Below are 55,219 nucleotides of genomic sequence, written 5' to 3' on the forward strand. Positions count from 1 at the left end.
CAGCCGGTGGAAGCAATTGAGCTGGTCAGCAGCTCAATTGCTTCCACCGGCTGACACCACCCACGACTACGCCATCGCCTTCCCGGTGATGGCATCAAGGAACGTCACGTCAACACTGGACACGTATTGCTCGCGTTCAGCGAGGAATCGCTTCGTGTGCGGCTGAGGCCGTGTGCCCCCTTGCCTCCCGCCCGTCCCTTTTCGCCCCAACAACCATGATATCTTTTTTGAGAAATGTATATACGGACTTGGGAGGCGCCATGTCCCGCACAGTGATCGACCTCGACGACGAAGCCCTGGCCGAAGCCGCCCGCCACCTCGGCACGAGTACGAAGAAGGACACGGTGAACGCGGCGCTCCGAGAGATCGCCGATCGACGTCGGCGGGCCGCCGCGGTGGAGCGGATGCGCCAGATGGTTGCTGAAGGAGAGATCGACTTCTCCGCGATCGACGAGTCCGCGGCCCCGACCTCCCCCGCTCGTCCCAACATCACCGAGGACACGGAGCATCACGCGGCGTGAGTGAGGCATTTCTCATCGACACCAGTGCCCTGATCCGCTTCTACCGGCGTCAGACCGGCCCGGAGTGGGATCAGCTGGTCACTTCAGGACTGGTCGGGCTGTGCGAGCCGGTCCGCCAAGAGTTCTTGCGGGCGGTCGGAGGCCGGCCCGCGTACTACGAGGCAGACGGGCTGTTGCGGGAGACGTTCCCCTACTACCCGATGCGCGACTCCGTCTGGGAGGACACCGCCGAGTTGCAACAGCTTCTCGCGGACCGAGTCTGGCATCAGTGCGCGAGTCCGGTGGACCTCCTCGTCGCGGTCACGGCCCAGCACCACAAACTGACCGTGCTCCATCAGGATTCCGACTTCGAGACGATTGCCCGCGCCACCGGCCAGCCCGTACGTCGTATCGCCGACTGACAGCACACCGTTGGCCCATGGCATGATCACGTACCACCCCCACCCCCCGCTGTCGCACAATGGACCGACAGGCAACCGGGAAGGCCGATCGGACGGCCGTCGCCCATGTCACGGGGCATGCACCGCTGCCACGGGAGCCCCTGCGTCGGCGCCTCGCACGCGAAGACGTGTGGAGGGCGATCCCGCCGACCACGGTCTGGCCAGCTCTGCGATCGGGCGTCTCTGGCGCGGCACTTCGGCGGTGGGTCGGGTTACTCCCCGGCGGTTCCAGCGGGGTCCCCGGCGGCCCGGGTCAGGTGGGTGAAGGCGGCCAGGTTGCGGGTCGACTCGCCGCGGGAGACGCGCCAGGCGTACTCCTTGCGGATGGCGGTCGCGAAGCCGAGTTCCAGGAGGGTGTTGAAGGAGCCGTCCGCCGCTTCCAGGACCTGGCCGAGGAGGCGGTCGATCTCGTCGGGGGTTACGGCGGAGAGCGGCAGCTTGGCGGTGACGTAGATGTCGCCGAGGGGGTCTACGGCGTAACTCACGCCGTAGAGCTTGAGGTTGCGTTCCAGGAGCCAGCGGTGGACGCCGGCCTCGTTCTCGTCGGGGTGGCGGATGACGAAGGCGTTGAGGGAGAGGGAGTGCTTGCCGACGATCAGCGACACGGTCGTCGAGAGTTTGCGGGTCCCGGGGAGTTTGACGACGTAGGTGCCGGGGTCCGGGCTCTCCCACTCCAGTTCGGCCTCGGTGAGGACCTGCTCGATGATCGACGTCGGATCAGCCATGAGGCGAGCCTACCCGTCGGTAGGCGTACGGCGTCGGGTCAGCCGTGGTGGGCGCGCAGGCCGTGGTGGCGGTGGTCGTGCGTGGCGGCCGTATAGACGTCGGCGGTGGCCTGGGCGGCCGTGTCCCAGCCGAAGGACTCGGCGTGGTGGGCGGCGGCCGCGCCCATACGGGCGGGCAGGCCCGGGTCGTCGGCGAAATCGCGCAGCACGCGCGCGTACGCGACGGGATCGTGGCCCTCGATCAGGAAGCCGGTGTGTCCGTCGCGTACGGCGACGGGGAGGCCGCCGACCGAGGCCGCCAGCACCGGCGTACCGGCCGCCTGCGCCTCGATGGCGACGAGGCCGAACGACTCGCTGTACGACGGCATGACCAGCACGGACGCCGCCCGGAACCAGTCCGCGAGCTGCTCCTGGCCGACCGGCGGCCGGAAGCACACGACGTCGGCGATACCGAGCCGGGCGGCCAGCTTCTGCAGGCCCTCGGGCTTGGCCAGCCCGCTGCCGCTGGGGCCGCCGACTACGGGCACGACCATCCTCGACCGCAGCTCGGGGCGCTCGTCGAGGAGGACGGCCACGGCCCGGAGGAGGACGTCCGGGGCCTTGAGGGGCTGGATGCGGCCGGCGAAGAGAGGGATCAGGGCGTCCTGCGGGAGCCCGAGGCGGGCGCGGGCGGCGGCACGGCCGTCGGCGGGGCGGAAGCGGTCGAGGTTGACGCCCGGGTGGACGACGGCGACCTTGGCCCGGTCGGCCTCGTAGTGGCGTACGAGTTCGTCGGCCTCCTCGGCCGTGTTGGCTATGAGGCGGTCGGCGGCGCGTACGACCTGGGTCTCGCCGATGACCCGGGCGGCGGGTTCGGGGGTGTCGCCGACGGCCAGCGCCGCGTTCTTCACCTTCGCCATCGTGTGCATCGCGTGCACCAGGGGCACGCCCCAGCGTTCGGCGGCGAGCCAGCCGACGTGGCCGGAGAGCCAGTAGTGCGAGTGGACCAGGTCGTAGTAGCCGGGGCGGTGGCCCGCCCATGCCTGCATCACGCCGTGTGTGAAGGCGCAGAGCTGGGCCGGCAGGTCCTCCTTGGCGAGGCCTTCGTAGGGGCCCGCGTCGACGTGCCGGACGAGGACGCCGGGGGCCAGTTCGACGGTCGGGGGGAGGCCACCGGTGGTGGCCCGGGTGAAGATCTCCACCTCGATGTTGATCGCGGCCAGGCGCTGCGCCAGCTCCACGATGTATACGTTCATGCCGCCCGCGTCACCCGTACCAGGCTGATGCAGCGGTGACGTATGTACGGACAGCATCGCCACACGCCGGGGTTTTCGGTGCAACCTCAGCCGTGACGCGGCGGTCGGAGAGCGTCGCCCGAGCCTGGTGACGTAGTGGCTCACGTGGCGTTCCTCCTTGCTCCGGATGTCCGGGCATGCCGTCGGGAGGGCGCCGAGCCGCCCTCTGGGACCCAGAACACCGGAGGGTCCAGTTCCATTTCCTCTTTGCAGAATTATTACCGGGGCTCGCTCAACCGTTCGAGCACTTCGGGGCAGGGCTCCATCCCCCGGCCCCAGGACTCCATCCCAGGCCCCGCCCCACCCCGCATACGCTCACCCCATGGCCAAACCCGTCGGCACGGTGACACGCGGCACCACCAACCCCAACCGCCTCCGCCGCATGGACCGCTGGATCGCCGCCACCCACGGCCCCGAACTCCGCCGCACCCCCACCCCCCTCGCCGTGGACCTCGGCTACGGCGCCGCCCCCTGGACGGCGCTCGAACTCCTCCGCCGCCTCCGCGCGACAGCGCCCCGCACCCAGGTGATCGGGGTCGAGATCGACCCGGCCAGGGTCGCGGCGGCGAAACCATACGAGTGCGAGGGTCTGACCTTCCGGCACGGAGGCTTCGAGGTACCGGTCCCGGGCCGCCCGGCCCTCATCCGCGCGGCGAACGTCCTGCGCCAGTACGACGAGGAAGAGGTCACCGCCGTCTGGCAACGCCTGTGCGCCCGCCTCCAGCCGGCCACACCCCACTCCTCCGGCGGCCTCCTCGTCGAGGGCACCTGCGACGAGATCGGCCGCCGCCACGTCTGGGTCGCCCTCGGCCCGGAGGGCCCCCGCACGGTCACCTTCGCCACCCGGCTCGGCTCCCTGGAACGCCCCTCCGACCTCGCCGAACGCCTCCCGAAGGCGCTCATCCACCGCAACGTCCCCGGCGAGCCGGTGTACGCCTTCCTCCGCGACTTCGACCGCGCGTGGGCCGCCGCCGCGCCGTACGCCTCGTACGGCGCCCGCCAGCGCTGGATCCGCACCGTCCGCGACCTGAGCGCCGATTGGCCGGTACGGGACGGGGCGGCGCGCTGGCGCCAGGGCGAAGTCACGGTGGCGTGGGAGGCGTTGGCGCCTCGGGGGTGAGTACGGCGGTGAGTACGGCGGTGAAGTGCGACGGCGCTCCCGGTGAACCTGGGCGCCGATTACGCACCGCAACTTTCTCGTGACACACGGGAACGATCTCCTTGAGCCGTTCGTCACACAGGCGGGAACGCCGTCATGCGGGAGGGATCAGGGGGAAGGGAGTTCTTGCCCGCCTCTGTCGCATTGCGCGACTACATGGCACGATCACCCAGGCGTCAGAGGTTACTGACGGTTAACCAGTTCTGTCGGGTTGTTGGGTGTTGGGTTTGGGGGCAAGGGCTATGGGAGCCGGCAAGCGGAGCCTGACCATGGCGGCCGTGGCGGTGGTCTGCGCGTTGACCGTGCTGGGCGCACCGGTCACGGCGTACGCGAGCCAGACGCAACCGAACGATCCGACACCCACCCCGACTCCGACGCCGTCCCCGTCCGGTTCGGGCTCGGCTTCCGTTACGGACGCGACGAACGGCCCGGTGACGAACGAGGAGTTGGAGGCCCTGCGCGAGAAGCTGGAGGGCCTCTATCACGACGCGGCGGTCGCCACGGACGCGTACAACGCGGCCGAGGAGAAGGCCGACAAACAGTCCGCCGAGATAGTCGACTTGGCCCAGGAGATCGTCAAGGGCCGGGAGAAGCTGGACAAGTTGCAGGACCTGGTCGGCGCCGCGGCCCGGGCCCAGTACCGCGGCGGTGGACTGCCGCCCGAGGTGCAGCTGTGGCTGAGTGAGAACCCGCAGGACTTCCTGGAGGGCGCGGACCGGCTGCGTCAGGGGCAGTTGGCGACCAAGGGTCTGCTGGCCGAGATGAAGCAGACACAGGAGGACCTGGAGCAGTACTCCAAGGACGCCTCCGAGCGCTGGGAGAAGCTGGAGGCCAACCGCAAGGCCAAGGAGAAGGCCAAGGCGAAGATCAAGAAGCAGATCGCCGCCGCCGAGAAGCTGGAAGCCGAGCTGGAGGACGACGAGCGGGAGCGGCTGGCCCAGCTGGAGGAGGACGCCGCGCAGGAGTCACAGGCCGCCTGGCTGGGCTCCGGCATCCTCGACGAGATCGACGGCAAGGCCTCCGAGCAGGGCAAGAAGGCGGTGAAGTTCGCGACGGACCAGATGGGCAAGCCGTACGAGTGGGGCGCCGAGGGCCCCGGGACCTTCGACTGCTCCGGCCTCACCAGCCAGGCATGGATAGCCGCCGGTGTCACCATCCCCCGCACCTCCCAGGAGCAGTGGAGGCAGCTCCGGCACATCGACGTCCAGGACATGCGCCCCGGAGACCTCATCATCTACAACTCCGACGCCAGCCACGTGGCCATGTACATAGGCGACGGCGCCATCATCCACGCCCCTCGCCCCGGACGCACGGTCACGATCGCGGGCGCGGGTTCCATGCCGATCCTCGGGGTGGTACGACCGGACACAGACACGTTTAGCGCGAGTTGACGCTCGTGTGCGGGTTGGTGGGGGTTTGTCGCGCCCCTTCAGGGGCGCGGGCTGTATCAATGTGCGGCTCCTCCGCGTGGGCGCGACCAGCCCCCACTCACCCGCGGCCCAGAACGCACGCATGGGGGTCGAAGGGGCGCAGCCCCTTGATGGGGGTCCCCCCCCCGCTCGAGCGAAGCCGAGAGTGGGGGAGGGGCGGGTAGGGGCGGCGGGGGCGAGGAAAACCCACCCGCTGACCCCACCCACCTCCGCGTGACCCACCCCACGTGACTCTCACCACCTTCCCCGTTCGGGCTCAACCCCGGCCGCGTGACATTCGTCATCTCAAGAGAAAGCCCTGCCATGTCCAAGTGCGGTACCGGATGCGGCATATGACACTGGCTGATTGCCACCCGGCGCCCCGCCAACCATTCCGTTGCGCCGGGGCCTGGCGCTAAGGTCCCGCTCGGTGGGTCGAGGTCCCTCGCCCCACCGTGCCCTCGGGGGGAGGGAAGGAACCCAAGACGATGCCCATACCCGTACCGCGGCAGAGAGCGATCCCGGCCGTGGAGAACGGTCAGGCGCACGCCGTGTCCGCACCCAGCGGCCCGTCCGGAGAGGGGGCAGCCCTGAACACCTCGGCCATGTCCCCTGCCGGGAACTCCACGAGCCCGGTCGACGCGACCGCCACCGCCGCCACCAGCGCCGCGGGCGGCGCCGCCACCGCCCCCCACGGCGACGTCACCCCCACCGACCCGCCCGACCGGATCCCCCCGACGGCCCCCACCAACCTCACAGTCCTCCTGATCGAGGATGACCCGGCGGGTTCCCTCAACGTGCCCGAGCTGCTCGACTCCGCGGGCAAGCCGATCCGCGTCCGCACCGCCCGCAACCTCACCGAGGCCCAGCGGCTGCTGACCGACGACGTCAACTGCATCCTCCTGGACCTGGCCCTGCCGACCCCGGGTCGCACCCAGGAGGGGCCCCGCCCCGCCGACGACGAGGAACTCTCCGTCCTCAAGCGCGTCCTGGAACTCGCCCCCCGCCACGCCGTACTCGCCCTCACCGACTCCGGCGACGCCGAGCGCGGCGCGGAGGCGGTAAGAGTCGGCGCACAGGACTACCTCTTCCGGGATGAACTGGACGGCCGCCTGCTCAGCCGCGCGATCCGCTACGCGGTGGAGCGCAAGCGCTCGGACACGGCCGAACGCCGCCTCACCGAGTCCAAGCTGCGCGCCCAGGAGAACGCCCGCCTGGAGCGCGGCCTGCTCCCCACCCCCCTCCTGGAGGGCTCGTCCCTGCGGTTCGCCGCCCGCTACCGTCCGGGCCGTTCCCGCGCCCTGCTCGGCGGCGACTTCTACGACACGGTCCGCACCCCCGACGGCACGGTGCACGTCATGATCGGTGACGTCTGCGGGCACGGCCCGGACGAGGCGGCGCTCGGCGTGGAGCTGCGGATCGCCTGGCGGGCGCTGACGTTCGCGGGCCTGTGCGGCGACGAACTGCTCTCCACGCTCCAGCGCGTCCTGGAACACGAGCGCGAGAACGACGAGATCTTCGCGACGCTCTGCACGGTCGACATCGCCCCCGACGGCCGCCGCGCCGGCCTCTGTCTGGCCGGTCACCCGGCCCCTCTGATCGCCCGCCCCGGCCGGGACGGCACCACTCCGCTGGCCGAGCTGCTGCCGTACGACAACGGCGGCCCCGCCCTCGGCCTGCTCCCGAACGCCCGCTGGCCGCGTATCCAGATCGAGCTGGGCGCCGCCTGGAGCCTGATGCTCTACACGGACGGCCTGATCGAGGGCCGGATCGGCGCGGGCAAGGAGCGCCTCGGCCAGGACGGCATGGTCGACGTGGTCCGCCGCCGGCTCACCGAGGGCCTGCGCGGCGAGGAACTGCTGCGCGCCACCATGAACGAGGTCCGCGACCTCAACGGCGGCGAACTCACCGACGACGTGGCGGTACTCCTCCTGGACCGCGACGCCTGACGCGGCCCAAACCAAAAGCCAGGCCGGTCACCGACCGCCGTTGTACGGCCCATAGGGTCCGTCACTGCTGGACCCGCGGTTGCCGCCCCGCCCACCGCCGCCGGAGATCTGCCGCACCGCGGGGCGTACGTCGACGATGTACACGATGCTGGCGATGAGACCGATGATCGGCAGGAACGACAGAAGCGGGAACACAAGACTCACGACGAGCGCGATCCCGAGGATGATCAGCCAGAACACCTTGGTCTGCTTGTCCGTCGCGCGGAAGGCGTCCTCCCGCCGGAACGCGGCATCGATCAGCGCGAAAGCGGCGAAGGCGATCACAGCGAGCTGCAACAGCCCCATGAACCCCGCGAAGCCCTCCATCAGCATGCCGCCCACCACCACCCGTTCTCTTCGCTCTTGCGGCCACGGTCTTGCGAACACTCCTACGCGGCCACCGTACCCGTAGAACGGGCCGGGCACCCCAATGGTGCCCGGCCCGTTCCAGCGCCGTGTCCGTCCGGCGCCGTATCGCCTGCTCGGCCGACGGCCGCGGTCCTCTTCGCGTTACTTGGCCGGCGGCGTGGTCTTCTTCGCGGTGGTCGTCTTCCGGGCCGGAGCCTTCTTCGCCGCGGTCTTCTTGGCGGCGGGGGCAGGCGCGGCCGTGGCCGTGGCGGGCTTCGCCACCGGCTCGCCCTTGACCTCGACCGGCTCGGTCTTCGGCTCGACGACGATCGCGAGCTCCTCGATCTCCTCCGCGGCCTCGCCACGCCAGGTCTTCACGGCCTGCTCGCCGTGCTCGGCGACCTTCTCGTACGTCTCCCGGGCCTTCACGGCGTACTCGGCGGCGACGCCGACACCGCGCAGCGCGAGGTCCTGGGCGGTCTCGCCGAACTTCTTCAGGTCGCCGTCCAGGGTGCCGAGGAACTCGTTGACCTTGACCTGGAGGGTCTCCTGCGTCTCCTTGACGCGAGCGGCGGCCTTCTCCTGGCCCTCCTTGACCCGGGCGGTCGCCTTCTCCTGAACGGCCTTGGGGTCGGTGTTGCGTACGGCGTCGATCTTGGCCGGCGCCTCGGCGCGCAGCTGCTCGACGATGGCGGGCACCTTCTTCGCCTGCTGGAGCGCGAGGTCGGCGGTGCCGGCGGCGAAGTAGAACGGCGTCGGGTCGGTGACGGCCTTGCGGATGTCGTCGGTGATGGCCATGGTGATGGTCCTCCCGGATGGGCTTTCGGTTGAGGGTTTTGGGGTGGTCCGGTGGTCCGCGGTCGATGAGCCGTACGGCTCGGTCAACGTCCCGCCTGCCGCGGACCGGCATCGCTGCCGTCGGCCGTACGGGGGCCGGGGCCTACGTCTTTGCCGGCGTCGTCGGTGGCGTCGTCCTCGACGCCTTCCCCGGTGTCCGCGTCCTCGCTCGCGCTCTCGCCGATGACGACCTCGAACCCGTTCTCCTTGCGGAAGGACTCGTAGATCTGGAGCAGCACCTGTTTCTGCCGCTCGTTCAGCGTGGGATCGGCGAGTATGACGGCGCGCGTCTCGATCTCTTCCCGGTCCCGCTCGGCGTCGAGGATCCCGGCCCGCACGTACAGCGTCTCGGCGGAGATCCGCAGCGCCTTGGCGACCTGCTGCAACACCTCCGCGCTCGGCTTGCGCAGCCCGCGCTCGATCTGGCTCAGATACGGATTGGACACCCCGGCGGCGTCGGCGAGCTGCCTGAGCGACAGCTGCGCGTTGCGCCGCTGTTCACGCAGATACTCACCGAGATTGCCGACGTTGAGCGATGCCATGCCTCCACCATGCCCCACCCTCGCTAACTTTTGCAAGCACCCGCTTGCAAAAGTGCGCCATGCCACGCTGCGCCTCTGTTGAGCCTGAGCTCGCCACACCGCATACATGACCTGTCTCGCTGAAGGTGGGCCAGTCTCGGTCTATCTGAGCCATCTACCCGCGCGTCTCAGTCAACCTTGGCCATCTGCTGTTCTGTCTCGCTCTTTCTGAGCCGCTGCCGCGCTTGGCTGCCTACGGTTGTACGACTGGTGACAAGGCGACGGGGGCAACGATGCGCATCGCGGTGACTGGGGCGGCGGGCAGCCTGGGCGGGCGGGTCGTGCAGTTGCTCGCGGACCGGGCCGACGTGGACGTCGTAGCGATGACCAGAAGGAGGCTGCCTGCCGAGGCGTTTCCCCCGCAGGTGGAGATCGCCGTCGCCGACTACGCCGATCCGCCCGCTCTGCGTGCGGCGCTGAAGGGCGTGGACGCTCTGGTCTTCGTCTCCAGTGACGGGCCCGATGCACGGGTGCTGCTGCACCACCGCAACGTTGTCGCCGCCGTGGCGGCTGAGCGTGTCGGCCATGTCGTGGCGCTGAGCAGCGTTGACGCCGACATGGCGTCCCCGTTCTGCTACGCCGTGGCCAACCGGCTCACCGAGGATCTGCTTCTGGCTTCCGGCGTCCCGTGCTCGTTCGCCAGGGCTTCGCTGTACATCGAGTTCTTCCAAGCCTGGCTCACCGAGGCGCGCGCGACCGGGCTGCTGAGGCTTCCGGCAGCGGATGGCCGGGTCTCCCTGGTGGCGCGCGACGACGTGGCGCGCGCCCTCGCCGCACTCGCGGTGGGTGAGCCGACCGGCCGTCACCATGACATCACGGGACCCGAGTCGGTGGACCTGGCAGGCATCGCCTCGATCACGGCGGAGGCATGGGAGACGCCTGTCGTCTACGTAGACATCCCGGCTGACACGTACTGTGCTGAGACGGCGGCGACCGGCCTGGATCCCTGGTGGCTCTATGCCTTTTCGTCCATGTTCGCCTCGGTGCGCGAGCAGCGCTGGGATCGAGTCCGAAACGACTACACCCAGCTGACCGGCCGCTCCCCTCTCGCTCTCCGCGACGTCCTATCAGCACACGGGTGAGAGCCGGACACCGCCGAGCGGGCCACGACGAGGTTCAGCGGGGCCGACTCAAGCACTCAGTCACAGGTCGTTGCACGTGGTCAGCGCGGAGTGGAGGTGGCTGGTGGAGGCTGAGGACTTCTGGCTGGAGTACGTCGACGCTCGCGGTGAGCTGCACGAGGGACCGCTTGAGGTGATGTGGTCGGCGCCTTTCGAGGCGGCCAGGCAGGTGCGGGCATTTCCGTCCTATCGGGGTCAGCGCGGTTTCCCCGGCTGGTACTGGGCTGCTACGGGTGCCGAGTTGGTGGGTTATGAGTCGTGGGTGGAACTCGGTCAGCTGATGCGGCTGGACTGTGATCCGGACGTGGTGGCGATGGCGTCGCAGCCGTTCCGGCTCTCATGGCGGTCTGACGGCCGGAACCGGCGGATCAGCCACACTCCGGACTATTTCGTTCGCCGTCGGGATGGCACCGGTGTGGTCCTGGACGTGCGTCCGACGACCGGATCGAACCCCAGGACGCGGTGAAGTTCGAGGTCACGGCAGCGGCCTGCGCACGGGTGGGCTGGGGTTTCGAGCGGGTGGGCGTGCTCGATCCGGTGCTGGCGGCGAATCTCCGCTGGTTGTCGGGCTACCGGCATCCGCGGGTGCGGCGAGATCCGGTGGCGGCGAAGCTGCTGGCGGCGTTCGCCCGGCCTCGGGGTCTGTTGGCGGGGGTCCGTGTCGTGGGTGATCCGATCGCCGTGCTCCCGGTGCTCTTCCATCTGATCTGGCGCGGGGAGCTGGCGGTGGATCTGGAAGCCGGTCTGCTGTCGGCGGCCACGCAGGTTCGCCGGGTGGCCGTGGTCGCGGAGGAGGTGGGAGGGGATGCCGACGCGTCCGCGGCTGCTGTCGCTGGGTGACAGGGTCCGCTACGACGGGCGGGAGCACACGGTTGCCGCCCTGCACGGCACGTCGGTGCGGCTGGTCGATGATGCCCAGGCCGCCAGCGTCGTGCTGCTGGGACACCTGCTGGCGTCGGAGGGTTTCACCGTGCTCAGCACCTCGTTGAGCCGTCCGCCGCTGCCGGAGGCCGGGGTATTGGAGGGGCTGCCGGAGGGAGCGGCACAGCGGGCTGAGTGGTGGCGGCGGCATCTGACCGAGCTGCTCACCGGCCGCCCGGACGGCAAGACCAACGTCGCGGTGCGGGCCGAGTACGACCCAACGGTGCACTCTCTGCGGCAGCGGGAGCTGACCAAGCTGGCCGAGCTGCGGGACTGCGGTGAGGAGGTGGGGCTGAGCACGCTGCGCCGGATGCGGTCCCGCTTCGAGAACGAAGGGGTGGCGGGCCTGGTGGACGGCAGGCTATGCAAGCCCGCCATCGGCACGAGCCGGGCCGATCCCCGGGTAGTCGAAGCGATCGCGAAGGTCGCGGGCAGCCGGACGGACGAGCCGACCGTCTCCGCGCAGGTGCTGCGGCGCCGCGTCGAGCGGCTCCTGGTCGCCGAGCATGGTGCCGGAGCAGTCCGGATGCCGTCCAGGGCGACGTTCTACCGTCTGCTGGAAGCGGTCTCGACCGGGCAGCATCTGTTCGGTTCGGCTCGCACCCGCCGCTCGCTGGGCAAGCAGCCGAAGCGAATGTTCGGGCAGCTGACGGCGGCCCGGCCCGGCGAGGTGATGGAGATCGACTCCACGCCGCTGGACGTCATGGTCATCCACGATGACGGGACGGTGGACCGCTGCGAACTGACCGGGCTGATCGATCTGGCCACCCGGACTCTGGCCGCAGTGGTGCTGCGTCCGTCGACGAAGGCTGTCGATGCCGCGCTGCTGCTGGCACGCGCCATGACGCCGGAACCGGTGCGGCCCGGCTGGTCCGACTCTCTGCGCATGTCGCGCTCTGTGCTGCCTTATACCTCCTTGCTGTCGCTGGACGAGCGGCTGGACAAGGCCGCCGCGGTCCCGGTGATCGTTCCGGAGACGGTGGTCAGCGACCACGGCAAGGCGTTCATCTCGGACAACTTCCGCAATGCCTGCCGCCATTTGGGGATCTCGTTCCAGCCCGCCCACCCGGACACACCGACCGACAGGCCGCATATCGAGCGGACTTTGGGCTCGGTGTCGACGATGTTCGCCCAGTACGTGGCCGGCTACACGGGACGCAGTGCCGAGATGCGGGGCAAGGCCCCGGCCGCTCAGGCGGCCTGGTCCATCCACGAGCTCCAGGAACTTCTCCAGGAGTGGATCGTCGTCTGGCAGTCCAGGCCGCACGACGGGCTGCGCGACCCCTTGATGCCGGACCGGCCACTGAGCCCGAACGAGAAGTACGCCGCGCTGGTGTCGGCGGCCGGATACGTCCCCGTCGCGCTCAGCCCGGAGGAGTACATCCAGCTCATGCCCCGTGAATGGCGGGTCATCGGCCGCAGCGGGGTGCGGATCAACAACCGTACTTACGACGCCCCCGGACTCGCTCCCTTCCGGCGTCAGCCTTCGGGGGCGGGTCCGGACGGCAAGCTCTGGGAGGTCCACTACGACCCTTACGACATCTCCTGTGTCTGGGTACGCAATCACCACGGCACGGGCTGGATCACCGCGACCTGGCGTCACCTGCGCACGTCTCCCGTCCCGATGGGCGAGCTGGTCTTCGACCGGGCTCACCAGATCCTGACCGAACGCGGGCAGCGCAAGCCGGACGAGGATGCCGTCGCACAGGTGGCGGCAGAGCTGCTGGACCGGGCCTCGGACGGGCCCGAACACGAGCCTGGCCGTCGGTCTGCGGGGAGAGGCAGTCCGGCCCGGCGACGCGACCGAAAGGTCGCCGCCCGTACCCGGGCCACCAGCGAGCCTGCCTGGCCGCGGCCGGCGCCCACGCCGGAGCCGGAACCGGCGGAGGACGAGGAGGTCGGCGAACTCGCCGACGTCGTCCCGCTGGAGATCTTCGACGCGCGCAAGGAGGCCGAGAAGTGGTGGTGAACGCTTCGGAGCCGGGCGGGGAAGAGACGGGTCTGCCTGATGACCGGACCGATCCCTCCACCCGGTTGGAGGGCTGGCAGCGGTTCGTGGAAGCCGACCCGGCTGTCTTCGACCTGCTGTCCGATCAGCGGTGGCAGGCCCTGACCCCGCAACTGCGGAAGACCTACGACGAGGCCCGGATCGCCTACCACTCCGAGTTGCAGGTCGTGCGCACGTCCGCGGTCAAGGAGATCGCGCATCAGGGACGGCTCCTGACCCTGCTCAACCAGCGTGAACACGGTGCCCGTCGCGGGATGATCGTCTCCGGCCAGTGGACGACCGGGAAGACCACGGCGCTGAAACAGCTCGGCCGCACCCACGAACTACGTGTCCAGCAGCGGTATCCGGGCAGCGACCGCATTCCCGTTGTCTACATCACCGCCCCGCCCAAAGGCTCCCCGCGCAAACTCGCCCTGAAGTTCGCCCGGTTCCTGGGCCTGCCCGTGATCAACCTGCGGCACAACACCATCGATGTCACCAGCGCCGTCTGCCAGGTGATGATCGAGGCCCGCACCGAGCTGGTCCTGGTCGACGAGATCCACCTGCTCAACCACGCGACCACCGCAGGCGAGGACCTCTCCGATCACCTGAAGTACTTCACCGAGCACCTGCCGGCGACCTTCGTCTATGCGGGCATCAACGTCGAGAAGTCCGGGCTGTTCACCGGGATCCGCGGCAAGCAGCTCGGAGGCCGCTGCATCCTGGTCCGCACCGGCGCCTTCCCCCGCAACACCGAGTGGCAGGCCCTGATCGCCTCGCTGGAGAGCACTCTTCGCCTGCACCGCCACACGCCCGACACCCTGGCCGGTCTCTCGAAATACCTGCACCAGAGAACCGGCGGCATGATCGGGAGCCTCTCCCACCTGATCCGGGCCGCAGCGATCTCCGCCATCCTCGACGGCAGCGAGCGCATCACCAAAGCCTCCCTGCGACACATCCGGATCGACCACAACAGCGAGTCGGATTCCCCGCCTGACGCAGGCAGGAAAGCGGGGTGAACAGGCCGTTCAAGGCCGTCGTCTTCCGTCCGCTGCCGCGTCCGCTCAAGCCCTTCCCACAGGAGACCGAAGCCTCGTTCCTGGACCGCCTCGCCACGGCCAACGCGATGCCCGTCCAACGCCTTCAGCGGCCCTCCCACTGGCTGGAATCCCGCCTGGATCCAGTCGGCCGGCTCAGCATCCTCAGCGGACAGCCTCAGACCTCGATCCAGTACGCGATCCCCCGCTGGGAGCGACAGGCGTGGAACATCCCCCAGGGTCCCTTCGCCGCAACTCCCCGATGGGCGTGCCGCCGCTGTGTCGCCCGCAGGACCGGCACCCCCGGCCAAGGCGTCATGGTCTGGATGTCGAAACACCACGACCAGGTCTGCATCCCCCATCGCCTCTGGATCGGCCGAGCCGTCGAAGCCCCCGCCAACCAGCTCGACCTTGCCGGCCTGCCGGAGATCGTCGCCGCCCAGAAACGTCACTACCGGCTCCTTCGCCGCTACGGCCCCGACGTGGTCAACGTCTGCTACGAACAGACCTCCCGCTGCGGGACCACCCTCCTGCAGCACGGCTACCGGATCAGCGACCTCACACAGCGGCTCGCCCGGCTCCAGCCCCGCCCCGCCCGCACCGTCCGGCCGTGGGACCCCAAGCGCTACGCGGCGATCTATCCCGAGATCGTCAAAGCCATGGTGTTCTACGCAGCTCCGCACTGGCGCGGCCTGGCACTCTCCGGCGCTGATGAGGACTTTCGGGCCTTCCATGCAGAATTCATCCGGCGGCTCCCCAACGAAAGCTCCCTCCGCACCACCGCCAAGCTGTGGTTCATCCATCAACTCCGCATGATCGCGGACACCATCGAGACAGCGGCGGCCCTCGGCAATGACAGCCCGAAGGACAACTCGGCTCCTGAAAGCCCAGGTTGAGCGAGACGACCCCGGCCGCTACGTCTCGCTCGATCTGAGCCACGGCTGGTCAGAGAGCCGAAGTGGCTCAGGTCCATCGAGACAGGTCACTGAGCTCGCCACACCGCATACATGCCGGTTTCACGTGGTGAGCGGACCTCAGCTCTTGACGGCCTCCGCGATCCGCAGGGCGGCCTGGGCGGGTGTGAGGTGCGTGGTGTCGACGACCTCGGCCTCGGCGTGCAGCCATGTGCGGGCCGCCTCGGCGTAGGGCTCAAGGTATTTGAGACGGAACGGGGAGTCGGGGCCAAGAACAGTATCCCCCGCGATGCGCCCGCGGAGGGTGTCCTGGTCGGCGTGGAGGACGAAGTGTCGTACCGGAATGGCATGTTGGGCGAGGCCCGTGCTGATCTCGCGCCAGTACTGCTCGACCAGGACAGTCATGGGCACCACCAGAGTGCCGCCGGTGTAGTCGAGTACACGGCGGGCGGTCTCGACCACGAGCGGCCGCCACGGCGGCCAGTGCTGGAAGTTGTCCGTCTCGGGCAGCCCCGGCGTGATGTCCATGAGTGTCTCGCCGACCTTCTCGGCGTCGAACACCCGTGAATCCGGGATCAGCTGCTGCACGAGCGCACTGGTCGTCGTCTTGCCCGCGCCATGGGTGCCATTGAGCCATACGATCACGGGACCCCACGCTAGCGCTGTGCAAGCCGCGGGAACGGGCACGGCAGAAATCCGGTAAGCCCTGGCCTGGTTCTGAGGTCCGCCGTCTGACTGTCGGCATCCTCCTCCACAGTCACCCGCGTGACGGATCCCTCCTACCTTGCCGCGATCCAGAAGTCGTACGACACCATCGCCGCCGACTACGCGGAACTCGTCAAGTCCCCGACGGAGCTGGGTCCGTTGTCACGCGGTGAGGAATTCCTGGCGGCCTCACCCTGGCGGAAAACCACAGCGCACACCTGCGGCATGGGAAATCATGAAGCATGCGACCGGATGACTGGCACTGGCACCTCACCGAAGACGTCGACGACTTCCTCTCCCGAGCCGGAGACTTCCTGCGCTCGCAGCCCGGCCTGCACGTCATGCCGCTGACGTGGGCCGAGAGAGTGCGAAAGCGTGGGGCGGACGCGTACGGGACCGAAGCCCCCGTCTTCGGCGTGCTGGAGCGAGCGGGCGAGGTGCACGCCACCTTCTACCGCCTCCCACCCCGGGCCCTGTGCCCCACCCCGCTCACGCCTGAGCAGGCCGACTCCCTCGCCGCCCACCTGGCCGCCCTCGGGCACTCCCTTCCCTCCGTCAGCGCGGACCACGGCACGGCCATCGCTTTCGCAGAGGCCTGGCAGCGGCACACCGGCGCGACGGCGAAAATCCGCGACACACGGCTCCGTCTGTACCGCCTCGACACGCTCACCCCACCGGAGCCGCTACCGGCGGGCCGGGGCCGCGTCCTGGGCGACCAGGACCTTGAGCAAGTCATGTTCTGGTGCGGCGAGTTCGCCAAGGCCGTCGGGGAGGACGTCACCATCAACGCCGACTCCTGGGCCGACACCCGCTACGCCGACAAGCGCTACACGCTCTGGGAGACCCCGGACGGCACTCCCGTCTCCATAGCGGGCATGAACCCGATGATCGGCGGCCAGGTACAGGTGGACATCGTCTACACCCCGGCCGACCTACGCGGCCGCGGCTACGCGGGCGCCGTGACGGCGGAGGTGAGCCGGGCCGCGCTGACCGCCGGCGCGAAGGACGTCGTCCTGTTCGCGGACCAGTCCAACCCCACCAGCAACGCCCTCTATCAGCGCCTCGGCTATCGCACGCTCAAGGACTGGGCGGCGTACGACTTCTCGTGCGCCGAACCGGAAGTCAGGTGAAAAATTTCCCCATGATACGGGTACGCCCCATGCGCGAAGAGGACATCCACGACGTTTCGACGGTGCGCGTGAAAGGCTGGCAGGCCGCCTACCGGGGCATGGTGCCGCAGGACCACCTCGACGCGCTCACGGTCGCTGAAGACGCCCGCATGCGACGTGACATGTTCGCGCGCGGCGCGGGCAGCGTCCTCAACCTCGTCGCCGAAGAAAACGGCGTCGTGGTCGGCTGGGCGGCACTCGGCCCCTCCCGGGAAGAGGACCGGAAACCCCAGGACGGTGAACTGCTCGCCCTCTACGCGGCCCCTGACCGCCTCGGCACCGGGGTCGGAAAAGCGCTGATGCAGCAGGCGCTGGTCGCCGCCCAGGAGCGCTCGTTCCGCAAGCTCGTGCTGTGGGTGATCGCCGCCAACAAAAGAGCGCGCCGCTTCTACGAGCTGGGCGGCTTCGTACCGGACGGCCGCTCGGCGGACTGGTCGGTCAACGGCACGGCGGTCCCCGAAGTCCGCTACTGCAAAAATCTCGTGGGCGACGGCGGAACCGGCGCTCCGCACTCGGCGTCGTATCGATCATGATTTCGGGTCTGCACGGGCTGGACGTGGAAGAGCTGATCGACGACTGGGATTCGATCCGGCACGGGTACTTCCTGGGGGAGCACGACGAGACCCTGTTGGCGTGTGTGGAGGAACTTCGGCGGGCGCGGGCCGCCGAGCCCCGGGATCCGGACGCGGTGGCGTTCTTCACGTTCGGGCTGGTGCTGATGTACGGCCACGTGATGTCGGACGCGGAGTCCGCCGCGGCCGACCAGGCGGTGGTGGCGCTGTCGGCCGTGGCGTCGGATCCAGCCGTCGAACACCCCGTATGCGATCACGAAAACCACCCGTACGACAGCGAATTCGGCGACTTCAGCGACTTCGACGAGCACCTGGAGTCCTTCCCCGTACTGCTGTCACTGCTGGCCGGTGACTCCGAGTACGAGTGGCTGGACCTCAACCCGAACAGCAACCACCCCGACGCTGAATCCCATTGGCGTTGCCCTCACAACGTGGCCGGCTTCGCACGCTCGGCCACGACCGCCATCGGGCCCCGCCCCGGTAAGGATTGAGTCCCTCGTCCGAATACCGCATTGCCCGCGCCCGGTCTCTCCATTATGGTTTCCCCCATGACTGCCGGGTCGGCCTTGTGCCGTGAGCGGATTGGTTGCCCGGCCTCCGAGTGAGGTCGGGGCGGGCCAGGGGTCCGCCTGTTGACGCGCCGCGCGCCAATCACGCCAATCACCGTTTCTTCGCGATACTTCGCGTTCACGTTCGCGTTCTTCCGCGCGCGATGACCACTTCACCACCGCACCGTGGCGTGTGACGTACACGTGCGACGTACACCTGTGACGTACACGTGTGAACGAGCAATTCGGCCTGCCTGCCCATCGGAAATTCCCTATGCCGAATTCCGCCCGCAGCGCGCTGCGGCGATCCCCCCTGCCGAAAACAGCCACAGAAAGCAGAGAATGCCCAACCCCTTCAATCAGCAGATCATCGAAGAGTTCCGCGCCAACCACGGCGAAGTCGGCGGCTATTTCGAGGGCGCCCGGCTGATCCTCCTGACCACGACCGGCGCCCGTACCGGCAGCCGGCACACCACTCCCCTCGGCTACCTCCCCGACGGCGACGGCACGATCCTGGTCATCGCGTCGGCGGGTGGATCCCCCAAGCACCCCGACTGGTACCGGAACGTCGTCGCCAACCCCCGAGTCACCATCGAGAGCGGGGTGTTCACGTACGAGGCCGAGGCCGTCGTGCTGGACGGCGAGGAGCGGGACCGGGCGTTCGCGCGGGCGGTCGAGTCGGAACCGGGGTGGGCCGAGTACCAGGCGAAGACGGACCGCACGATCCCGGTCGTGGCCGTGCGGGAGCTCCCCGTGGCCGGCCCGCCGAACATCAACGCCGGCTCCATGGGCGAGGCCATCAAGGTCGTGCACGACGCTTTCCGTCGCGAACTCGCCCTGATCAAGAAGGAGTTGATCGACGGCAACGGCGAAGCCGGCCTCGGCGCCCAGCTCCGCGTCAACTGCCTCACCTTCTGCCAGGGCCTGCACAACCACCACACCGGCGAGGACACCATGCTGTTCCCGTTCCTGGCCGACCGCCACCCGGAACTGTCCCCCACACTCGGCCGCCTCCGGGAGGAGCACGAGCGGATCGCCGCCCTCGTCGAGGACCTCCGCCGGGTCGTGACGGCAGACGACGCCGACCCCGTCGCCGTACTCCCCGAAGTCGACCGGCTCATCGCCGAGTTGGAGGCCCACCTCGCGTACGAGGAGGAGCAGCTGATCCCGACCCTGGACGCCGCCACCACCTGAGCAACAAACCGGTGAGCGGCGGATGAGCCCTCGTCACGCCGCTCACCGGCTCACCACGGCAGAGCACGCGCATGCACCACATCCAGGCGCGACACCGCGCGCGTGAGCGCGACGTACAGCCGGTGCAGCCCCCGCGTCTCGGCCGCCACGATCGCCGCCGGCTCGACGACCACGACATGGTCGTACTCCAGCCCTTTCGCCACCCCCGCGCCCAGCACCACCACCCGCGCCCCGACTTCGTCCGGCCCACCCACCGCGACACCGGCCTCGTGGAGCGCGTTCCGCAGCCGTACGACATCGGCGTCGGCCGCGATGACCCCGACGGACCCCTCGCGCGTGAGCGCGTCACGCACCACAGCGACCGTCGCAACCACGACGGCCGCCGCATCCACGCAGCCCCCCTCGCCCACGCTCCGAATCCCCAACTCCCCATCCCTCCGCAGCGATCGGGCCGCAGGCACATCCACGCCCAACCGCCCCAGCAACCGATTGGCCAGCTGTACGACGGCCCCCGGCACCCGGAACCCGGTGGTCAGAGGTACCACCGCGGCGTCCGGTTTCCCCAGGTACGCGAGGAGGCGGGGCCAGTCGCGGGCGGCCCACGGGGTCGTCCCCTGCGCCAGGTCGCCCAGGACCGTCACCGAACCGAACGCGGCCCGGCGCCCGATCGCGCGGCACTCCATCGGGGAGAGGTCCTGGGCCTCGTCGACGACGACGTGGCCGTAGCCCTCGGGGTGCTGGAGCAGCCCGGCCACCTCGTCGAGGAGGACGAGGTCGGCGGCCGACCAGCGCGCGGACCGCCACGTACGCGGCGCCTTCGCCCACGACACGGCCTTCCGCTCGTCCGCGTCGAGCACGCCCTCCGCCGCACCGGCGAGCGCGTCCGGATCGCCGAGCAGCCGCGCCACGACCTCCTCCGGCCGCACCCGCGGCCATACGGCGTCGACGTACTCCCCCACCGGCCGCGACCGGGAGATCCGCTGCACCCAGGCGTTCGTGCGCGGTCCCGCCCGCAGCTCGGCCTGCCGCTGCAGCAGCCGTACGACCCGTGTCCGAACCCGCTCCCGGCCGACGTCGTACGGCGGTTCCGGTTCCTCCGCCCGTACGTCCGCCACGATCCGCCGGAGCGCGTCACCGGGCACCCGCCAGCGGTACGAACCGTCCGGCACGACAAGGGAGTCGGGGTGTGCCGTGGGCAGGTCGACGCCGGCGTACAGGGCCCGGCGGAGCACCTCGGCCATCCGGGCGTCGTGCTTGACGGTGGCGGCGCGTTCGTCGTCCTCGGCGGTGACCGGCTGCCGGGCGATCTCGTCGGTGACGGTCGACTGGCGCACACCGCTCTCGCCGAGCGCCGGGAGGACCTCTGCGATGTAGGAGAGGAAGGTCCGGTTGGGGCCGAGGATCAGCAGACCGCCGCGGCGGATGCGCTGCGGGTACGTGTAGAGGAGGTACGCGGCACGGTGCAGCCCGACCGCCGTCTTGCCGGTACCCGGGGCGCCCTGGACACAGACGGAGGCGGTGATATCCGCGCGGACCAGGTCGTCCTGCTCCGGCTGGATCGTGGCGGCGATGTCGCGCATGGGACCGACTCGGGGCCGCTCGATCTCGGCGACGAGAAGCCGACTGGTGGCCGGACCACCGTGCTCACCTTGGGTCAGGTGCTCATCCTCCATCCCGGTGAGGTCGGCGGAGTCACCCCGGCTCCCCGGCGCCCAGCCGAATCGGCGCCGGACGGCCACGCCCCGCGGATCACGGACGCTCGCCTGGTAGAAGGCACGGGACACGGGCGCACGCCAGTCCACGACGAGGGGCGGCAAGGCCGGATGCTCGCTGATGCGCAGCCGCCCGATGTGGTAACTCTGCCCGGCGTGACCGTCGGCATCGGCGTCGGCCTCGGCGAAATCAAGGCGCCCGAAGAACAACGGCCCCTCCGGCAGCTCCCGCAACTCCTTCGCATGGCTGCGCAGTTGATACCCGAGTACCTCGGCGTCGGCCCCCGAGGCCGAGACATCCTCGCCCACGACGACCCGCTCACCCGCCCCTTCGACCATGGCGGCGAAGGCGGCACGGCAGGTGTCGTGGTAGGTGCGCTCATGGATCAAGGCATGCCGGAGAACCGGCTCAGGAGACGTCATTCCACCGAGCGTACCGAAATAACGTAACCGAGTTAAATATTTTACCGATCCTCAGTCGCGACGGAGGCCCCCGGAAGCCACCCGAGCCCCTCCTCAAGCCGCCCGAACACCCGCTCGGCAGCGGCAACGGCGTCCCCCTCGACCTCGTCCGCCCGTTCCCCCCGCTCCATCCGCCGCCAGTTCTCCTCCGCCAGCACCCGCCGTACGGCCACGATCTGCGCGGCGGCGACCCGCGCGTCGAGGCCCCCACCCAGCACCTCGGCGAGCGCGGCCTCCGCCCGCTCCAGATGGCCGTACAACCGCGCGACCAGCGACGGCGCCCCGTACAGCATCCGATAGAACGCGAGCACCCGAGGATCGTCATTGAGCCCCGTGACGGGATCCCGCCGAGCCAGCCCCGCCAGAAAATGCGCCCGCACCGCCCCCACCACCGACTCCCCCTCGGCCCGCCCCGCCACGACCCGCGCGGACTCGGTCTCGTGATCGGCGATCCGGTACAGCACGAGATCCTCCTTCGCCGGGAAGTACCGAAAGAGGGTCGGCTTCGAAATCTCGGCGGCCGCGGCGACCTCCGCCACGGACACGGCATCGAACCCCTTCTCGACGAACAGCCGGACAGCGATCTCCGACACCGTCTCGTACATCCGCCGCTTCTTACGCTCCCGCAGCCCGATCTCGCTCATGGGGCGAGCCTACGCAGGCGGGATGCCGCGTACCTGAGACTGCCGCGGGCAGCTCACACACCCACGGGAACGTCGACTTCTCGTGTGCCACCGCACCCTCCATCCGACAGGGCACGAGCCGGACCAGGGTTCCGCGTGGAACGGACGGGCAGTCCCAGCGAAGCCATGGCAGCCTCCAACGTCATCCCATACGACTCCACCGCCCTGCGCACATTGGGAGCGTCGAGGCCGGCCCCGGTGACCAGCCGATCAAGGTCGATGTAGGCCGAACGGACAAGCTCGATCCGCCGGTAGACGAGCCAGTCCCGCTCCCAGTCCTTGGTGTGGGTGCTGGGAAGGCCGCTCGCCCAGCGGCGGAACATCCGGTCGCGGATCTCCGGCCGGGTCGGAGTGAGATGCATGTGCCGGACCAGGTCGTATAGCGGATCGCCGATCATCGCCATTTCCCAGTCGATGATGGTCAGACCGCCCTCGCGGCCGTTGCGCACCAGATTCCACGGGTTCAGGTCCCCGTGCAGGAGAGCCCGGGCACGCCCGGTGACCGTGAACCGGCCGAGGATCTGCTTGAGGCGGGGGCCGCCCGGCAGGCCCAGCAGCGATGCCTCCCGCTTGGACTCTTCGGGAAGCTCGTCGACGAGCCGTACGAGGTTGATGCTGAGCCAGTCGTAGAAGTCCGAACTGTCTGCGGCGGGGTCCAGCGACAGACCGCGCACATCCACCTGCGCCAGCGCACCCAACTGGTCGACGAGTTGGTCCGCCTCCCGGGGCAGAAGCCCGTGCACCGGATGCTCGGGAGCCCGTCCGGACGGGCCTTCGTACGTATGGATGGCGAACTGGCAGTGATGGTCGTGCCCGAGTGCCAGAACTTTGGGCGCCCTGATCCTGACAGGGGAAACCGAAGGCCCCGGGTAGCCCGATGATCCCAGGGCCTCCGAGTTCTGTGCGCTCCGCACGTTCAGGTCCTCAATGGCCTTCAGGACCGCGTGCTCGCTGAGGAACCCTCGTTCGCGGCGGGGAATCGATCCTGCCTTGCGCCTCACGACCACCGGTCGGGCGAAGCTGGGGTCGGACACAACAGTGTTGAGATGGGCCGTTCCCCTGAACACGTCCTCGGCGGGGACAGCGCCTTCCGTGATCAGGGCCTGCCGCCCCAGATCACGTGAGAAATCCGCCCGCTCGGACACACGCCTGTCCCACTTCACATGGAACGCCCTGGCAGGCAGCGACCCGCCCTGCTGCGCGAGCCGGGCGATCTGCCACCGGCACAGGGCACGCGCGATCTCGTCGGAGGTCGGCACCTGTACGAGCCTGAGCGGGTCGGCGGCCAGCAGCAACGAGCCGTGCAGGCGCTCCGCGGCCATCTGCTGTCTCAGCTCGTCGAACGAGTTCCCCAGCGCTCGCGTGGCCCTGATCACGTCGATGTAGGCGGCACGGGCCCGCTCGAAACCGACGTAGTGGAGATGGTCCCGAGCCACACCGCTGAGGGCCGTCGGCCTGATCCTCTGCATGGGGGCCGCCCATGCGTCCACCACCTCGCCCCACTGCCGCTCGGGGTACCGCGCGGACACGATATGCCTGACCAGGCCGTACAGCGGATCCCCGTACGCGGCGGACTTCCAGGCCACACAGACGACGGTGCGGCCGTCGCCACCGGAACGCCCCTCGTCGTCCAGGACGATCACCTTGTCCCGCCCCATCGCGGTGTGCAACAGACCGTACGGCCGACGGGTCATCGCGGGGACGCGGTCGACGAACAGACGCAGACCGTCGCCCGGAACTCCCAGCACCGCGAGCAGTCCACCGATTTCCGGCCAATTGGCCTGCCGAAGCCGCGCTTCCGTACGCCCCGCCAGCACTGTCAGGAACGCCCGGCTGTCCTTCTCGTTTCGGGGCCAGTCGGCGGGCAAGGGGGGCAGGCTCTCCTTGCGCACCTGGTGGAGGCCAGCGAGGAAGCGCCCGATCCCCTGGATCACGATCGAGTCGACGGGCTTGTCTCCCGGACACCGCTCAGCCAACGGCCTGCCGGGAACACAGACGTGCCCACTCGCCTGACCACAGGCGTCCGAGCACTCCGGAATCCCACGGAACTGGCTCCGGACAGCAGCGAGGACCTCCGACGCACCGTTCGGCCAGGCCCTGATCGCCAACTTGCTGCTCCTGGACACTCACGCGGGACCCCCGAGAAATAGGGGACCCGTCAAGAAAAGTGATGCACACACTAGCCCCACGCGCCCCTTGAGGTAGCAGAAGCACGGCCTTCCGGGGGATGGCTGCACGAGATGTCCCCCACGTGCGACAGGTGTGCAGCAGATATAACGCAGCGGTGTGCGCGCCGTTACCGCATCACTCGCCGAGAAGCTCCCAGGTCGCCTCGAACCACGACTTCCAGGCACCCACGGTGACCGAATCGTTGGAGTGCGGGTCGTCATCCATGACGCTGTGAGTCAAGGTCGATCCCATACCCAGGACGTCGACGACCTCCACTACCTCTCCGTCGTCCAGGGCCATGTGCCGTTTCACCGGGACGCGCCTCAGACGCCGCCTCGGCCGTGGGTCGTCCCTGTTCGACCTGACATACGGGTAGGGCAGTTCCACGTCGTCCGCGGGAAGCAGCATACGGATGGAGATGGCCGTCGGCTTGATGTCTCCCGCCCGGATACGTTCCTCCTGGGCGCGTACGTGGATGTCGATGGACTCGGACGTCAGCGTGAAGACATCCAGGGCGACCTTCGGAGCCTCGAAGGCGGCGCTGACGAGAGGGCCCAGCGTCACGGGCCCTCGCGCACCCTCCCGGCGCGCACCGCTCTGTACGGTCTGCCCCCGCAGCACCCGCGACCCACTGCCTTTGCGGGATTCGATCCACCCTTCGACGGCCAGGTCCCTGAGGACGCGCTGCACGGTGTGCCAGGAGACGCCGAACTCCTTCGCCAGGTCCCTCTGCGGCGGCAGGACGCTCCCGACCGCGTACGTACCTTCGGTCATACGGCGATACAGGCCGCTCCGGACCCGGTGAAACGCTCGGCCACCCTCTTCGACAGCAGGACTCTCATCCACAGGTTGGACCCGGGGCTCAAGTCGCCGTACGGCCTCGGCACTCTGCTCGGTGTGGGCGCCTTCACCTACCGGCAGTTCCGGCAACTGGCCGACCGGAACAGCAAGCAGGCATGCCCGGCGAAGTCGGACCCGCCGCCGCAGACGGAGGAGGCGACCGAACCAAAGCCGCGGGTGAGCACCTTCTGGCTGGTCCTGGCAGTGCTTTTCTTCCTGCTGCTGATGGCCCAGGCCTGAGCGATTACCGTCGGCGCTCGGAAGCTCTGGCGTCACTCGCCGGACTGACTACGGTGCCCTGACCACGTGCAGCACTGGCTCCAGGTCGTTCACGATGTGCTGCAGCTCGACACCCGCTTCGAGCAGTTCGTTGAGCTTTCTCTCGTTACGCGCGTAGCCCAGGAAGTGGACGCCGGCTTTCTGGGCCGCCTCGAAGTCCGTCGACGCGTCACCGATCATCAGGGAGAGCTTGGGGTCGGCGCCCATCGCGCTGAGGGCCTGGCGCAGGATGTAGGGGTCGGGCTTCATCAGGTCGAGGTTCTGCGTGCGGCCGTAGATGTACGGGAAGCAGTCGGTCAGGCCTCGGGTCTCGATGTAACGTGCCGCGGCCCGCGCCGAGTTGTTGGTCGTGACGGCGAAGCGGGCGCGCCTCGACCATGTCCTGATGAGCGGGTCGGCGTACTTGGTCGGATACGCCTTGGCCGCGGCCGTCAGCTCTTGCTGGGTGAGCCACTCCTCCAAGTCTGCTATCAGATCGCTGCTCGGATGCCGACTGCCGAGATTGCGCAGCACCACCTGGGGGTCTCCTGTCGTGCGTTCCTTCTCCTCCAGCAGCCCACCCAGCCCCCGCTTCTCGATCAACTGCCGTAGCGCTATCGCCACCTCATGCGCGGGATGCCCCGCGAACAACCGACAGATCGGGCCGTCCAGGTCCCAGAGCACGTAGCGGACGGGGGTGATCAGGGTTCGCAGGGTCTCTGTGTCTGCTGTCACCGGTTCAGTCTGCGCTGTATCAGGAGTCACTAGGAGAGTGTCAGGTCCGTGGTGATTGTTTCCCAGAGGGCGTCGAACCATTGCTGGGACTGCTCGACGAAGGCGGCGTCGCGTTGACCGGTCTCCTTCTCGAAGGAGAAGAGGAGGGACTGGGTGCCGAAGGCGTCGTACATCTCCAGGGTGCCGCCGTCCATCTGCTCCTCGCGCTTCATGAGCATGTAGTAGGCGATCAGGGCCTCCCGGCCGTTGAGGAGGTAGAGCTTGACCGGCGGGGTGAAGGGGAGGGCGCGGAAGGTCACGCGGACGTCGAGGCCGTGGGAGGTACGCAGGGCCTCAAGGTTGTGGCGCAGGACGCGGACCTGGGCGTTGCGCTGCTCGAGCCAGCGCTTGTGGACGGGGTCCTCCTCGTCGTCCTCGCCCCGGGCCTCCACCGGGACCGGGAAGGCCAGGTTGATCTTCCGGGAGGGGAGGAGGATGCGGACGTCGATGGACTCCGGGCGGATCGTTCCCTCGTGGATGAGGCGGACCGGTTCACCGAGGGCCATCATCAGGGTCTCGGCGGTGAGGCAGGCCGCGTCGACGCGCACATGCGGCGCGGAGAAGGCGTCGGCCAGGCGCGGGGCGAGGCCCACCATCGTCGGCTGGGGATCGTGGCTCGTGGTGGGGGTGGTCTCGGCGACCCTGGGCGGGCTCCCCTTGCTCACATTGCTCAGCAACCCGTCGTCCTGCAGGGCACGCAGGGCCTGACGCACCGTGCCGCGCTCCACGCCGAACTCCTCCGCCAGTTCGGCCTGGGTGGGCAGGCGTTCGCCGGGGCCGAGGTCACCACTGCGGATGCGGTCCCGCAGGGTGTCGGCGATCTCCTGGGACGAGAGCCTTCTGCTGCCGTTCACTGCAACGTTCTCCTGGGTCACGACCAAACGCTACAACTCGTGTCCATCTTTGGGGAGTTCCAAGGAAGGTGGTTATGAGTATCGACCAAGTGGGAACAACTTAAACTGAGTTGGTTGCCAACTTGGCGAAGTTGGCGGAAGTCCATCCTCCTCTCGCGGATCGTTGGCAAGTAGCGGCAACCAGCAAGTGCATCCGGCACAAGCACGGCCAGACCGAAGGAGGTACCACCATGCCCGTCATCGCTCTTCTCTCCGCGCTCGCGGTCGTCGCCTTCCAGCGGTTCGTCGAGTGGCAGTACGGCACGATGGGAATCATCGGCCTGCTGTTCCTCACGATCGGGCTGAAGGCCAGGAACCACACCTGCAGCTCCATCGGCGCGGTCGTCCTCGCTCTGGTGTTCGCCGGCCCCGCCCTGTGACCGCCATCAGCGTCATGGCCATCAGCGTCATCGGTGTCATCAGCTCGTGAGCAGCAGCTCCGAGCTGATGGTCTCCCACAGCGCGTTGAACCAGAGGTGCGACTGTTCCACGAACGTCGTGTCCCGCAAGGCCGAGGTCGCGCCCTGCTCGAAGGCGAACAGCATGGACTGGGTGCCCTCGGCGTCGTACATCTCCAGCTGCTCACTGCCCACTTCCGCCTCCTTCCGCTGCACGGTGTAGTACGCGAAGAGCGCCTCCGAGCCGTTCAGGAGGTACAGCTTCACCGGCGGCGTGAAGGGCAGCGCACGGAAACTGACGTGGACGTCGATGCCGTGCGTGGACCGTAACGCCAGCAGGTTGTGCTGCAGGACCTGCCCCTGGGCGTTGCGCTGGGCCAGCCAGCGGCGCTGCAGCCGGCCGTCGAGCGAGGCGTCGACCGGCGTCGGGAAGGCGAGCGCGATGTCGCGGCTGGGCAGCAGCACCCGGACATCGACCCTGGCCGGTTTTATGCGCCCCGCGTGAATCTCCCGCAACGGCTCACCCACGGCGAGCGTGAGGGACACGGACGTCAGACAGAGGGCGTCGATCTCCACATGAGGGGCCGCGAAGGCGCTGGATACGCGGGGTCCGAGCTCCACCATCGTGGGCCGCGGCGCCAACCCGGGCCCGCCGGCCGAGGGCTTTACCAGGCGTGAGGCCACCGTGGCCGGGCTTCCCTTGGAAACGTTGGTGAGCAGGTGCTCCGACTGCAGGATGCGCAGCGCCTGGCGTACGGCCCCCCGCTCCACCCCGAACTCGTCCGCCAACTTCGCCTGGGTGGGCATGCGTTGCCCCGGTCGCAGCTCGCCGGACCGGATCCGGCTGCGCAACACGTCGGCCACCTCGTGATGTGACCTCTGGGGCCGCTGTGACGACTTCCGTCCATCGACGGCCGTGCGTTCCCGCTCCACGAACAAACACTACAACTTCGCGCCATCTTTGGGCAGTTCATGGGAAGGTGGTTATGAGATGACTCCAAGCGGACATAAGTAAGGTGGAGTTGGTCGCCAACTTTTCCGACATGGTCAAACTTTCGGATGGTTGGTGACTCTGGCAACTGCCACACAGACTGACCGATCGACCTCCCTTCCGGAGGGGAGCCGGGAGTTCGACCGGTCCGCACAGTCACAACTGAATGGTTCAGCCACAACTGAATGCGCAGCCACAACCACAACTGAATAGCTACGGATGACACAACCGAACAGCTACGGATACCCGCACACGATCAAGGAAAGGTCCCAGAAGAACTCCCAGAACAACTCCCAGAACAACTCTCAGAATCAGAAGATGTCCGGGCACCAAGGGCGCCTGGACGTCCGCAGCAGGGCGTCGGCGACAGAGGCGGCGCCCTTCCGCTGTTCCCGCACCCGGCCGAGCGCGGCGAGCCGCACAGCCGACTCGTCGCCCAGCCACAGCACCGCCAGATCCGCCGCCTCCAGGACGAGGTCGGCGCCCTCGCTCGTCGGCACACAACTCGCGCCGTCCGGCCCGGCGTCCAGCCGGTAACGCCCACCGGCCAACCCGTCCCGGTCGACGACATCAAGGACAAGGGTCCCCGTACCCGTGTACGACCGAGCCTCCAGCGCCCGTACGACATCCAGGATCCGCACCCACATCCAGTCGGCCTGGGCGGTGATCCGGGCGCCGCGCGGGTCGGGAAGGAAGAGCGGAAGGAGGTCGTCGGGAGCCCTCCACCCCGACTTGACCTTGGTGATCCAGTCGATCGAGCAGAGGTACTGCCACAGGGCGCGCTCGGCGGCCGGGGTCGTCGTGATCAGCCAGTTGACGTCGGCCGTGTCGTGCGGCTGCTTGTCATGCCAGTTGTCGTCGCACTCGTACGAGACGATCCCGTCGACCTCGCCGGCCGCCGAGCGGTACACCGCGTAGAACGGCTCGGTCCATCCCGAACCGAGCCGCAGATCACCGGTGTTGATCCGCCACCAGCGCTCGTCACGGCTGACCGCGCCGGGCTGGGCACGGCGGAGCCGCTCGTGGAGTTCGGGTCCGAGTTTGCGTACGTCCGCGGCGTCGACGAGGTCGATGCGGCCGCCGTCCGCCGGGCCGGACCATCGCCGGTCGAGGCCGGTGCGGGGTACGTCGATGGTCCACTCGGTGGACCAGGTGGCGGGGCCGAAGCCATAGCGGCCGTAGATCGGGTACTCGGCGGCGATCAGGGTGGCGACGACGTCACCGCGTTCCTTCGCGGCCGTGAGGTCCGTGGCCATCATCCGGCTGAGGATGCCCCGGCGGCGGTGGGTGGCGGTGACGGTGACGTTCGAGATGGCGTCGGCGGGTACGGTCCGGCCGCCGACCGCGGTCAGCTCCTGGGCGAAGGAACGGAACGTCCCCACGCAACGATCCCCGTCGAAGGCGCCCAGCGCACGGGACGGGACGATGTGGGACGAGCGGTCCTTGAGCTCTTCCTCGGAGAGGGACTGCGGGGCGCGCAGGAACCCGACGTCCAGCGCACGGAGCCAGACCGGAATCTCCTCTTCGGTGATGGCACGTACGTCGATGTCCTGTGCGGAGGCGTGTGCGGAGGCGTGTGCGGCGGCGTGCTGGGCGTCCAGTGCGGGGCTCATGGCATCACGCTAGGGCGACGAGACCCAGGGTGTCGCGCCCTTTTTCCGGGCTGACGACGGCCGTCCGCCGTCAGCCCGGAAACCCCTCACGTAAGCAGATCGTCCACCTGGGCCTCGCCCTCGCGGTACCGGCGGGCGATCTCGGCGCTGCAGTCGTCGGCCGTGCGCTGGAGCCGTCGGCGGCGGCCGGAGACCTGCCGCTCGTAGCGGACGAGGCGGTTCAGACCGGCGCCGAGTTCGTCGTCGGTGCGGGCGGCGAGGTCGGACAGTTCAACCTCGGCGAGCATCTCGGCGGCCAGCAGGCGGTACTCCTCCCCGTGCGGGGTACCCACGGTGACGTGCCGGGCCGACGAACGCTGGCGGGCCGGGGCGTCGGTGAGGATCTCCGGAAGCAGGTCGACCAGCGCGGACGCCCGCCCGCCCGCCGACTCCGCCGGCTCCGCCGCCCCACCCCTGCGCGCCAGCTCGGCCCGCAGGATGTCGATACGCCCCTGGAGCAGCCGCCGCACATAGCTGAGGTCGGCCTCGTCCCGCTGGGCGTCCCGGCGCAGTACGCGCAGCTCGGGCAGCCGCAGCCGGGACAGCTCGCGCTCGGGCTGGTCGGGCGGCAGCAGCGGGCCGCTGTCCGTGCGCTGGGCCGGCGGCCGGCAGACACCGGGTCCGGGTGCGGGCCCGGACCCCGGGCTCGTACGGGTAAACGTGGCAGTGTCCGGGGGCTGCCCGGTACTCGATGTGCTCATACGCCTCAACCGTCCCCTCGACCGGTGTGTGTGAGCATGGTGCCACTCCCCGTGGCCGCCATGTGACCGAGTCACCGCGAGCCACCCCCAGATGGGCGGTAATGGATCAATGAGGAAGACCGGGCAAAGCACTCCTCAAACGTCGTTGATCACGAACCCCCCGTAAGGGGGACCCCCTTGCGTACGGCCGATGGACGGCGGCGGCATCATGGTGGGCATGCGTGCGGTGGTGCAGAGGGTCGACGGTGCGAGCGTCGTCGTGAACGGTGAGACGGTCGGGGAGATCGAGGGCGAGGGCTTGTGCGTCCTGGTCGGGGTGACCCACGACGACACCAAGGAGAAGGCGGCGCAGCTCGCCCGCAAGCTGTGGTCCGTACGGATGCTGCACGACGAGAAGTCATGCAGCGACATCGACGCGCACCTGCTCGTGATCAGCCAGTTCACCCTCTACGGCGACGTCCGCAAGGGCCGCCGCCCCACCTGGAACGCGGCGGCCCCGGGCGACGTGGCCGAACCGCTGGTCGACGAGGTCGTCGCCCAACTGCGCTCCCTCGGCGCAACGGTCGCCACCGGCCGCTTCGGCGCCCAGATGCGGGTGTCACTGACGAACGACGGCCCGTTCACGGTGCTGCTGGAGGTATAGGGCACCCGCGGCTGGGTCATCCGGCAACACCTACGGCTCTACGACCACTTCCTGCGCCGCCGCCGTCGTGTCGGCCAGCAGGCGTGCGTCCACCGGCACGTTGCGCTTGATCAGGGCCAGGGCGACCGGGCCCAGTTCGTGGTGGCGTACGGACGTGGTGATGAAGCCGATCTTGCGGCCTTCCGGGCCGTCGTCCGCGAGCCGGATCTCCGCACCGCGCGGCGGAAGATGGACCTCGCTGCCGTCGAGGTGGAGGAAGACGAGCCGCCGCGGAGGCTTGCCGAGGTTCTGGACCCGGGCGACGGTCTCCTGGCCCCGGTAGCAGCCCTTCTGGAGATGGACCGCGCTGCCGATCCAGCCCAGCTCGTGCGGGATGGTCCGGTGATCGGTCTCGAAGCCGAGCCGGGGCCGGTGGTGCTCGACACGCAGCGCCTCGTACGCCAACAGCCCTGCCGCCGGACCGGACTTCTCGGCGTACGACTCCAGGTCGGCGCGCGGAAGGAACAGATCACGGCCGTACGGCGTCTCGCGTACGACGACGCCCTCCGGAGCCTCGGCGATCGAACCGGCCGGAAGATGCACGACCGCGAAGTCGTCCGTCCGGTCGGCCACCTCCACCCGGTAGAAGAACTTCATCGACTCCAGGTACGCGAGCAACGCCTCCCGCGTGTCCGTGCCCGGCTCGACATGGGCCCAGACCGTCGAGCCGTCGTCGACGAGATACAGCGCGTGCTCGATGTGCCCGTTGGCGGAGAGGATCAGCGCCTCGGTGGCCTGCCCGGGAGGGAGTTCGCTGACGTGCTGGGTGAGCAGCAGATGCAGCCAGCTGAGCCGGTCCTCGCCGGACACGGTGATGACACCCCGGTGGGAGAGGTCGACGAATCCGATGCCGTCGGCGAGGGCACGCTGTTCGCGGAACAGGTCGCCGTAGTGGGCGGCGACACTTTCGTCCACCCCTTCCGCGGGGACCGCGCCGGGCAGGGACAACAGTGGGCTCTTCATACGCATAAGCCTACGACTCGGTAGTTGAAGCCTTGGTGGTTGCCTTGAGCGTGCAGTCCTTGCACCGCCCGAAGATCGCGAAGTGCTTCAGGTCGGTGTCGAAGCCGAAGGTGCCGCGCAGCTTGGCCGTGAACGCCGCTGCCACGTCCACGTCCGCCTCGATGACGTTCTCGCAGTCACGGCAGACCAGGTGGATGTGGTGGTGCCGGTCGGCAAGGTGGTACGTCGGCGCCCCGTGCCCCAGGTGGGCGTGGCTGACCAGGCCCAGCTCCTCCAAGAGCTCCAAGGTCCGGTAAACCGTGGAAATGTTGACCCCCGACGCCGTCTTCCTCACTTCCACGAGGATGTCGTCGGGGGTCGCGTGCTCAAGGCTGTCCACGGCTTCGAGGACAAGTTGGCGCTGCGGGGTCAACCGGTACCCGCGCTGCCTGAGGTCGCTCTTCCAGTCGGTGCTCACCACACGCCCAGTCTAGGGCGGGGAGCGCGCAGTCATGGCTCGGATGACAGGACACCGTTCATCAAGGCGTCAGCGAGCACGCTGCGGTACGCACGAGTCGCGCGAGTGATCTCGGCATACGCCTGGATCTTGTCGTCGAGGGCAGCGAGCGTGGCACCGATCGCCGCCTGCTCGGCGACCGGCGGCACGAGGACGGGCAGCTCACCCAGGGTGCGGATGCTCAGTGACGGGATGACCGCCCCGGCCGTCCGTGTCCTGATCCAGTCCTGTGCCGTAGTCGCGCTCAGATAGGCCGCGAGATACGCGGCCCCAACCGGTCCCGTCCCGGACAATCTGAGCCGTACCAGGTTGGGGTGGAACAGCCAGCCCGCGTGCTCCCCGGTGACCAGTGCGCAACGGCCCACGGTACCGGTGCGGGTGATGAGGATGTCCCCCTCGGCCAGTTCGTACTTCGCCAGAGTCCGCGCCCGGTCCCACGGGATCGCTGGTACGGCCGGGGCCTCCTCGGTGACGATGCGCCGACCCCGCAAATCACGCGGCAGGACGACGGGGACGCCGCCGTCCGCCTGGGTGAGGCCCTTGTCCTCGGTACGTTGGCCCGGCCCTGCCTGGATGGAGGCCCACAGCTCCCCCAGCGGGCGACTCGACCAGCCGGTCGGTGGCACAGAACCCTTGGCCCCCTCGGTCGTCGTCACAGTCCGTACCTCCCGAGCCATCGGGCCGCTTCGGCCTCGGCCGCATCCGCCCGAGCGTGCAGGGTCGCGATCTCCTCGGCCAGTCTCGCCAGCCGGTCCCGGATCTCGGCGGGGCCGGCCGCTGGGGCGACCGAGGTCGGGCCGGGCAGTCGGACATACCGCGAGGGATCCAGATCGTGGCCGTGCTCCACGATCTCCGACATCGGCACGGCCCGGCTCAGGCCCGGGGTGCCCTCGAAGGAGCGCCCTGCCACACCGGCCTGATACCAGGACACGTACTCCCCCACCAGCCGGGCGATGTCGTCGTCGGACAGAGCCCATTGGGTCCGGGCGAGCTGATGTCCGAGGTGCGCGCCCGCCACGAACAGCACTTCGCGGTCCACCGCCCCCTGCGAACCGGGGGCACGCAGGAACCAAATCTGCGTCTTGACGCCGGTGAGTGTGAACAGCCCGCCGGGAAGCTCGATCACGCCCTCGACGGCCCCGGCTTCGACCAGCCCCGACCGCACCGTGTGGGAGGCACCGGCGTTGAAGGAGGCCCCGGCCGGCATCAGCACCGCGGCCCGTCCGTCAGGAGCCAGACGGGAGACGACGTACTGGAGCCAGTCGAACTCGGTACGCCGGGCCTGGCCGTACAGCCAGTAACGAGGAGACACGTCGTCCGGGACCCTGCCCCCGAAGGGCGGGTTGGTGATCACCACCTCACAGCTCGCCTCCGGGTCACTGAACGGGGAGAGAGCGGGGGTGACCGGCCCCTCGGCCAGCTCGCCGCCATACGCGCCGTGTACCCGGACGTTCATCCGCGCGATCCGCAGCGCGCGATCGTGGAGAACCCGGCCACGCACCTCACGCGGTCCCCGTCCGCTCCTCCCCTCTCCGGCCGTGGCGTCCAGGTACGCGGTCAGCAGTTCTCCGGTACGGCAGTACGGGTCGAGCGGTACGGCCCCGGCGGGTGCGACCGCGGCGAGGGCGCCCGCCATGACCCGGGCGACGGACGGCGGCGTGAGGAAGTCGCCCCCCTCGTGGGCGTCGGCATCGCGCAGCAGGGCGAGGACAAGATCGAAGGCCCGGCGGCTCTCCTCGGCGGAACGGGGAGGGTTGCGCTCGAGCCGGTCCTGGAGAGCGGCCGGGAGGCCACCGGGGTACTTCTGTTCCGGGAGGTCGACGTCACGTTCGGTCTGTATCCACCCGCGCCGACCCGCTTCCCCTCCGTCCGCCTCCACGATGGCGCAGAAGACGAGGTACAGCAGCCAGTCGAGGTAGAGCCGCAGCGGCACGGACCCGCGCATACGCTCCGCCCCAGGCCCAGTGAGTTCTCTGACCGCGGCCAGCAGCCCTCCGGCCCTGCCCCCGGTCAGCCCTGCCCGGAAGCGGTCACCGTAGGTGATGCCGGTCGGTTCACCAGGGAGCAGAGCGTTCACGGGGATGGTCCGCGAGGACAGCCAGGCCAGCACCTCGCCGGCCATGAACAACTCCGGTTCCGCGCTCGCCGGAGCGGGGTAGTCCGGATACCGTCGCTGCCAGTTACTGACGGCGGGGCGCTTCACTCCGGCGAACCGGGCGATGTCGGACCGGGAGACGAGTCGGCCGGCGAACTCAACGGTGTCGACGTCGACGGTTGTACTGCCGTCGGCGCCCGGCCTTTTGGCGTGATCGGTCACGGTGTCTCCCGGGTTCGGGCCTCGATGGACATGGAGCCGGTCCATCAGAACTGGGGCGGCCGGGTGCCGCGAAGGACATCGCCCCGGTCGGCGAGGACGGCCGGGAACCTGTCCATGGCCTGCGCCTCCTTGGCCAACTCGGGGTTGAGGTAGCCGAGCACACGGTAGATCTTGGCATGGTCGGCGGCGAGGTCGCGATGGTGGACCGGCTCGTGGTGCATGATGCGGTTCCGCAGCAGAACCAGGGAGGACAGGCCGTCGTAGAGGTCGCGACGACGCCCTCGGTAGTGCGGGAACGCCTGGTGCAGCGCGGGCACCCAGAAGCTCCGGTCGTAGCCCGACGCGTGGCTGAGCAGCGAGACCCAGAAGCCGAACGACAGCTCCGCGACCACGTCGTCCGCGGTCGTCCTTGACAGACGCCGTCGGCAGGAGCGGTGCGCGTCGTCGACCAGCTTCACCCCCCGCTCGCTCAGCGGCGCGACCGTCCACCAGTCCGGCCTGCCGTGATGGCGTGCGAGCGTTTCGTGCAGGGCGTTGCGCAGAGCCAGTTCCAGACAGTGCAAGGGCCCAAACAGTGCGGCCGAGACCTCGACGTTCCACCAGTACAGCCGCGATGCCGTGCGGGCATCACCCCGAGCGGCCCGGATGTAGCGCCGCAGTCGCGGCAGGGACAAGGTCGTCAGCATCCACGCGGGCAGGCGACTGGTCATGGTTCCCCCTCCATTTGGTGATCGTCACTACACGGTGATGCAACTGCGGATGCGTCGTGCTAAGGTCAACGACGAACGTTCTGGGTTCGCCTCTGCATGCATGCCGCCCAGAGCACGGCCTCCGGAGCCCCGACCGCAGTCAAGTTGCGGTCGGGGCTCCGCGCGTTCGTGACGCTGTGGAGCCCGCCCCACGAAGACATCTGTCACTCTAGCCACAACCCTGGCAGACTGCAAGCGCACTGCAATACTGGTGAAACTGTTAAGCGTCGATCGGCATTAACAAGCGGCAAGGCGCTAATAATGACCACTGATAACGACCACTAATAACTGGCGCCCCACGCAGCCACTCCCCGAGCCTCTGATCCCCATGCCTCTCCTCACCCCGAGGCGCTGCGTACGGCGGTCGAGAGGCTGACGCCGAGCCGTGCGCCAGCGTTCGTACAGGACCTCGTCGAAGCGACGACCAACGCTCAGCAGACCCACTCTCTCGCTGCCCCTACGCACCTTCGTCCCCACCTGGGGCATGTTCGTGGCGATCCAGCGCCGCCCTTCCCGCGCCGCGCGTCTGCGTCACTTGTAGGAAGTGATCAGCGTCGGCGTAGAAGACCCGGCGCAAGCCGTGGCGGGCATCCGGACGATCCACGCCGACGCGGAGACAGAGGGCCGAGGTGGAGCGCATCGCCACCGAACTCGCCGCCCTCGGCCGCGATGCCGAGACCGCGGGCAGCAGGCCGGGAGGGAAGCCCGGCGGACGGGAACTTCCCCATCTTCAGCGGGCGCGGCTTCATCCAGTTCCTCACGATCCCCCGTCACGAGTGCGTCTACGTCTGCAGCATCGTCCGGAACGGGTGAGCAAGGCTCACCGGGCCTACTTGAAGAAGGCGATGCCGTCGTCCGGCATGTCGTCCGGGAGGGCCTTGGCCCAGCGCTCGACGTCCTCGGGGGTGACGACCTTCTTCAGGTGGGCGGACATGTAGGGGCGCAGCTCGACCTCGGGCGTGGCCTTCTCGCCGACCCACATCAGGTCGCTGTTCACGTAGCCGTAAAGCCGCTTGCCGCCGCTGTAGGGCCCGGAGGCCGCCGTACGCGCGACGGCGTCGGTGACCAGGTCGATCTGGGGCTTCTGCTTGGCCAGCTCGCCGTACCAGACCTCGACGACGCCGTCGTCACGGGTCATGACGATCTCGACCTTGCGGTCGGCGTCGACGCGCCAGAAGCCGGACTCGGTCTCCAGCGGGCGACGCTTGTTGCCGTCCTTGTCCAGCACCCAGGTGTGGGAGCGGTACTCCAGGAAGTCCCGGCCGTCGTGGGAGAAGGTGACCTCCTGGCCGAAGTTGCACTTCTCGGCGCCGGGGAAGTCGTGGACACCCGCGCCCGCCCAGCTGCCGAGCAGGAAGGCGAGGGGGACGAGGTCCTTGTGCAGGTCGGACGGGATCTCGATCATGAGCAGCTCAGAAGTCTCGTACGTCGATGGGTGGCGGGGATCAGCGCTGGCCCTGGTACAGCTTCTTCACGGCCAGGCCGGTGAAGGCGAGCACGCCGACGCAGACCAGGACCAGCAGGGCTTCGAAGAAGATCTCCACGGGGTGCTCCTCGGATGAGCGGAGGGTCGGTACTACACAAGGCCGGACCCCAGCTTACGCGGCTGGGGCCGGGGGCGTTCCGCCAGGCTCCGCGTTCCGCTCAGCCAAGCAGTCGGTTCTGCGGGACTACCATTCGGGCATGGCGAAGAAGCTCGTGATCAAGGTGACGGCGGGGGCCGACGCTCCCGAACGCTGCTCCCAGGCCTTCACGGTGGCCGCGGTCGCCGTGGCCAGCGGTGTCGACGTCTCCGTCTGGCTGACCGGCGAGTCCGCGTGGTTCGCGCTGCCAGGCCGGGCCGCCGAGTTCGAGCTTCCGCACGCGGCACCGCTCCCCGACCTGATCGACTCGATCCTGGCCGGCGGCCGCCTCACCCTGTGCACGCAGTGCGCCGCCCGCCGCGACATCACCGAGGACGACGTCCTCAAGGGCGTACGGATCGCCGGGGCGCAGGTCTTCGTACAGGAGTCCCTGGCGGACGACACCCAGGCCCTCGTCTACTGAGACACCGGACACCTGCCTAGTGAGAGGCGTCTGCCCAGAGGCAGAACGGGTGCCCGGACGGATCGAAGAGCACCCGTACGTCGTCCTGAGGCTGGTACTCGGCGAGCCGCGCCCCCTCCGCCACGGCCCGCGCGGTCTCGGTCTCCAGGGCGGCGAAGTCGTCGACCTCGATGTCGAGGTGCAGCATCATCTGCTGATCACCCGGCGTGCGGGTGGGCCAGACGGGCGGCGCGTACTCGGGTTCGGTCTCGAAGGCGAGGGACGTGCCCTCGGTGCCGGGCGGCGGGCCGAGGAGCACCCAGCCGGGTTCCTCGCGGCGGACCTCGTAGCCGAGCAGGCGTCGGTAGAAGGCGGCGAGGCCATGGGCGTCGTGTGCGTCGAGGACCACGGTGGACAGGCGCGTAGGCGACATGCGTACGTTCCTACCGCCGCCGCTTCTTGCCGTCCAGTTCGTCCCACCACTCGTCGGACTTGGGGTCGCCGGAGGGGTCGTCCCACCAGCGGTCGTCGGGGCCCCGGCGGTTGGCGACGACGGCGGCGAGCGGCGGGATGACCATCGCGACCACGCACATGCCGACCGCGACCGGGACCGACCAGAGGCGTACGACACCCCAGGCCAGGACGAACAGCGCGAGACACGTGCCCATCATGACGAAGTAGGCGTGGCGCCGGCGGGCGTACATACCTCCAGCGTAGGACGCGGGCACGCCGAAGGGCCGCACCTCCCGGGTCACCGGGAGGTGCGGCCCTTCGGCCACTGCATACGAATGCTGCGAACGCTACGAGCGCTCAGACCGCGATCGCGACCTCGGCGAGCGCGCCCTTCTCGGCGACGACGACCGTACGGTCGGCGGTGCCGCCGGGGACGAGCGCGCGGACGGTCCAGGTGCCCTCGGCCGCGTAGAAGCGGAACTGGCCCGTCGCGGAGGTGGGGACCTCCGCCGTGAACTCGCCGGTCGAGTCCAGCAGACGGACGTAGCCCGTCACCGGCTCGCCGTCGCGGGTCACCTGACCCTGGATCGTGGTCTCACCGGGCTTGATCGTCGAGGCATCGGGGCCGCCGGCCTTCGCTCCACACATGTCTTTCTCCAGAAGGGGTCTGACCGGAGGGAAGGCCGGTCGGATGGGTTGCTTGGGTGCTTACTTGTTGGCCCCGAGCTCGATCGGGACGCCGACCAGGGAGCCGTACTCGGTCCAGGAGCCGTCGTAGTTCTTGACGTTCTCCACGCCGAGCAGCTCGTGCAGGACGAACCAGGTCAGCGCGGAGCGCTCACCGATACGGCAGTAGGCGATGGTGTCCTTCGCCAGGTCGACCTGCTCCTCGGCGTAGAGCTCCTTGAGCTGGTCGTCCGACTTGAAGGTGCCGTCGTCGTTGGCGTTCTTCGACCACGGGATGTTGCGGGCGCTCGGGACGTGGCCCGGACGCTGCGACTGCTCCTGCGGCAGGTGGGCCGGGGCGAGCAGCTTGCCGGAGAACTCGTCGGGCGAGCGGACGTCGACCAGGTTCTGCGAGCCGATCGCGGCGACGACGTCGTCGCGGAAGGCGCGGATCGCGGTGTTCTGCGGCTTGGCCTTGTACTCGGTCGTGGGGCGGGCCGGAACCTCGGAGACCAGCTCGCGGGCGTCCAGCTCCCACTTCTTGCGGCCGCCGTCGAGGAGCTTGACGCTCTCGTGGCCGTACAGCTTGAAGTACCAGTAGGCGTACGACGCGAACCAGTTGTTGTTGCCGCCGTAGAGGACGACGAGGGTGTCGTTGGCGATGCCCTTCTCCGACAGGAGCTTCTCGAAGCCGGTCTGGTCGATGAAGTCACGGCGTACCGGGTCCTGGAGGTCCTTCGTCCAGTCGATCCGGATCGCGTTCTTGATGTGGTTCTTCTCGTAGGCGGTCGTGTCCTCGTCCACCTCGACGATCGCGATGTTCGGGTTGTCGAGGTTGGCCTCGACCCAGTCGGCGTCGACGAGGACGTCGCTGCGGCTCATGCTCTTTCTCCTCCGGGGCAGTTGCGGCGGGTTGCCTCCGGCGGTTTGGGCCGGGGGCGCGCAAGGGATGGGCCCTGGCTGGACAGGGCGCAGGCGCAAGGGAACGCGGCAGCGGGAACCGCCGCTCAGAAAGTGCGACAGAGCATGGCGGCGACGCGGCACAGGTCGACTGCCCGCCGCTTCGTGAGATCCGCCTGTCGCTTCATGACTGTCGATCGTAGGGAGGGAGGGGCGGGCGTGTCACCGGTGTGTCGAATTATGAGACACGATCGTCCGATATGCGAGACAGGGAAGGGCGCCGGGGCCTGATCCCGGGGGCGCCGGGGCCTGTGTAGCCGTCATCACATCTACGGCATCTACGGTACGGACGGCGGCGTCTCGCCTTTCGGACGCCGCGGCTCCGCTGAAGCTGAACCGGTCCGGCGTGGTCCTACCCGACCAGCGAGACGTTCGAACCCTTCACCGTGATCTCCACGCCGTCCGACGCCGCCTCGACCTTGTCGAGCTTGATGCCGCCGGGGAGGTCGTCGATGGCCTGCTGGAAGTCGGTGATCGAGCGGACGGCGTTCTCGGCGAGGTCGGCGCCGCCGAGGTCGGGCAGGGAGTCGGCGCGCACCTCGACGGTGTCGTCCTTGACGCTCACCGTGCTGAGGACGGAGAAGGTCTTCTTGCCGAGGATCGGGATGTCGAGCTCGATCGCGACCTTGGTCTTGCCGTTGCCGCCGTCGGAGAGGCCCACGACGCGGGCGGTGGTGCCGGGGGCGACGTCCGTGGGCTCGGACTTGGCGGCCTTGAGGAGTTCGTCGTACGCGATGGTCGCGGTGCCGGTGGCGCTGGCGGCGGTGGCGGAGCTGTAGTCGGAGGAGAACGCGACGCCGCGCATGTTCGCCTTCAGGTCGGCGATACGGATGCTCTCGTCGGCGTTGCCCGTGGGGGCCTCGTAGTCCGCGATGCCGACCTCGACGTCGTCCAGCTCGCCGCTCGCGACCTGGGTGAGGAACGGGAAGCCGTTGATCGACACGTCCGGCGTGTCGGCCAGGCCCTCGCTGCTCTTCAGCTGCGCCGCCGCCTCGTCCTCGGCGAAGCCGACGGCGACACGGTCCGCGATCACGAAGAGGCCGCCCAGGATCACGGCGACGATGACAAGTGTTCGCAGTGCGCGCATGTCTCGGTGTTCCCCACGTTGTGCGACTCGGCCGGTCGGTCCGTTCCCCGCGAGGGTAATCGCGGGGGTGCGGGGGTGAGGTGCGTTTGTGAGCCTTGTTGATCATCTGTGACAGGGCATGGGGTGTCTGCGGTGCGTTTGTCCGTGCGGATGGGTGGGGGCTGGTCGCGCAGTTCCCCGCGCCCCCTAAAAGCCAGGGGGCGCCCGCAGGTCTTCAGGGGCGCGGGGCTCTGTCGATGTGCGGCTCCGCCGCGTGGGCGCGACCAGCCACGAATCACCCGCAGCCGCCACACAAACCGCACTCCCCGAGCTCTCAGGCGAGCGCGCGGCCCAGCAAATACACCGCCGGAGCCGCCGCAGTCAGCGGCAAGGCCACCCCCGCCGTGAAGTGCACGAAGCGGGACGGGTAGTCGTACGAGGCGACTCGGTGGCCGATCAGGGCGCACAGGGCAGCCGCGCCGCCCAGCAGCGCACCCGACGTGCCCAGTTCCGTCGCACCGCCCACGGCGATCCCCGCCCCCGTCGCCGCCAGCGGCGAGACGACCACCGAGACCGGCGTCGGCAGCGGCAGCGCACGGGCCAGCACCGCCACGGCCACCGCGACCCCGCCCACCGCCACCGCGTCCGCCACGGCCGCCAGATACCCGGCCGCGATGATCGACAGCGCCGCCGAGGCGACCGTCGCCATCAGGCCGTACATCCGCTCATCCGGATCCGCGTGGCTGCGCAGCCCGAGCACGATGCCGAGCAGCACCCACACCCCGAGCGTCCCGAGGATCGCGGCGGGCGCGTGTTCCCGGCCGGCCGCGAAGAGCGCCACGTCCGCCGCGAGCGCGCCCGCGAAGGCCAGCACGATGCCCTGCCGGGCCGGCCACATACCGTTCAGCCGGAACCAGCCCGCCGCCGTCACGGCCTGCAGGATCACCAGGGGTACGGCCAGCGCGTACTCCCCGATCGCCGCCGCGCCCGCCAGCAGCAGGCCCAGTACGGCCGTGATCAGCGCCGGCTGCATCCCCGGCTCGATGATCGGGGACCGGCCCTCGGCACGGGCGCGCTGGGCGTCGGTGACCCGGGCGTTGCCGGTGAGGGTCGGGGGACCGTAGCCGGGCTCGGGCTGGGAGACGGGGTCGGCCTGCGACCGGACCTGCGGGTTTGGGTGCGGGTGCGCCTGCGGCTGGGGCTGCGGCTGGACCTGGGCCGCGTACTGGCCGTGCTGCCCGGCCTGCCCGCCGTACCCGTCCGCCTGCGGCGGCAAGTACGCCGTCTCCGTCACGTTCGCCGCGACCGGCGCCTGCGGCTGCACCTGGGTGTCCCAGGTCTGGCCCTCCCACTGCTGGGCGTACTGCTGGGCGTGGGCGGCCTGGCTCTCGTCATACCCCTGCCAGTGCGGCTGGGCCGGCTGCGGCTGCTGGTGGGCGTCGTACCCGTACGGCTGGTTGCTCATGATGTTGGGGGTCACCCTCCTGCGAACGGCGGGAGCACCTCGACCGTGCCGCCCTCGGCCAGACGTACCGTCTCATGTTCACGGAGGCCCACGGGGTTTCCGTCGACGAGGAACGAGCATCGGAGCAGTACGCGGACGAGGTCGCCGGGGTGGCGCTCGCGGGCTGCGGCGAGGGCCTCGGCGAGAGTGGTCGCGTCGTACGGCTCCTCGGCGACGCCGGCTGCGGATCTGGCGGCGGCCCAGTAGCGGACGGTGCCCTTTGGCATCTGCGTTCCTCTGGATTAGTCGTGACGGGCATCAGGCTCACCAATCGGATTAGCGATCCGTGGTGCCCCTGTGACAGACTGTCATACGCACGCCCGGCGCCCAGGCGACGTCGGGCACCCTCCTCGGTCCTATAGCTGTGCAGGCTGGGCCGACCAGCGTCCGGAGGGACGTGCCACGCGGGCTGACGGTTCGTCCGTAAGCACCAGGGCACGAGGGCGATTGGCTCACACCTTACGCAACGCTCAGGGTCACTGAGCCAGTCAGAGACGCTACGGGGGACCCGGCGATTGCAGCCCCGCGCCTCTTTACGGGGCGCGACCCCGGCTATCGGGGCGCGGCCGCCTTCACCAGCCACTCCCCCATCCGCTCCAGCAGTTCCTCCCCCGCCGCGTTCTCCGCGTGCCCCATCCCGCGCTCCAGCCACAGCTCCCCGTTCTCGCCGGCGGCGTCCGCCAGCATCTCGGGGTGGTCGACCGGGAAGTAGCCGTCGCGGTCGCCGTGGACGATGAGGAGGGGGGTCGGGGCGATCAGGGGGACCGACTCCACCGGCGACAGGGGCACCGGGTTCCAGTCGCGGTGGTGGATACGGGTGCGGAAGCCGTAGCGGCCCACGAGGCGGCCGGCGGGGCGGGTGACGAGCCAGTGGACGCGGCGCATGGGGGCCGTGCCCCGGTAGTACCAGCGGGCGGGGGCACTCACCGAAACCACCGCGTCGGCTCCGTCGGGCAGCGCCGCGTGCCGCAGCACCACCGAGCCGCCCATCGAGAACCCGACCGTGGCCACGCGCGCGTGCCCGAGTTCCCGGGCCCAGCGCACCGCCGCCGCCACGTCGAGCACCTCCCGGTCGCCGACCGTCGAGTGGCCGCCCGATCTGCCGTGACCGCGGAAGGAGAACGTCACGACGGCCCCGTACCGGGCGAGCGTCCCGGCCACCCGCCGGACGTGCGGGCGGTCCACGTCACCCGTGAACCCATGTGCGACGACGACCGCGAGATGGCCTGCGGATGGACTCCCGGTGTCGGCGGAACGGTCATGGGAGCCGTCGTATACAACCGCCCCCGGGTCGTATGCGGCCTCGATATTCACCCCGTCGTCAGTGGTCAGAAACCTTCGCAAACGGCTCCGGTACGGGCGGGAAGAGGTTCGATCGGCCGTCTCGGAGTTCGGAATGTCGAAAGATCGCGTCACATGCCCTGCCGGACCAGCACTCATGTGGGCTATTCTGCTCGACAGAGGACTCGGGCAACGTAGCCCCCGGGTCCTTTTGTGCTTTCGGAAGCGTTGTATACGAAGCGGGAAACAGCAGGTGACCGCAGGTGTACGGGGCCCCGGGATCGCAGAGTAGTTCCGTACCGCACACGTCCTCGCAGGGACCGAGGAGGAACCAGACGTATGAGTTCTCTGCTGCTCCTGACCAATGCCCTCCAGCCGTCGACGGAGGTGCTGCCGGCCCTCGGCCTGCTGCTGCACAACGTGCGCGTGGCTCCGGCGGAAGGCCCCGCCCTCGTCGACACCCCGGGTGCCGACGTCATCCTCATCGACGGCCGCCGTGACCTCCCGCAGGTCCGCAGCCTGTGCCAGCTTCTGCGCTCGACCGGCCCCGGCTGTCCTCTCATCCTCGTCGTCACGGAGGGCGGGCTCGCCGCCGTCACCGCCGACTGGGGCATCGACGACGTACTGCTGGACACCGCGGGCCCTGCCGAGGTCGAGGCGCGGCTGCGGCTGGCCATGGGCCGGCAGCAGATCGTCAACGACGACTCCCCCATGGAGATCCGCAACGGCGACCTCTCGGTCGACGAGGCGACGTACAGCGCGAAGCTGAAGGGCCGGGTCCTCGACCTCACCTTCAAGGAGTTCGAGCTCCTGAAGTACCTGGCCCAGCACCCCGGCCGGGTCTTCACCCGCGCGCAGCTCCTCCAGGAGGTCTGGGGGTACGACTACTTCGGTGGCACGCGCACGGTCGACGTCCACGTACGGCGGCTGCGGGCCAAGCTCGGACCCGAGCACGAGTCGCTGATCGGGACCGTCCGGAACGTGGGTTATCGATTCGTTACGCCGGAGAAGGCGGACCGCTCGGGCGACGACACGAAGGCCAAGGCGGGGTCCGCAAAGCCGGAGGATGCGGACGAGACGGCGGCGCTGGACACCGCCGAGGTCGCGGCCGACGCGTGACCGGCGCCGCCGCCGGGCGGCGTACGCACGGGTAACCCACAGGGACGCCCCGTACGCCCTGCCCAGCGGCGGTCCATCCGCGTAGACTCCGCGCGTGGCCAAGGTGACTCGGGATGATGTGGCGCGACTTGCGGGTACTTCCACCGCCGTCGTCAGCTATGTCATCAACAACGGACCCCGGCCGGTCGCCCCGGCCACGCGCGAGCGTGTCCTCGCCGCCATCAAGGAACTGGGGTACCGGCCCGACCGGGTCGCCCAGGCCATGGCGTCACGGCGTACCGAGCTCATAGGTCTGATCGTCCCGGACGCGCGTCAGCCGTTCTTCGGCGAGATGGCGCACGCGGTCGAACAGGCGGCCGCCGAGCGCGGCAAGATGGTCCTCGTCGGGAACTCCGACTACGTCGCCGAGCGTGAGGTCCACTATCTGCGGGCGTTCCTCGGTATGCGGGTCTCCGGGCTGATCCTCGTCAGCCACGCGCTCAATGACAACGCTGCCGCCGAGATAGAGGCGTGGGACGCCCGGGTCGTGCTGATGCACGAGCGGCCCGAGGCGATCGACGACGTCGCCGTGGTGACCGACGACCTGGGCGGCGCGCGGCTGGCGGTGCGGCATCTGCTGTCGCACGGGCACGCGTATGTGGCCTGTATGGGTGGCATCGCCGAGACGCCGCTGGTCGGTGACCCCGTCTCCGACCACGTCGAGGGATGGCGTCGGGCGATGGACGAGGCCGGGATCTCCACGGAGGGGCGCCTGTTCCAGGCGCCGTACAACCGGTACGACGCGTACAACGTGGCGCTGGAGCTGCTCTCCGGGCCGGATCGTCCGCCGGCGATCTTCTGTTCCACCGACGACCAGGCCATCGGTGTGCTGCGGGCCGCGCGTGAGCTTCGTATCGAGGTGCCGTCGGAGTTGGCGGTGGCCGGGTTCGACGACGTGAAGGAGGCGGCGCTGACGGATCCGCCGCTGACGACTGTCGCGACGGACCGTACGGGGATGGCTCGGGCCGCGGTGGATCTGGTGCTGGATGACGGGCTTCGGGTGGCGGGGTCGCGGAGCGAGCGGGTGAAGCTGTTTCCGTCGAAGCTGGTCGCGCGGCGGTCTTGCGGGTGCGAGTAGCTTCCAGCGGCTGCGAGTAGGGCGCCGTAGGGGCTTGGGTTCGTTTTCGGCCGCGGGTGCGTTGTGGCTTGTCGCGCCCACGCGGCGGAGCCGCACACTGATACCGCCCCGCGCCCCTTAAGAGCATGGGGTTGCCCTCGCTCCTCAAGCGCGACAAGGCCCGCGCCCCGAGAAGTCGGGGTGCGGGCCTTGCTGTGATCGGTGGTCCTAGAACAGCGCGTTGTACTGGTTGTAACCCGTGCCCAGCTTGATTCTGCTGCCGAACAGGGACGTCGACGCCTTGTTCGTGCCCGGGTAGAGCCAGAGGGTGCCGCCGGAGTCGCGGGTCATGACGTCGGCGATGGCGTCGCCCGTTACGTCGCCGTTCGTGACGTAGGACGTGAACTTCCAGCCCGTGCGGGCCTTGATGCGCGGCGACCAAGGGGACGATGCCTTGCCGGTGCCCCGGTAGAGGTAGAGCGTGGCGTCGGAGGCGCGGACCAGGAGGTCGGGCTTGCCGTCGCCGGAGAGGTCGCCGCGGCCGAGGAGTTTGGCGCCCTTCCAGGCACCGGAGACGACCTTGATCTTGCTGTTGAACTGGCCGTTGCCCTTGCCCGGGTAGAGGTAGACCGAGCCCGAGGAGTCGAGAGCGAGGAGGTCGGGGCGGGCGTCGCCCGTCATGTCGCCGGGGATGGCGTAGGACTTGTAGCCACCCCAGACGGAGCTGATCTGCATCCAGGTCCACTCCCAGGTGGAGTGGCTCATGTAGCTGCGGTACAGCTTGCCGTCGTTCTTGTCCCGGATGATCAGGTCCTGGTAGAAGTCCCGGTCCAGGTCGGCCTGCATGCCCCAGCTCGCGTTCTGCCAGCCGTTGCCCTGGTAGTCCCGGGTCGCCAGCGACGTGCCCTTGCTCGCCTGCAGGAAGAGGCCCCCGGAGGGCGTGCGGGCGAGGAGGTCGGCGCGGCCGTCGTACGTCAGGTCCGTGTCGTCGATGCGCGGCTGGGCGGCCCAGGTGTACGAGGAGACCTTGGTGAACACGGGGTAGGCGCCCTTGGCGACACAGCCCGAGACGCCCCAGGAGACGATGCCGACAACCTTGCCGCCGACGACCAGAGGGCCGCCGGAGTCACCGTTGCAGGTGCTGGTCGTACCGTCGTTGCCGCCGGAGGCCGGCGTGCCGGCGCAGACCATGGAGCCCTCGGCGAAGTAGTCCGTGCCGAGGATCGACTTCATGGCGCTGTCGCAGGTCGCGTCCTTGACCAGAGGCAGCGTGGCCTTCTTCAGGTTCGCGGCCAGCTCGCCGCCGGAGGAGGTCACGCCCCAGCCGTACACCGTGCCCTTGGTGCCGGCTGTGTAGAGCGCGCTGTCGTTGGACGCGGCCAGCGGCAGCCACTTCTGGTCCAGCGGGCGGTCCAGGGTGAGGACGGCGACGTCGTTCCTGATGGTGTCGTCGTCGTACTTCGGGTGCTCCCACTTCCGCAGGACGCCCGCGACCGTGCCGGTGGTGTCGTCGTACAGGCCCGTCGCGCCGGCCAGGACGGCACCGTTCGCGACCCAGTCCAGGCCCACGGTGCAGTGGGCGGCGGTGAGGACCTTGTTCGGGGCGACGAGCGTGCCACCGCAGAAGTAGCCCTCCTCGGTGGCGGGGTCGTAGTACGCGAGCTGGACCATCCAGGGGGCGGAGGAGATCGTCGTCTCGCTGCCGCCGATGATGTAGGAGGAGCGGGTCGGGGCGTCGGCGGAGCCCTCGTCGGATTCGGTGGACTCGTCCGTGGTCTGGCTCGCCTGGTCCTTCGCCGCCTTGGTCACGCGTTCGCGGAGTTCCTCGGCGGAGGCCTTGGGCGCGGCGGGCTGGTCGAGGGTGACGGTGGGCTGGGTCGGCTCGTCGGCCGCCGTCGCGGGCTGCGCCGCGAGTACGCCGACACCGCTCAGCGCGAGCGCGAGCGTGGCGGCGGGAAGTGCCTTGAGGGCACGTATCACTCAGGGCTCCTGGGGTGCGTGGATGACGTAGGAGGCCCGAGAAGGGCGTACGACGCCGACCACCCCGACGAACACGGGTTGTACCGCGGAGCCCCCCTCCGGCGCGGTGATCGTAGGCCCCGTACGTCACGCCGTACACAGGAATCACAGGAGTCGGACAAGTATTCGGAGGCTGCGTTCCTGTGCATCACCTCACAGCCACCCTTTGTTTCCCTGACCTGCGGGAGCCGGGCGCCTTTATTCGGTGCGAACGAGGTTCTGGGGGGCTTCTCAGGGAGCACTCAGGAAGGTCTCATGGTCGCGCTGCAAGCTCTGAGTCATGACCGAGAGCCTCCGCCGCAGCGGCGAGTACGAGAACCCCTTCCAGGGTCAGCAGCAGCACTCCGGGTACGCCGAGGGCGAGACCCAGCAGCAGCCCGCGTACCTCCAGCAGCAGCACGCCTCCGCCCCGGTGAACCCGGTGAACCCGGAGTGGCCGCCTCCGCCGTCGTACCAGCCGCCGGCCGCCGCTGCCCCGGAGGCAGCCGCCACCCCGGAGGTCGCCGCTCCGGCCCCCGCGCCCGCTCCGAAGAAGCGCGCCCGAGGCCCGCTCGCCCTCCTCGCGGCCGTGGCGATCGTCGCGGCGGCGATAGGCGGCGGTACGGCGTACGGCATCCAGGAGCTGACCGGCTCGGACACCGTCGCCGCCAGCTCCACCAGCACCAGCGTGGTGCCGACCAGCCAGAAGGGCACGGTCTCCGGGGTCGCCACGGCGGTCAGCCCGAGCATCGTGGAGATCAGCGCCAGTTCGAGCGCGGGTGAGTCCACCGGTTCCGGCGTGATCATCACCAGCGACGGCGAGATCATCACCAACAACCATGTGATCTCCGGCGCCTCCGAGATCAAGGTGACGACGAGCGACGGCAAGTCGTACACCGCCGAGGTCGTCGGCACCGACAGCAAGAAGGACCTCGCCCTCATCAAGCTCCAGGACGCCTCCGGTCTGAAGGCGGCGACGCTGGGCGACTCCGACGCGGTCAAGGTCGGCGACGAGGTCGTGGCGATCGGCTCCCCCGAGGGCCTGACCGGCACGGTGACCAGCGGCATCGTCTCCGCGCTCGACCGTGACGTCACCGTCTCGACGGAGGAGAGCCAGGGCCAGCAGCAACAGCAGGGCGGCGGCGGGCAGTGGCCGTTCGAGTTCGGCGGCCAGCAGTTCAACGGCGACACCGGTTCGTCCACGACGACGTACAAGGCCCTCCAGACCGACGCGTCCCTCAACCCCGGCAACTCCGGCGGCGCCCTCATCGACATGAACGGCAACATCATCGGCATCAACTCCGCGATGTACTCCGCCTCCGACGCCACCTCCTCCTCCAGCGCCGGCAGCGTCGGCCTCGGCTTCGCCATCCCGATCAACACCGTCAAGTCCGACCTGAGCACGCTGCGGGCGGGCGGCTCGGACTGACACCGGCCGACAGCTGACCCTTCTTCCGACCTTGGAGGTCGAAATGATCAAGCAGGTCTCGATCAAGCAGGTCTCGATTCAGCAGGTCTCACACGACGTCGTGACCGCCGGCGACCCGGCCGGACTGCGCCTCGCCCTCGCGGTGGCGGCCGAACTGCACCCGCCGGTGACCCGAGCCCCCGAGGTGGCGTCGGTCGCTCGCGCGACGGCGCGCCGCAACACAGCGGCCCGGCTGCACCGCCGTACGGTACGCAACTGATCCTTATCCCCCGGCCCTGGAACGTGCGAGGCTGAGGACCAGCCAAGACCACGTCACGTCCCACACTCCCGAGGAACGAAAACACCATGAGCCCCGCCGAAGGCGCCCCCGAACCCCAGCGCATCCTCATCGTCGACGACGAACCGGCGGTACGCGAAGCGCTGCAGCGCAGTCTCGCCTTCGAGGGCTACGACACCCAGGTCGCGGTCGACGGCGCGGACGCGTTGGAGAAGGCGGCCTCGTACCAGCCGGACCTGGTGATCCTCGACGTCCAGATGCCACGCATGGACGGTCTGACCGCCGCCCGCCGTATCCGCGGCGCGGGCGACACGACCCCCATCCTGATGCTGACCGCCCGTGACACGGTCGGCGACCGCGTCACCGGCCTCGACGCCGGCGCGGACGACTACCTGGTCAAGCCCTTCGAGCTCGACGAACTCTTCGCCCGAGTCCGCGCGCTGCTGCGCCGCAGCTCGTACGCGGCCGCCGTGACGGAGACGGCCGAGCAGGACGAGGCGCTCACCTTCGCGGACCTGCGGATGAACCTGGCGACGCGGGAGGTCACGCGGGGCGGGCGGCCTGTGGAGCTGACCCGTACGGAGTTCACGCTCCTGGAGATGTTCATGGCCCACCCCCGCCAGGTCCTCACCCGCGAGCAGATCCTGAAGGCCGTCTGGGGCTTCGACTTCGAGCCGTCCTCCAACTCCCTGGACGTCTACGTCATGTACCTCCGCCGCAAGACCGAGGCGGGCGGCGAGCCGCGCCTCGTCCACACCGTGCGGGGCGTCGGCTACGTACTGCGACAAGGCGGCGCCGAGTGAAGAAGGTCATACGCCGCTACCGGTCTCTCCCGATCCGCACGCGGCTGTCGATGCTGGTCGCGGCGGCGGTGGCGTTCGCGGTGGCGGCGGTGTCGGTGACGTGCTGGTTCATCGTGCAGGGGAAGCTGTACGACCAGATCAACGATGAGCTGACGAAGTCGATGCGCATGGCACAGGATCAGGCCGGCACCGCGCTCGTCGACTGCGCGCGGACCCCGCAGGAGGACGTCCGCTTCGGCCCCCGGAACACGTACTCCCAGGTGGTCCTGGAGGACGGAACGCCCTGTGTCCTGCCGTTCTCCTACGGCACGCTCAAGGTCACACAGACGGACAAGGACGTCGCCAAGGAAACGGAAAACCCTCAGGCCGTCTTCCACAACAGCACCGACACGGAAGGCAACGACGTACGTGTCATGGCCTATCCGGTGAGCATCCTCAACCGGGACACGGGGGCTACGTCCAACGCGGCTGTCCTCGTCGCCCAGCGCCTCGACGGCACCCAGGCCACCCTCAACGACCTCGCCCTGATCCTCCTCCTCGTCTCAGGCATCGGAGTCGTAGGCGCCGGAGCCGCCGGCCTGGCCGTGGCGCGGGCGGGTCTGCGCCCGGTCGACAAGCTCACGGAGGCGGTCGAGCATGTGGCGCGCACCGAGGACTTGAGCATCCGTATCCCCGTGGAGGACGAAAGCGAGGACGAGGTGGCCCGCCTCTCCCGTTCCTTCAACTCGATGACGAGCGCGCTGGCGAACTCCCGCGAGCTGCAACAGCAACTGATCGCGGACGCCGGCCACGAACTCCGTACGCCCCTCACATCCCTCCGCACGAACATCGAACTCCTCACCCGCAGCGAGGAGACAGGCCGCCCGATCCCGGCCGAGGACCGCAAGGCGCTGCTCGCCTCGGTGAAGGCCCAGATGACCGAACTGGCTTCCCTGATAGGCGACTTGCAGGAGCTGTCCCGTTCGGACTCGGGCCAGCAGGGTGGCCGCCACCTCCAAGTCGTGGACTTCCAGGAGACGGTGGAGGCGGCCCTGCGGAGGGCCCGTCTGCGCGGCCCCGAACTCACGATCACGGCGGACCTTCAACCGTGGTACGTCCGCTCCGAGCCCTCGGCCCTGGAGCGGGCCATCGTCAACATCCTCGACAACGCGGTGAAGTTCAGCCCCGAGGGCGGCACGATCGAGGTCGCCCTGAACGACGGAGTACTGACGGTCCGCGACCACGGCCCAGGCATCCCCACCGACGAACTCCCCCACGTCTTCGACCGCTTCTGGCGCTCGCCTTCGGCACGAGCGCTGCCCGGCTCCGGCCTGGGCCTGTCCATCGTGGCCCGCACGGTGGAACAGGCCGGCGGCGAGGTCACCCTGACCCGTGCCGAGGGCGACGGCACGGTGGCGACGGTACGACTGCCGGGGGCGGCTACGGTTCCGCCGGAGGTTCCGTAGGAGGTTCGTAAACCTGCCAGAAGACCTTTTCGATCACGATCTGGGGATCTTCGGTTCGGCGGACGAAGCTGTACTTCAACCAGCCGTTTCCGTGGTCGAAGAAGCAGAGGTGGCGGCCCTTCGGTTCAGTGGACCGAACCGGCACGACCCACATGCCCTCGGGAAGTCCGGCATCGGCATCGATGCCGCGGAAAACCGGTCTTTCGCCGTGACCAGCTCAGCGCGCGCCGCGAGGGCGATCTCACGAGCGTGGTCGGGCAGCGCCTCGAAGATGGCGAGAGCATCGATCGCCAGTCCGCCTGCCAAGGCGGCCCCATGAACCCATCAGTCACTCGCCGGGCTCCAGTTCACGGACCCGGTGATGAATCTTCGCCGCCTCTTCGAGGAGAGCCTTGGCCTCGGCGATGTCGGTGCACTCGTACGCGGCTCGGTGTTCAAGATCGCGAACGTGCGCGTCCAGCTCGGGGTCGCGGGCGAGGGCGTACTCACCCCACCAGAGGGCCATGAACGCAGACACCGGCCCGAGGTTGTAGGCGTCGGCGATCGCCCGCTTCCAGTGCGCATCGAAATCCGGGAGGAGTTCGGGAGTGTGCTCGACGATGGCCTCACGCAACGCCATCGGGGTCCGCTCGGGCATGGGAGGGATGATCGGATCGGGTTCCGCAACGTGGGCAGCCATGATCGAGGTCCTCCTTTTGCGCGCCGTGTCTACGACCATTGCCGCGCTCACCGTCCCCGCGCGGATTGTCCGCGCACCCACTCAGGCGGAGGCAGCAGGCCCTGGGCGCGCGTCTTCTCAGCGGCCAAGGCGTACAGGTTGGCCAGCACATCGGGCCCTTGATCGAGTTCCTCGTTACGAACGGTAATCACCGCTCGTCAAATCCCCCTGCCCTGAATCAGGAGGCTTCGCCATGCGCGCGTTCGTCGCGAAACTCTGCGAGGTACTGCTCCCCGGACGCGGTCGGCGTCGGGTGGCGGGCCATGGATCAACTCAACCATGAAGAGGAGCCGTTGGACCCCGGGCCGCCGCCCCCTCCCCGTCCGAAGCCCGTCGACGACCTCTGGCCCTTCGAGCCGTACGGCAACTTCGTACGGCCCTACGTCCTCACCCCGGAGGAGCTCTACGTGGCGTACGGCATGGAAGGAGTCCCCGCATGATGCCCGGACTGCGGCTGCTGCCCTGGACCACCCCGGACGGCAAGCCCTGCTACCTCGACCCGGACACCGCGTACCCCGGCCCCCTCTCCCAGCTCGCCGACAGCGTGGAGGTCATGCAACTCGGCTCGGCGGAGGAGGTGTTGGCCGGCGGCAGGGCCGTACTCGCGGACTCGGCGGCCGGGGAGCGGGCGTTGCGGTTCGCGCTGACGCGGGCGGCGGAGTCGTTGGAGGACGTGCTGCGGATCGCGGCCAGCAGAGGGCAACGGATCGACGCGGCCGACGGCGAGGGCGACCCTTGAGCGCCGGCTCGCCCCAACGGCGTTCCCCCGCACAAGACTTGTGGATCTTGCGTGACGAACCCGTGACACGTTTCTGAGGCCAGTCTGAGAAATATCTGAGGCCTTTGTGATGTGGGTCGTGTTCTCTGCTTACTGAGTTCTTCGAGTTCTCCGTTCCCACAGACGACAGAACCGGTGGCCGCCGACGCCGACCTACACCCAGTAGGAGCGCACCACCATGCGAACTGCATTCAAAGCAAGCCTCAAAAAGACCACACTCGCTGTGGCATCCACCGCGCTGGCCCTGGCCGGGGTCATCGCCGGTTCCGGTTCCGCTCAGGCCGCCGCCGGGCCGGGCGGCGCGACGAACATCCGGGGCGTGGACCCTGGCGACACCGACTCGATGATCGAGCGGCTGTGCGGCCAGGAGACGAGCCTGACCGGCGTGTACGGCGCCCTCAACGTCCGTACCGGAGAGTTCAAGACCCACGACGAGTACCTGCGGGACGTGGTCGGCCTGTGGCTGCCGGCCGGTGACTGGGAGATCTTCCGCGGCTGGTGCGGCAACGTGCACGCCTCGACCTGGTCCATCAAGGGCGACACCGTCCGCACCTCGCCGTGGATCGGCAACCGCGGGTCGGAGGGCGACAAGGAGACCTTCGTCAGCAGCTACGGCACCAAGACGTTCGCGAAGAAGAGCGTCGGCGCCAACATCAGCCTCTCCGCCGCCAAGAGCATCTTCTCGGGCAGCGCGGGCGGCAGCTTCACCTACGAGTGGGGCTGGGAGAAGGAGTCCCGGTTCGAGCGCCGCAGCGAGAAGTCCATCCCGCCGTGCACCCAGGTCGCCGTGACCTGGACGCCGTACCAACGCGTGGTTCGGGTCAACCCGATCTTCTACGTCGAGGACTACCAGTGGAACAAGGGCGACGGTGACGTGACCGTCCACAGCTGGCGGGGCCGCGACTACCGCACGATCTACTCGTACGGCTACTACATCGACGGCATCTCCGACAAGCTCCTCCCCAACGGCCAGCCCGACGGCCGTGAGGACAAGGTGGAGGAGAAACTGGACCCGAAGACCTGCACCGACTGAGTCAGCCTGTCATTCCGTTCGAGGGCCACAAGATCTTTCTCGTGGCCCTCGAACCGCTTACCGGTTAAGCGAAGGTTTCGCGCAAGAATCGCATGTTTTGCGTGACCATAGCTTGACGCGTTTATGAGAGAACTCTGAGAAGCCTCCGACGGGCCTCCGATGAGCGCCGTGTTCCCTGCTGTGTGTTCCCCCAGACAAAACAGGTCCGGTGGCCGCCTACACCGGTCGACAGCAGTAGGAGCACCAACGTGGTATCCGTACTCAAGTCATTCCTGCAGAAGACCACCCTGGTCACGGCGTCCACCGCCATGGCCGTGACCGGTGTTCTCGCCGGCGCCGGTTCCGCCCAGGCCGCCGGGCCGATGGGCGCGCACAACA

At 69.1% G+C, this 55,219-nt stretch carries 58 protein-coding genes and 1 pseudogene (1 of these 59 cut by a window edge); 28 read left to right on the forward strand and 31 right to left on the reverse strand.

Going from position 1 to position 55,219, the window contains the following annotated elements; all coding sequences use genetic code 11:
* Positions 1-260 precede the first annotated feature (260 nt).
* Together F3T56_RS23645 and F3T56_RS23650 are read left to right on the forward strand one after the other, a co-directional pair.
* Positions 261-521, forward strand: a complete 261-nt coding sequence (locus F3T56_RS23645) for a type II toxin-antitoxin system VapB family antitoxin (protein WP_149827387.1) — start codon at positions 261-263, stop codon at positions 519-521.
* On the forward strand, positions 518-922 hold the full coding sequence (locus F3T56_RS23650; RefSeq protein ID WP_149827388.1) for a PIN domain nuclease: 405 nt from the start codon (positions 518-520) through the stop codon (positions 920-922). Before F3T56_RS23645 ends, F3T56_RS23650 begins: the two co-directional genes overlap by 4 nt.
* Positions 923-1,173: 251 nt before the next feature.
* Here the strand turns inward: F3T56_RS23650 and F3T56_RS23655 are convergent, their stop codons facing one another.
* Together F3T56_RS23655 and mshA are read right to left on the reverse strand one after the other, a co-directional pair.
* Positions 1,174-1,686 carry a type III secretion system chaperone family protein gene (locus tag F3T56_RS23655; protein ID WP_149827389.1) on the reverse strand — a complete coding sequence of 171 codons (513 nt, stop codon included), beginning with the start codon at positions 1,684-1,686 and terminating at the stop codon, positions 1,174-1,176.
* Between the two features lie 38 nt (positions 1,687-1,724).
* Positions 1,725-3,065 (reverse strand): D-inositol-3-phosphate glycosyltransferase, encoded by a 1,341-nt coding sequence (gene mshA / locus F3T56_RS23660; protein ID WP_149827390.1) that lies wholly within the window; start codon positions 3,063-3,065, stop codon positions 1,725-1,727.
* A gap of 217 nt (positions 3,066-3,282) precedes the next feature.
* Between mshA and F3T56_RS23665 the strand changes: the two genes are divergently transcribed.
* The 3 genes from F3T56_RS23665 (at position 3,283) to F3T56_RS23675 (ending at position 7,477) form a co-directional block, all read left to right on the forward strand.
* A complete protein-coding gene (locus F3T56_RS23665) occupies positions 3,283-4,080 on the forward strand; it encodes a class I SAM-dependent methyltransferase (protein WP_149827391.1) in 798 nt (265 codons plus the stop codon).
* Positions 4,081-4,361: 281 nt separating this feature from the next.
* A complete protein-coding gene (locus tag F3T56_RS23670) occupies positions 4,362-5,510 on the forward strand; it encodes a C40 family peptidase (protein WP_149827392.1) in 1,149 nt (382 codons plus the stop codon).
* A gap of 506 nt (positions 5,511-6,016) precedes the next feature.
* A complete protein-coding gene (locus F3T56_RS23675) occupies positions 6,017-7,477 on the forward strand; it encodes a PP2C family protein-serine/threonine phosphatase (protein WP_149827475.1) in 1,461 nt (486 codons plus the stop codon).
* Between the two features lie 27 nt (positions 7,478-7,504).
* On the opposite strand, the gene F3T56_RS23680 is transcribed toward F3T56_RS23675, so the two are convergent.
* From F3T56_RS23680 to F3T56_RS23690, 3 genes are all read right to left on the reverse strand, one after another.
* Positions 7,505-7,849, reverse strand: a complete 345-nt coding sequence (locus tag F3T56_RS23680) for a DUF2516 family protein (RefSeq protein ID WP_149827393.1) — start codon at positions 7,847-7,849, stop codon at positions 7,505-7,507.
* Between the two features lie 177 nt (positions 7,850-8,026).
* Positions 8,027-8,662, reverse strand: coding sequence for a hypothetical protein (locus tag F3T56_RS23685; RefSeq protein ID WP_149827394.1), 636 nt, complete (start codon positions 8,660-8,662; stop codon positions 8,027-8,029).
* 83 nt (positions 8,663-8,745) lie between these two features.
* Positions 8,746-9,243 (reverse strand): helix-turn-helix domain-containing protein, encoded by a 498-nt coding sequence (locus F3T56_RS23690; protein WP_149827395.1) that lies wholly within the window; start codon positions 9,241-9,243, stop codon positions 8,746-8,748.
* Between the two features lie 272 nt (positions 9,244-9,515).
* Here F3T56_RS23690 and F3T56_RS23695 point away from each other — a divergent pair, with 272 nt between their 5' ends.
* The 5 genes and pseudogenes from F3T56_RS23695 (at position 9,516) to F3T56_RS23715 (ending at position 15,244) form a co-directional block, all read left to right on the forward strand.
* Positions 9,516-10,364, forward strand: a complete 849-nt coding sequence (locus F3T56_RS23695) for an NAD(P)H-binding protein (RefSeq protein ID WP_149827396.1) — start codon at positions 9,516-9,518, stop codon at positions 10,362-10,364.
* A 175-nt stretch (positions 10,365-10,539) separates the two neighbouring features.
* A pseudogene (locus F3T56_RS23700) lies at positions 10,540-11,243 on the forward strand (TnsA-like heteromeric transposase endonuclease subunit).
* On the forward strand, positions 11,209-13,293 hold the full coding sequence (locus F3T56_RS23705; protein WP_149827397.1) for a Mu transposase C-terminal domain-containing protein: 2,085 nt from the start codon (positions 11,209-11,211) through the stop codon (positions 13,291-13,293). The pseudogene F3T56_RS23700 and the gene F3T56_RS23705 overlap by 35 nt, the downstream one beginning before the upstream one ends.
* Complete coding sequence (locus tag F3T56_RS23710; RefSeq protein WP_246203789.1) at positions 13,287-14,330, forward strand: TniB family NTP-binding protein; 1,044 nt, start codon at positions 13,287-13,289, stop codon at positions 14,328-14,330. The genes F3T56_RS23705 and F3T56_RS23710 overlap by 7 nt, the downstream gene beginning before the upstream one ends.
* Entirely contained in the window at positions 14,327-15,244 is a 918-nt protein-coding gene (locus tag F3T56_RS23715) for a hypothetical protein (protein ID WP_149827399.1), read from the forward strand. Before F3T56_RS23710 ends, F3T56_RS23715 begins: the two co-directional genes overlap by 4 nt.
* Positions 15,245-15,382: 138 nt before the next feature.
* Here the strand turns inward: F3T56_RS23715 and F3T56_RS23720 are convergent, their stop codons facing one another.
* A complete protein-coding gene (locus tag F3T56_RS23720) occupies positions 15,383-15,907 on the reverse strand; it encodes an AAA family ATPase (protein WP_149827400.1) in 525 nt (174 codons plus the stop codon).
* Between the two features lie 302 nt (positions 15,908-16,209).
* Here F3T56_RS23720 and F3T56_RS23730 point away from each other — a divergent pair, with 302 nt between their 5' ends.
* The 4 genes from F3T56_RS23730 (at position 16,210) to F3T56_RS23745 (ending at position 19,450) form a co-directional block, all read left to right on the forward strand.
* Positions 16,210-17,097, forward strand: a complete 888-nt coding sequence (locus tag F3T56_RS23730) for a GNAT family N-acetyltransferase (protein WP_149827401.1) — start codon at positions 16,210-16,212, stop codon at positions 17,095-17,097.
* An 11-nt stretch (positions 17,098-17,108) separates the two neighbouring features.
* Positions 17,109-17,669, forward strand: coding sequence for a GNAT family N-acetyltransferase (locus tag F3T56_RS23735; RefSeq protein ID WP_246203790.1), 561 nt, complete (start codon positions 17,109-17,111; stop codon positions 17,667-17,669).
* Complete coding sequence (locus F3T56_RS23740; protein ID WP_149827402.1) at positions 17,666-18,199, forward strand: hypothetical protein; 534 nt, start codon at positions 17,666-17,668, stop codon at positions 18,197-18,199. The genes F3T56_RS23735 and F3T56_RS23740 overlap by 4 nt, the downstream gene beginning before the upstream one ends.
* A 399-nt stretch (positions 18,200-18,598) precedes the next feature.
* Positions 18,599-19,450: a nitroreductase/quinone reductase family protein gene (locus F3T56_RS23745; protein WP_149827403.1), complete on the forward strand. Its 852-nt coding sequence runs from the start codon at positions 18,599-18,601 to the stop codon at positions 19,448-19,450.
* 50 nt (positions 19,451-19,500) lie between these two features.
* On the opposite strand, the gene F3T56_RS23750 is transcribed toward F3T56_RS23745, so the two are convergent.
* The 4 genes from F3T56_RS23750 to F3T56_RS23765 form a co-directional block, all read right to left on the reverse strand.
* Positions 19,501-21,585, reverse strand: a complete 2,085-nt coding sequence (locus tag F3T56_RS23750) for a HelD family protein (RefSeq protein ID WP_149827404.1) — start codon at positions 21,583-21,585, stop codon at positions 19,501-19,503.
* A gap of 41 nt (positions 21,586-21,626) precedes the next feature.
* Positions 21,627-22,268, reverse strand: coding sequence for a TetR/AcrR family transcriptional regulator (locus F3T56_RS23755; protein ID WP_149827405.1), 642 nt, complete (start codon positions 22,266-22,268; stop codon positions 21,627-21,629).
* A 53-nt stretch (positions 22,269-22,321) separates the two neighbouring features.
* Positions 22,322-24,175, reverse strand: coding sequence for an aminoglycoside phosphotransferase family protein (locus F3T56_RS23760; RefSeq protein ID WP_425473605.1), 1,854 nt, complete (start codon positions 24,173-24,175; stop codon positions 22,322-22,324).
* Between the two features lie 436 nt (positions 24,176-24,611).
* Complete coding sequence (locus F3T56_RS23765) at positions 24,612-25,322, reverse strand: winged helix-turn-helix domain-containing protein (RefSeq protein WP_281291888.1); 711 nt, start codon at positions 25,320-25,322, stop codon at positions 24,612-24,614.
* Between F3T56_RS23765 and F3T56_RS23770 the strand changes: the two genes are divergently transcribed.
* Entirely contained in the window at positions 25,278-25,556 is a 279-nt protein-coding gene (locus F3T56_RS23770) for a hypothetical protein (RefSeq protein WP_149827408.1), read from the forward strand. The two genes, F3T56_RS23765 and F3T56_RS23770, sit on opposite strands and share 45 nt — an antisense overlap.
* Positions 25,557-25,604: 48 nt before the next feature.
* Here F3T56_RS23770 and F3T56_RS23775 read toward each other — a convergent pair whose 3' ends face one another.
* Positions 25,605-26,309, reverse strand: a complete 705-nt coding sequence (locus F3T56_RS23775) for an HAD family hydrolase (protein WP_149827409.1) — start codon at positions 26,307-26,309, stop codon at positions 25,605-25,607.
* A 29-nt stretch (positions 26,310-26,338) separates the two neighbouring features.
* Positions 26,339-27,229, reverse strand: a complete 891-nt coding sequence (locus F3T56_RS23780) for a FadR/GntR family transcriptional regulator (protein ID WP_149827410.1) — start codon at positions 27,227-27,229, stop codon at positions 26,339-26,341.
* Between the two features lie 203 nt (positions 27,230-27,432).
* On the opposite strand from F3T56_RS23780, the gene F3T56_RS23785 reads away from it, so the two are divergent.
* On the forward strand, positions 27,433-27,621 hold the full coding sequence (locus F3T56_RS23785) for a hypothetical protein (protein WP_149827411.1): 189 nt from the start codon (positions 27,433-27,435) through the stop codon (positions 27,619-27,621).
* A gap of 39 nt (positions 27,622-27,660) precedes the next feature.
* On the opposite strand, the gene F3T56_RS23790 is transcribed toward F3T56_RS23785, so the two are convergent.
* The 3 genes from F3T56_RS23790 to F3T56_RS23800 all read right to left on the reverse strand — a co-directional run bounded on the left by F3T56_RS23790 (position 27,661) and on the right by F3T56_RS23800 (position 30,983).
* Positions 27,661-28,578, reverse strand: a complete 918-nt coding sequence (locus tag F3T56_RS23790; RefSeq protein ID WP_172639097.1) for a winged helix-turn-helix domain-containing protein — start codon at positions 28,576-28,578, stop codon at positions 27,661-27,663.
* A gap of 363 nt (positions 28,579-28,941) precedes the next feature.
* On the reverse strand, positions 28,942-30,243 hold the full coding sequence (locus tag F3T56_RS23795; RefSeq protein ID WP_149827413.1) for a GNAT family N-acetyltransferase: 1,302 nt from the start codon (positions 30,241-30,243) through the stop codon (positions 28,942-28,944).
* A gap of 86 nt (positions 30,244-30,329) precedes the next feature.
* Complete coding sequence (locus F3T56_RS23800) at positions 30,330-30,983, reverse strand: RsiG family protein (RefSeq protein WP_149827414.1); 654 nt, start codon at positions 30,981-30,983, stop codon at positions 30,330-30,332.
* 217 nt (positions 30,984-31,200) lie between these two features.
* On the opposite strand from F3T56_RS23800, the gene dtd reads away from it, so the two are divergent.
* Positions 31,201-31,626 (forward strand): D-aminoacyl-tRNA deacylase, encoded by a 426-nt coding sequence (gene dtd, locus F3T56_RS23805; protein WP_149827477.1) that lies wholly within the window; start codon positions 31,201-31,203, stop codon positions 31,624-31,626.
* Between the two features lie 30 nt (positions 31,627-31,656).
* Here the strand turns inward: dtd and ygfZ are convergent, their stop codons facing one another.
* The 6 genes from ygfZ to F3T56_RS23840 all read right to left on the reverse strand — a co-directional run bounded on the left by ygfZ (position 31,657) and on the right by F3T56_RS23840 (position 37,595).
* Positions 31,657-32,628, reverse strand: a complete 972-nt coding sequence (gene ygfZ, locus F3T56_RS23810) for a CAF17-like 4Fe-4S cluster assembly/insertion protein YgfZ (RefSeq protein ID WP_149827415.1) — start codon at positions 32,626-32,628, stop codon at positions 31,657-31,659.
* Positions 32,629-32,638: 10 nt separating this feature from the next.
* The gene (locus F3T56_RS23815; RefSeq protein ID WP_149827416.1) at positions 32,639-33,088 is read right to left on the reverse strand and encodes a Fur family transcriptional regulator; all 450 of its coding nucleotides are present in this window, start codon (positions 33,086-33,088) and stop codon (positions 32,639-32,641) included.
* Between the two features lie 29 nt (positions 33,089-33,117).
* On the reverse strand, positions 33,118-33,780 hold the full coding sequence (locus F3T56_RS23820; protein WP_172639098.1) for a restriction endonuclease subunit S: 663 nt from the start codon (positions 33,778-33,780) through the stop codon (positions 33,118-33,120).
* The gene (locus tag F3T56_RS23825; protein ID WP_172639099.1) at positions 33,777-35,441 is read right to left on the reverse strand and encodes an N-6 DNA methylase; all 1,665 of its coding nucleotides are present in this window, start codon (positions 35,439-35,441) and stop codon (positions 33,777-33,779) included. Before F3T56_RS23825 ends, F3T56_RS23820 begins: the two co-directional genes overlap by 4 nt.
* Before the next feature lie 44 nt (positions 35,442-35,485).
* Positions 35,486-36,151 carry a hypothetical protein gene (locus F3T56_RS23830; RefSeq protein WP_149827419.1) on the reverse strand — a complete coding sequence of 222 codons (666 nt, stop codon included), beginning with the start codon at positions 36,149-36,151 and terminating at the stop codon, positions 35,486-35,488.
* Between the two features lie 868 nt (positions 36,152-37,019).
* The gene (locus tag F3T56_RS23840; RefSeq protein ID WP_149827420.1) at positions 37,020-37,595 is read right to left on the reverse strand and encodes a heme-binding beta-barrel domain-containing protein; all 576 of its coding nucleotides are present in this window, start codon (positions 37,593-37,595) and stop codon (positions 37,020-37,022) included.
* A gap of 278 nt (positions 37,596-37,873) precedes the next feature.
* On the opposite strand from F3T56_RS23840, the gene F3T56_RS23850 reads away from it, so the two are divergent.
* Positions 37,874-38,236, forward strand: coding sequence for a DsrE family protein (locus tag F3T56_RS23850; RefSeq protein ID WP_149827421.1), 363 nt, complete (start codon positions 37,874-37,876; stop codon positions 38,234-38,236).
* A gap of 16 nt (positions 38,237-38,252) precedes the next feature.
* Here the strand turns inward: F3T56_RS23850 and F3T56_RS23855 are convergent, their stop codons facing one another.
* The 8 genes from F3T56_RS23855 to F3T56_RS23895 form a co-directional block, all read right to left on the reverse strand.
* Complete coding sequence (locus tag F3T56_RS23855) at positions 38,253-38,648, reverse strand: VOC family protein (RefSeq protein WP_149827422.1); 396 nt, start codon at positions 38,646-38,648, stop codon at positions 38,253-38,255.
* Between the two features lie 10 nt (positions 38,649-38,658).
* A complete protein-coding gene (locus F3T56_RS23860; protein ID WP_149827423.1) occupies positions 38,659-38,919 on the reverse strand; it encodes a DUF3099 domain-containing protein in 261 nt (86 codons plus the stop codon).
* Between the two features lie 106 nt (positions 38,920-39,025).
* Positions 39,026-39,316, reverse strand: coding sequence for a DUF1416 domain-containing protein (locus tag F3T56_RS23865; protein ID WP_043502058.1), 291 nt, complete (start codon positions 39,314-39,316; stop codon positions 39,026-39,028).
* Positions 39,317-39,376: 60 nt separating this feature from the next.
* A complete protein-coding gene (locus tag F3T56_RS23870) occupies positions 39,377-40,216 on the reverse strand; it encodes a sulfurtransferase (protein WP_149827424.1) in 840 nt (279 codons plus the stop codon).
* 430 nt (positions 40,217-40,646) lie between these two features.
* A complete protein-coding gene (locus F3T56_RS23880; RefSeq protein ID WP_149827425.1) occupies positions 40,647-41,381 on the reverse strand; it encodes an LmeA family phospholipid-binding protein in 735 nt (244 codons plus the stop codon).
* Positions 41,382-41,694: 313 nt separating this feature from the next.
* Positions 41,695-42,825, reverse strand: a complete 1,131-nt coding sequence (locus F3T56_RS23885) for a hypothetical protein (protein ID WP_149827426.1) — start codon at positions 42,823-42,825, stop codon at positions 41,695-41,697.
* Positions 42,826-42,836: 11 nt separating this feature from the next.
* Positions 42,837-43,091 carry a MoaD/ThiS family protein gene (locus F3T56_RS23890; protein ID WP_149827427.1) on the reverse strand — a complete coding sequence of 85 codons (255 nt, stop codon included), beginning with the start codon at positions 43,089-43,091 and terminating at the stop codon, positions 42,837-42,839.
* Positions 43,092-43,416: 325 nt separating this feature from the next.
* Positions 43,417-44,304: an alpha/beta hydrolase gene (locus F3T56_RS23895; RefSeq protein WP_149827428.1), complete on the reverse strand. Its 888-nt coding sequence runs from the start codon at positions 44,302-44,304 to the stop codon at positions 43,417-43,419.
* Between the two features lie 180 nt (positions 44,305-44,484).
* Between F3T56_RS23895 and F3T56_RS23900 the strand changes: the two genes are divergently transcribed.
* Entirely contained in the window at positions 44,485-45,264 is a 780-nt protein-coding gene (locus F3T56_RS23900; RefSeq protein ID WP_149827429.1) for a winged helix-turn-helix transcriptional regulator, read from the forward strand.
* Positions 45,265-45,358: 94 nt separating this feature from the next.
* On the forward strand, positions 45,359-46,381 hold the full coding sequence (locus F3T56_RS23905) for a LacI family DNA-binding transcriptional regulator (RefSeq protein WP_149827430.1): 1,023 nt from the start codon (positions 45,359-45,361) through the stop codon (positions 46,379-46,381).
* A gap of 207 nt (positions 46,382-46,588) precedes the next feature.
* Here the strand turns inward: F3T56_RS23905 and F3T56_RS23910 are convergent, their stop codons facing one another.
* On the reverse strand, positions 46,589-48,340 hold the full coding sequence (locus F3T56_RS23910; RefSeq protein ID WP_149827431.1) for a trypsin-like serine protease: 1,752 nt from the start codon (positions 48,338-48,340) through the stop codon (positions 46,589-46,591).
* A 319-nt stretch (positions 48,341-48,659) separates the two neighbouring features.
* Between F3T56_RS23910 and F3T56_RS23915 the strand changes: the two genes are divergently transcribed.
* From F3T56_RS23915 to F3T56_RS23930, 4 genes are all read left to right on the forward strand, one after another.
* The gene (locus F3T56_RS23915) at positions 48,660-49,787 is read left to right on the forward strand and encodes a S1C family serine protease (protein ID WP_149827432.1); all 1,128 of its coding nucleotides are present in this window, start codon (positions 48,660-48,662) and stop codon (positions 49,785-49,787) included.
* 43 nt (positions 49,788-49,830) lie between these two features.
* Complete coding sequence (locus tag F3T56_RS23920) at positions 49,831-50,046, forward strand: hypothetical protein (protein ID WP_149827433.1); 216 nt, start codon at positions 49,831-49,833, stop codon at positions 50,044-50,046.
* Between the two features lie 86 nt (positions 50,047-50,132).
* Positions 50,133-50,867, forward strand: a complete 735-nt coding sequence (locus tag F3T56_RS23925) for a response regulator transcription factor (RefSeq protein WP_149827434.1) — start codon at positions 50,133-50,135, stop codon at positions 50,865-50,867.
* A 50-nt stretch (positions 50,868-50,917) separates the two neighbouring features.
* Entirely contained in the window at positions 50,918-52,312 is a 1,395-nt protein-coding gene (locus F3T56_RS23930; protein WP_425473608.1) for a sensor histidine kinase, read from the forward strand.
* A gap of 328 nt (positions 52,313-52,640) precedes the next feature.
* Here the strand turns inward: F3T56_RS23930 and F3T56_RS23940 are convergent, their stop codons facing one another.
* Positions 52,641-52,991, reverse strand: coding sequence for a DUF6247 family protein (locus tag F3T56_RS23940; protein WP_149827436.1), 351 nt, complete (start codon positions 52,989-52,991; stop codon positions 52,641-52,643).
* A 302-nt stretch (positions 52,992-53,293) separates the two neighbouring features.
* Between F3T56_RS23940 and F3T56_RS23945 the strand changes: the two genes are divergently transcribed.
* The 4 genes from F3T56_RS23945 to F3T56_RS23960 form a co-directional block, all read left to right on the forward strand.
* Positions 53,294-53,470, forward strand: a complete 177-nt coding sequence (locus F3T56_RS23945) for a hypothetical protein (protein ID WP_246203792.1) — start codon at positions 53,294-53,296, stop codon at positions 53,468-53,470.
* On the forward strand, positions 53,467-53,769 hold the full coding sequence (locus tag F3T56_RS23950; RefSeq protein ID WP_149827437.1) for a hypothetical protein: 303 nt from the start codon (positions 53,467-53,469) through the stop codon (positions 53,767-53,769). The genes F3T56_RS23945 and F3T56_RS23950 overlap by 4 nt, the downstream gene beginning before the upstream one ends.
* 262 nt (positions 53,770-54,031) lie before the next feature.
* On the forward strand, positions 54,032-54,841 hold the full coding sequence (locus tag F3T56_RS23955; protein WP_246203793.1) for a hypothetical protein: 810 nt from the start codon (positions 54,032-54,034) through the stop codon (positions 54,839-54,841).
* Positions 54,842-55,089: 248 nt separating this feature from the next.
* Positions 55,090-55,219, forward strand: the 5' portion of a protein-coding gene (locus F3T56_RS23960; RefSeq protein ID WP_149827439.1) for a hypothetical protein. The gene runs 743 nt beyond the window's last position; the window shows 130 of its 873 coding nt (coding positions 1-130); its start codon is at positions 55,090-55,092; its stop codon lies beyond the right edge, outside the window.

It is taken from the genome of Streptomyces tailanensis, from assembly GCF_008386495.1.
Classification (GTDB): domain Bacteria; phylum Actinomycetota; class Actinomycetes; order Streptomycetales; family Streptomycetaceae; genus Streptomyces; species Streptomyces tailanensis.

What these genes read in the sequence shown, in the direction of transcription:
- F3T56_RS23645 (WP_149827387.1), top strand. Translation starts at nt 261, where the DNA reads ATGTCCCGCACAGTGATCGACCTCGACGACGAAGCCCTGGCCGAAGCC.
- F3T56_RS23655 (WP_149827389.1), bottom strand. Translation starts at nt 1,686, where the DNA reads ATGGCTGATCCGACGTCGATCATCGAGCAGGTCCTCACCGAGGCCGAA.
- F3T56_RS23665 (WP_149827391.1), top strand. Translation starts at nt 3,283, where the DNA reads ATGGCCAAACCCGTCGGCACGGTGACACGCGGCACCACCAACCCCAAC.
- F3T56_RS23670 (WP_149827392.1), top strand. Translation starts at nt 4,362, where the DNA reads ATGGGAGCCGGCAAGCGGAGCCTGACCATGGCGGCCGTGGCGGTGGTC.
- F3T56_RS23675 (WP_149827475.1), top strand. Translation starts at nt 6,017, where the DNA reads ATGCCCATACCCGTACCGCGGCAGAGAGCGATCCCGGCCGTGGAGAAC.
- F3T56_RS23680 (WP_149827393.1), bottom strand. Translation starts at nt 7,849, where the DNA reads ATGCTGATGGAGGGCTTCGCGGGGTTCATGGGGCTGTTGCAGCTCGCT.
- F3T56_RS23685 (WP_149827394.1), bottom strand. Translation starts at nt 8,662, where the DNA reads ATGGCCATCACCGACGACATCCGCAAGGCCGTCACCGACCCGACGCCG.
- F3T56_RS23690 (WP_149827395.1), bottom strand. Translation starts at nt 9,243, where the DNA reads ATGGCATCGCTCAACGTCGGCAATCTCGGTGAGTATCTGCGTGAACAG.
- F3T56_RS23695 (WP_149827396.1), top strand. Translation starts at nt 9,516, where the DNA reads ATGCGCATCGCGGTGACTGGGGCGGCGGGCAGCCTGGGCGGGCGGGTC.
- F3T56_RS23705 (WP_149827397.1), top strand. Translation starts at nt 11,209, where the DNA reads ATGCCGACGCGTCCGCGGCTGCTGTCGCTGGGTGACAGGGTCCGCTAC.
- F3T56_RS23730 (WP_149827401.1), top strand. Translation starts at nt 16,210, where the DNA reads ATGCGACCGGATGACTGGCACTGGCACCTCACCGAAGACGTCGACGAC.
- F3T56_RS23735 (WP_246203790.1), top strand. Translation starts at nt 17,109, where the DNA reads ATGATACGGGTACGCCCCATGCGCGAAGAGGACATCCACGACGTTTCG.
- F3T56_RS23740 (WP_149827402.1), top strand. Translation starts at nt 17,666, where the DNA reads ATGATTTCGGGTCTGCACGGGCTGGACGTGGAAGAGCTGATCGACGAC.
- F3T56_RS23745 (WP_149827403.1), top strand. Translation starts at nt 18,599, where the DNA reads ATGCCCAACCCCTTCAATCAGCAGATCATCGAAGAGTTCCGCGCCAAC.
- F3T56_RS23750 (WP_149827404.1), bottom strand. Translation starts at nt 21,585, where the DNA reads ATGACGTCTCCTGAGCCGGTTCTCCGGCATGCCTTGATCCATGAGCGC.
- F3T56_RS23755 (WP_149827405.1), bottom strand. Translation starts at nt 22,268, where the DNA reads ATGAGCGAGATCGGGCTGCGGGAGCGTAAGAAGCGGCGGATGTACGAG.
- F3T56_RS23785 (WP_149827411.1), top strand. Translation starts at nt 27,433, where the DNA reads ATGCCCGTCATCGCTCTTCTCTCCGCGCTCGCGGTCGTCGCCTTCCAG.
- F3T56_RS23795 (WP_149827413.1), bottom strand. Translation starts at nt 30,243, where the DNA reads ATGAGCCCCGCACTGGACGCCCAGCACGCCGCCGCACACGCCTCCGCA.
- F3T56_RS23800 (WP_149827414.1), bottom strand. Translation starts at nt 30,983, where the DNA reads ATGAGCACATCGAGTACCGGGCAGCCCCCGGACACTGCCACGTTTACC.
- dtd (WP_149827477.1), top strand. Translation starts at nt 31,201, where the DNA reads ATGCGTGCGGTGGTGCAGAGGGTCGACGGTGCGAGCGTCGTCGTGAAC.
- ygfZ (WP_149827415.1), bottom strand. Translation starts at nt 32,628, where the DNA reads ATGAAGAGCCCACTGTTGTCCCTGCCCGGCGCGGTCCCCGCGGAAGGG.
- F3T56_RS23830 (WP_149827419.1), bottom strand. Translation starts at nt 36,151, where the DNA reads ATGACCAGTCGCCTGCCCGCGTGGATGCTGACGACCTTGTCCCTGCCG.
- F3T56_RS23840 (WP_149827420.1), bottom strand. Translation starts at nt 37,595, where the DNA reads ATGATCGAGATCCCGTCCGACCTGCACAAGGACCTCGTCCCCCTCGCC.
- F3T56_RS23850 (WP_149827421.1), top strand. Translation starts at nt 37,874, where the DNA reads ATGGCGAAGAAGCTCGTGATCAAGGTGACGGCGGGGGCCGACGCTCCC.
- F3T56_RS23855 (WP_149827422.1), bottom strand. Translation starts at nt 38,648, where the DNA reads ATGTCGCCTACGCGCCTGTCCACCGTGGTCCTCGACGCACACGACGCC.
- F3T56_RS23860 (WP_149827423.1), bottom strand. Translation starts at nt 38,919, where the DNA reads ATGTACGCCCGCCGGCGCCACGCCTACTTCGTCATGATGGGCACGTGT.
- F3T56_RS23865 (WP_043502058.1), bottom strand. Translation starts at nt 39,316, where the DNA reads ATGTGTGGAGCGAAGGCCGGCGGCCCCGATGCCTCGACGATCAAGCCC.
- F3T56_RS23870 (WP_149827424.1), bottom strand. Translation starts at nt 40,216, where the DNA reads ATGAGCCGCAGCGACGTCCTCGTCGACGCCGACTGGGTCGAGGCCAAC.
- F3T56_RS23880 (WP_149827425.1), bottom strand. Translation starts at nt 41,381, where the DNA reads ATGCGCGCACTGCGAACACTTGTCATCGTCGCCGTGATCCTGGGCGGC.
- F3T56_RS23885 (WP_149827426.1), bottom strand. Translation starts at nt 42,825, where the DNA reads ATGAGCAACCAGCCGTACGGGTACGACGCCCACCAGCAGCCGCAGCCG.
- F3T56_RS23890 (WP_149827427.1), bottom strand. Translation starts at nt 43,091, where the DNA reads ATGCCAAAGGGCACCGTCCGCTACTGGGCCGCCGCCAGATCCGCAGCC.
- F3T56_RS23895 (WP_149827428.1), bottom strand. Translation starts at nt 44,304, where the DNA reads ATGAGTGCTGGTCCGGCAGGGCATGTGACGCGATCTTTCGACATTCCG.
- F3T56_RS23900 (WP_149827429.1), top strand. Translation starts at nt 44,485, where the DNA reads ATGAGTTCTCTGCTGCTCCTGACCAATGCCCTCCAGCCGTCGACGGAG.
- F3T56_RS23915 (WP_149827432.1), top strand. Translation starts at nt 48,660, where the DNA reads ATGACCGAGAGCCTCCGCCGCAGCGGCGAGTACGAGAACCCCTTCCAG.
- F3T56_RS23920 (WP_149827433.1), top strand. Translation starts at nt 49,831, where the DNA reads ATGATCAAGCAGGTCTCGATCAAGCAGGTCTCGATTCAGCAGGTCTCA.
- F3T56_RS23925 (WP_149827434.1), top strand. Translation starts at nt 50,133, where the DNA reads ATGAGCCCCGCCGAAGGCGCCCCCGAACCCCAGCGCATCCTCATCGTC.
- F3T56_RS23930 (WP_425473608.1), top strand. Translation starts at nt 50,918, where the DNA reads ATGCTGGTCGCGGCGGCGGTGGCGTTCGCGGTGGCGGCGGTGTCGGTG.
- F3T56_RS23940 (WP_149827436.1), bottom strand. Translation starts at nt 52,991, where the DNA reads ATGGCTGCCCACGTTGCGGAACCCGATCCGATCATCCCTCCCATGCCC.
- F3T56_RS23945 (WP_246203792.1), top strand. Translation starts at nt 53,294, where the DNA reads ATGGATCAACTCAACCATGAAGAGGAGCCGTTGGACCCCGGGCCGCCG.
- F3T56_RS23950 (WP_149827437.1), top strand. Translation starts at nt 53,467, where the DNA reads ATGATGCCCGGACTGCGGCTGCTGCCCTGGACCACCCCGGACGGCAAG.